Below are 57,671 nucleotides of genomic sequence, written 5' to 3'. Positions count from 1 at the left end.
GGTGGTTGAGACGCTTCTCGGCATACAGGTCGATCACGCTGCCGGCCACGCCGGTCTTGGGGTCGCGCGCACCGAACACCACGCGGGCAACGCGCGCATGCATGATCGCACCCGAGCACATCGCACACGGCTCCAGCGTCACGTACAGCGTGCACCCCGGCAAGCGGTAATTGCCCAGCCGCGCTCCGGCGTCACGCAGCGCCATCACCTCGGCGTGCGCAGTCGGGTCGTGACCACGGATCGGCTGATTGAAGCCGCGCCCGACGATCTCGCCATCGAGCACCACCACCGCACCCACTGGCACTTCGCCGCATTGTCCGGCCAGACGCGCCTGCTCCAGCGCGGCCTGCATGAAGATCTCGTCACTGCTCATCTGCTGTCTCCGGAGGATGGCGCAAGTGTACTGGTCCCGGACGAATTTGCCCTCCCCGGCACGCATGCTTGCAATTCCTGCCGCCGCCCTGACATAGAATCGCTCCCCGTTTCCAATTCTTTGAGCTGCGATGAACGCCCTACAACGCTTCGTAGAATCGTCCTCTTTCCAGAATTTCGTGATCGCCGTGATCGTGATCAATGCGATCACGCTGGGGCTTGAAACCTCGGCCACGGTGATGACCTCGGCCGGCGGGCTGCTGGTCCTGCTCGACCGCGCCGCGCTGGCGGTGTTTGTCGTCGAGATCGTGCTCAAGCTGGTGGTGTACCGCCACAACTTCTTCCGCAGCGGCTGGAACGTGTTCGACTTCCTGGTCGTCGCCGTCACCCTGCTGCCGACCGGTGAAGGCCTGTCGGTACTGCGCGCACTGCGCATCCTGCGGGCGCTACGGCTGGTGTCGGTGGTGCCGTCGATGCGCAAGGTCGTCAATGCCCTGCTGCGCGCCATCCCCGGCATGACCTCGGTGCTGATGCTGCTGTTGCTGGTGTTCTACGTCGCGGCGGTGATGGCGACCAAACTCTTCGCCAACAGCTTCCCGGAGTGGTTCGGCAGCATCGGGGCGTCGTTCTACACGCTGTTCCAGGTGATGACGCTCGAATCCTGGTCGATGGGCATCGTCCGGCCGGTGATGGAGGTCTATCCGCTGGCGTGGGTGTTCTTCGTGACCTTCATCCTGATCACGACCTTCGCGGTGTTGAACCTGTTCATCGCCATCGTCGTGGATGCGATGAACACCACCGACCATGCCGAGGGGGAACAGACCCGCGCGCTGGTCAAGGCCGACCACGACGAAATGATGGAGCAGATGCGCACGCTGCGCGAAGAGATTGCCGCGCTGCGCAAGGAGCGCAGCTAAGCCGTCAGCTGAGTTTTTCGCGCAGGTGGCGACGCACCGACAGTTCGCTGCCACACCAGCCCAGCAGTGCGGCAAACGCCAGCAATGCGAGGCTGTCCGGCAGCCCCGGACCGGTCAGCGCAAACACCGCGCCGTAGGTTGCCGCCAGCCCTTCCACGGGCGCAGCCAGTGCATGCACCGCGATCCATACGGTGATCAGCGCCACGACACCGCCGAGCAACCCCTGCAGGCTCCCGAACCAGTAGAACGGCCGACGGATGAAGGGGTCGGTGGCGCCGAGCAGACGGCTCACGTCAATCTCGTGGCGCTGCGTCAGGATCTGCAGGCGGATGGTGTTGAAGGTCACGATTACCAGCGCGATACCGAGCAACAGCGCCAGCAGCAGCACCGACGATTTGCCCAGTTCAAGCAGCGCATGCAGACGCTCGACCCAGGCCGAATCGAGCTGCACGTGCTCGACCTTGTCCCACCCGCCAAAACGCGCCAGCAGCGTCTGATACAGGTCCGGATCGGCTGCGGCCGGCGTGATCACAAAGGCATCCGGCAAGGGATTGGCGGCCAGCCCGCCCAGCACGTCGCCCAGGCCGCTGCGTTCCAGTTGCCGCATGGCCTCGTCGCGCGAGACGAACACGTAGCTCGCCACATCGCCGTCCGCGCCAAGACGCTTGTCCATGTCGGCAATGTCGGCGCGCGAGGCTTCGTTCGACAGGAACAGACTCAGTTCCGGCGAGCCCGATACCCCTCGCGCCAGCGACGCCACGTTGTCGAGCAGCAGATAGCCGGCCGCCGGCAGCGACAAGGCAATCCCCACCACCAGCGCGGAGAGCAGCGTACCGACCGGTTGGCGCGCAAGACGGCGCACGGCGATACCGATGGCGTGGGCGTGCAGATGGAACCAATTGTTCATGCCGCCAGATCCCTTACCAGCAAGCCCTTGCCCAGCACCAGCCGGCGCGGGCGCCATTCCATGAACAGGCGCTCGTCGTGGGTCGACACCAGAATGGTCACACCGGCCTCGTTGAAGGATTTGAACAGCGCCGCGATCTCACGCGCGTAGGCCGCATCCAGATGCGCGGTCGGCTCGTCGGCGATCAGGATGGACGGACGGTTGACGATGGCGCGCGCAATGGCCACGCGCTGCTGTTCGCCGCCGGACAGGCCGGCCGGCATCTCGCGCTCGCGCCCGGCCAGGCCGACGCGCTCGAGCGCCGCTGCAACCCGCCGCGCGGCGTCACGCGAGGACTGGCCGGTAATCACCAGCGGCAGCATGACGTTGTCGAAGACGCTGCGGTCGTACAGCAGGCGGCTCTCCTGCAGCACCAGGCCGAGGTTGCGACGCAGATAGGGAATGGCCGAAGCACGCAGACGCGAGACATCCTGCCCGTTGATGCTGACCACGCCAGAACTGGGCCGCTCGATGGCCGGGATCATTTTCAGCAGCGTGCTTTTGCCGGCACCGGAATGGCCCGACAGCACTACCAGTTCGCCGTGGCGGATGGTGAAGCTGACGCCGCCCAGACCGACGTAGTCGCCCGGATAGCGTTTGACGACCTCGTCGAAAACGATCATGCGCCGGCACCGCGCGAAATCAGCGCATCCACGAACTCCTCGACACGGAAGGGCTGCAGGTCGTCGATGCCCTCGCCCACGCCGATGAAGCGCAGCGGCTTGGGATGCTGACGCGCGATTGCCGCGACGATGCCGCCCTTGGCCGTACCGTCGAGTTTGGTCAGCACCAGCCCGGTGACGCCGATGGCGGCATCGAAGGCCTTGACCTGCGCCAGCGCGTTCTGGCCGATGTTGCCATCAAGCACCAGCAGCACTTCGTGCGGAGCATCGGGCAGCGCCTTGGCGATGACGCGGCGCACCTTGGCGATTTCTTCCATCAGGTGCAGCTGCGTCGGCAGGCGGCCGGCCGTGTCGGCCAGCACGACATCGATGCCGCGCGCACGGGCGGCATTCACGGCGTCAAAAATGACGGCGGCGGAATCGCCCTGATCCTGCGCGATCACGGTCACGCCGTTGCGCTCGCCCCAGGTTTCGAGCTGTTCGCGCGCCGCGGCGCGGAAGGTGTCGCCGGCTGCCAGCAACACGCTCTTACCCTGCGCCTGGAAATGCTTGGCGAGCTTGCCGATGGAGGTGGTCTTGCCGGCGCCGTTGACCCCGGCAATCATGATGATGAAGGGCGAATGGTCCGAAACATCGAGCGGCGCCTCAAGCGGCGCGAGCAGCTCACGCAGCAACTCGGCCAGCGCATCGCGCAATTCGTCGGCGTTGGCGAGCTCGTTGCGCTTCCAGCGTTGGCGCAGCGCATCAATCAGGAACTGGGTGGCCTCGACGCCGCAGTCCGCCATCAGCAGCGTGGCTTCGAGGTCCTCGAACAACTCCTCGTCGATACCGCGCAGGCCGAACAGGCCGGCGATGTTGCCGCGGGTACGCGACAGGCCGGCCTTGAGACGATCGGACCACGAGGGTCTGGGCGCTGTCGAAGCGGCCACGGCCACACTCGTTTCTTCCGGCGCCGGCGACTCCGGCACAACGGGCTCGGGCGCATCGGTGTCGGGGCGGGAGGACTTCTTCAGGAAACCAAACATCAGGCGTCGAGTCTCTAGGGACGATTGCTGCCGGGCAGGCATGCCGGCCATGATGGCGCTAAGATGCAGCGCCGCGCCGGTTTCGGGCCTGCCACAGCAAGCCCGAAAACTGCCCCGGATTCTAACAGATGCAGGAACCCCGAATGCTCCGTCACGCACTGCCCGCGGTCGTCCTCGCGCTGACCGCCATTGCCGCACCGGCACCGGCTCTGGCCAACCCGTTTGAAACCACGCTGCCCAACGGCATGCATGTCATTGTCAAGGAAGACCGGCGCGCGCCCTCGGTGGTGCATATGGTCTGGTACGGCATCGGCTCGATGGACGAGCCGGACGGCGTGTCGGGCATTGCCCACATGCTCGAACACATGATGTTCAAGGGCACGGAGAAACTCGCGCCGGGCGAATTCAACCGCCGCGTGGCCGCCGCAGGCGGGCGTGACAACGCCTTCACCGGGCGCGACTACACCGCCTATTTCCAGCAGATCCCGCCGAGCCGGCTCGACGAGATGATGTGGATGGAGGCCGACCGGATGGCCAACCTGGTCATCAACGACAAGGAGTTCCTGCCCGAGCGCCAGGTCGTCAGCGAAGAGCGCCGCATGCGCACCGACGACAATCCGCGCTCGCTGCTGTGGGAGCAGCTGATGGCCACGGCCTACACCGCCCACCCCTACCAACGCCCGATCATCGGCTGGATGGGCGACATCGAAAGTTACACAGTCGACGACGCACGCCGCTGGCACGAGGCCTGGTACGCACCCAACAACGCCCGCGTGGTGGTGGTCGGTGACGTCGATCACCGCGAAGTGTTTGCGCTGGCCGAAAAGCACTACGGCGCGATTGCTGCCAAGACACTCCCCGAGCGCCGCATCTCGCGCGAACCGCCGCAGCTCGGCGCGCGCCAGGTCATTGTCGAGGCGCCGGCCGAACTGCCGCACGTTGCGCTGGCCTGGCACACCCCGACGCTGAATGACGTTGAAGCCGACCGTGACGTCTATGCGCTGCAGGTGCTGGCAGCCGTGCTCGACGGCTACGACGGCGCGCGCCTGCCGCGCCGTCTGGTGCGCGAAGAACAGATCGCCGTTGCGGTAGACGCCAGCTACGGCGGCATTGCGCGCGGCCCCTCACTGTTCACGCTGGGCGCCACGCCCGCCCCCGGCAAGACCGTGACCGAACTGGAAACGGCGCTGCGCGAGGAAATTACCCGCATCGCGCGCGACGGTATCGACGAAGCAGAACTGCGCCGCGTGCTGACGCAGACGCTGGCGGCCGAGGTGTACAAACGCGATTCGCTGATGGGTCAGGCCATGGAAATCGGCTTTCTCGAAGGCGCCGGCATTTCCTGGCGCGACGAAGCCGCGCTGCTCAAAGGCATCCGCAAGGTCACCGCTGCGGAAGTACAGGATGTAGCCCGCCGTTATTTCGGCGACACCACGCTCACGCGCGCCATCCTTGAACCGCAGCCGCTGGCCGCAGCCAGCCCCGCCCAGCCCAATGCGCTTGGCGCCACTCGTCCCCAGATCGGGAGCAAGCAATGATGAATCTCCGCCTGCCCGCCGCCATGGGGCGGCTCTTGACTGCACTGGTGCTCACCGTCTCGGCGCACGCCGCGCTGGCCGGCCCGGCCATCCAGCACTGGATCGCCGAGACCGGCGCCCGCGTGTACTTCGTACCGGGCGACACGCTGCCCATGCTGGACGTCCGGGTGGACTTCGACGCCGGCTCGTCGCGCGACCCGCAAGGCCTGTCGGGTCTCGCAACGCTTGCACGCAGCCTGCTCGACGCCGGCAGCGGCGACCTGGACGAACAGGCCATTGCCGAAGCTCGCGCCGACACCGGTGCGCAGTTCGGCGGTGGCGCCGACGACGATCGTGCCGGCTTCACCGTGCGCACGCTCTCCAGCGCCCCCGAGCGTGACGCAGCCCTGGCACTGGCGGCCCGCCTGATCGCGCAACCGGCCTACCCTGAAGCGGTCCTGGCCCGCGAAAAAGCCCGCGCCACTGCCGGCTTGCGCGAAGCCCTGACCCGCCCCGCGACGCTGGCCGAGCGCGCCTTCGGGCGTCTGGTGTTCGGCGATCATCCGTATGGCGCACAGGTCACGTTCGAGTCCATCGATGCAATCACCCGCGATGCGCTGCTCGAATTCCATCGCGCCCACTACACCGCACGCAACGCCACGATCACCATCGTCGGCGACGCCAGCCGGGACGACGCCGAGCGCATCGCCGTCGCGCTGACACGCGATCTGCCGGCCGGCAGCGCGATGCCGCCGCCGCCCGCGCCGAAGATGCCGCCAGCGGTCACCGAGCGCATCGCGCATCCGTCATCCCAGGCCCACATCCTGGCCGGCATGCCGGGCATGTCGCGCGACGACCCGGACTACTTCACGCTGCTGGTCGGCAACCACATCCTCGGTGGCAGCGGGCTGGTGTCGCGCCTGAACCGCGAGGTGCGCGACGAGCGCGGCTTTGCCTACAGCGTGTACAGCTATTTCGCCCCGCAAGCCGTTGCCGGAGCCTTCCAGATCGGTCTGCAGACACGCGGCAGCCAGGCTGACGATGCCCTGAAGGTGGTCCGCGACGTGCTGGCAGACTTCATTGCCAAGGGGCCGACGGACGAAGAACTCGTCGCCGCGCAGGCCAACCTCGTCAACGGCTTCGGCCTGCGGCTCGATTCGAACGGCAAGATCCTCGACTGGGTGGCGGTGGTCGGCTTTTACGGCCTGCCGCTGGACTGGCTCGACACCTATCCGCAGGAGGTCTCCGAGGTCACGGCACAAGGCATTCGCGAAGCCTTCGCGCGGCGTGTACAGCCGGAACACCTGTCGGTCGTGGTGGCCGGCGGCGACGGCGATACGGTCAAGCCGTGAGCCGGGTCCGCATTGTCGGCGGTCGATGGCGCTCGCGCCTGATCGACGTCCCGAAACTGACCGGTCTGCGGCCAACGCCGGATCGCGTGCGCGAGACGCTATTCAACTGGCTGGGCCAGGATCTGGACGGCATGCGCTGCCTGGACCTCTTCGCCGGCACCGGCGTACTGGGTTTTGAAGCCGCTTCACGCGGCGCAGCCGAGGTCGTACTGGTCGAGCGCGACGCACGCGCAGCCGCCTCACTGCGCACTACTGCGCACGCCCTGCAAGCTACGCAAGTGGAGGTGCTGCGTTCCGATGCGGTAGAATTCGCCCGCTCGACGTCGCGCAAGTTCGATCTGGTATTTCTCGACCCGCCCTACCGTCAGGGCCTGCTGGAGAAGATCGAACCCGCCCTGGAGCGCCTGCTCGAAACAGACGCTTGGCTGTATGCGGAAAGCGAGCAACCGCTCACGCAACTTGGCCGCTGGAAGACGATCCGCGAGGGTCGCGCCGGTCAGGTCCATTTTCATCTGATGCGAGGATGCAGCGAATGAGGGAAACCATCGCGGTTTACCCCGGCACGTTCGACCCGTTCACGCGCGGCCACGAAGACCTCGTGCGGCGCGGCTCGCAGCTGTTCGACCGCCTCATCGTCGGCATCGCGCGCAGCCGCGGCAAGACGCCGCTGTTTGAGCTGGACGAGCGCATCGAGATCGCGCGCGAGGTCTGCGCACCGTTTGCGAACGTGGAAGTGACCGGTTTCGACGGCCTGCTGATGGACTTTCTGAAGGCCAACGATGCACGCGTGATCCTGCGTGGTCTGCGCGCGGTGTCGGACTTCGAGTACGAGTTCCAGATGGCGGGCATGAACCGCAAGCTCTTCCCCGAGGTCGAAACCGTATTCCTCACACCGGGCGACGAGTACATGTTCATCTCGGCCACGATGGTGCGCGAGATTGCCCGCCTCGGCGGCGACATCGGAAAATTCGTTCAGCCGCAGGTCACCCGGCGCCTGCTGCACAAGTTTCAGCCGGACAGGTAACAGGAAAGGATTACAGCATGGCGCTGATGATTACCGACGAATGCATCAACTGCGATGTGTGCGAACCGGAATGCCCGAACGGGGCGATCTACCAGGGTGACGAGATCTACGAGATCGACCCCAGCAAGTGCACCGAATGTGTCGGCCACTTCGACGAGCCGCAATGCCAGCAGGTCTGCCCGGTCGACTGCATTCCGCTCAACCCGGATGTGGTCGAAACCAAGGACCAGCTGATGGAGAAGTTCGTCCTGCTGACCAACACCGCCGCCTGATCCTGGTCAGGCGGCGCGGACGGCTTCGCCGTCCGCATTGACGTCATTCTCCCCCGCGCCGAGGGCTGCACGCACCTCGGCCAACATCTCTTCCAGTTCGGCGATCTGCACTTCCAGCCCTTCCTCGGCATGACGCAGTTCGTCGACGCGGTCTTCCAGCGTGTCGGTGGCCTGATGGATGCGCTTGATGCTCTCAAGGCGCCGCTTGAGCTGGATCTGATACTCCCGCACCTGCGTTTCCAGCGGCGCCATGACGGCGCGCAACCACTGGTCCATATCGCGGTTGGCGACTTCGAAGGTGCGCCGCGCCTGCACCGCCACGGTGTCGAAGAACTTCTGCGTGAGCTTGCGCTTCTCGGTCGTCACCAGCGTCAGCGTGGTGTTGATCTGGCGATCGAAGATTTCCTCCAGCCGGTCGATCTCGCGCAGATAGCGCTGCGTCGAAAACCCCGCCGGCTGCGCCAGCTTGAGACCGTGCTCGACGCTGAAGCGCTTGTACATTGAGGCCAGCATCGACGAAATCTCTGAAATCTCGGTTTCGGACTGCGCCAGATTGCCGCGCAGCCGCGCGAAGAACTGCTCCATCGCCCCGCGCAGACCGGCCGTAAAGGTCGAATCAAGCATGGCCTCGCGCGTGCGCCGCGTCTCGTGGCGCAACACGTCCAGCCCCATGTGCTGCAGCAGGTTGTTGGTCAGGGTGGTGAATACCGAACGCACCGCGTAGTACTTCTTGAGGCCTTCCTCGAACTCGGCCTTTTCGCTGCCGACCTTGCGCATCATGTATTCGATGACGCTCTGGTTCTTGCCACGCAGATCAGCCAGCTCGCGCAATTGCTCGCAGACACCCCGCTGCCGCGCAAGCAACAGCTGACGCGACTGGCGCACGACATCATCGACTTCGGCCAGACTGCTCTCGCGCACGATGCGCTGACGCGCCGGCAGCACTTCGGCCGACAGTGCCTGCTCGAAGGCGCCCAGCCGGCTGCGCTCGACCAGCGCCTCGTCTCCATTGACGCGACCGACCAACCCCTTCTGCGCCGACACCGGAAATACGCTGGAAGCCGGCACGCCCAGCGTGCGCGCAACCGAGGCGACCTGCCCCTGAATTTCGGTCTCGATGCGCGCATCGTCGCGCAAACCGTCCCACAGTCCGTCGATCTTGTTGAGCACCACCATGCAGCCGTGATTACCGCTGCGCCCGGCACTGACACACTCCCGCCACACGGCCAGATCGCTTTGCGTGACGCCGGTATCGGCCGCCAGCACGAACACCACGGCATGTGCGTTAGGCAACATCGACAAGGTCAGCTCCGGCTCGGCGCCGATGGCGTTGAGACCCGGCGTGTCGAGCACCACCAGCCCCTGCTCGAGCAGCGGATGCGGGAAATGGATGATGGCGTGGCGCCAGCGGGAGATCTCGACCATGCCGTCGGCGTCCGCCACCAGCATGTCCTCACCGCCTTCTTCACCGACACGAAAACCCAGTTCGCGGGCCTCGTCGACACTGACGCGTGTGGTTTCGCCGACGCGCGACAACCCGCGCTGCAGACTTTCCGCCGAACCGGCATCCAGCGGCTCGACCTGCCAGGCCTCCGGGCGCGAACGCAACACCGCAACCACTTCGCCATCGCGACGCGATTCGATCGGCAGCAGGCGAATCTGCGGCGTGCTGCCCTGCTCCCAGCACAGCTCGGTCGGACACATGGTGGTACGCCCTGCGCTCGACGGCAGGATGCGGTCGCCGTAGCCGGAGAAGAACACGGCGTTGATCAGTTCGGACTTGCCGCGCGAGAACTCGGCGACAAAGGCAATCGTCAGGCGATCTTCATGCATGCGATCGAGCACCTGACGCAGACGCATCTCGGTCTGCGCATCGCCGACATCATTGCGGGTCAGCCATGCACGCAGGCGGCCGATCGCAGCCTCTCCCTCCTCGCGCCAGCTGCCATAGGCGGAAAACCGATCAATCAGCTCGTTCATTGCATTCTCCGGCACCGAAGGGGGACGCGATCAGATTCGCCCAGCATACCGCTCGCCCGACGCCCTGCCAATGACGCATCCGACCCTCCGCGACCGGCGGCACGTGCCGGCCGACAGACGCGCCACGCGCTCAACGCAGCAGGCTCGCACGCGGCTTGCGCAACGGCTGACAGCGCGCACACCAGAAGGTCGAACGCTGTCCGACCACGGCCTTGCGAACCGTGGCGCCGCACACGCGGCACGCCTCGCCGTCGCGGCCGTAGGCAAAGTACTGCTGCTGGAAGTAGCCGGCCTTGCCATCGCCGCCGACAAAGTCACGCAAGGTGCTGCCACCGGCCTCGATGGCAGCGGCCAGGGTTTCCCGGATCGCTTCGGCGAGTCGCCGGCAACGCTGCCGGCTGAGGCTTCCGGCCGGAGTGAGCGGATGGATACGGGCGCGGAACAGGCTCTCCGACGCATAGATATTGCCGACACCGACGATGCGATGGGCGTCCATGATGGCAAGCTTGATCGGCGTGCTGACACCGCGCAGCGCTGCATACAGCCAGTCGCCATCAAAGCCCGGCTGCAAGGGCTCGATGCCGAGCCGCGCGAGCAGCGGATGCTGCGTCTGCACGTCCGCATGCCACACCATCAACCCGAACCGGCGTGGATCACGCAAACGCAGCGCGATATCACCGAACAGCAGGTCAACATGGTCATGCTTGCCGACCGGAGCGCGAGCATCGACCACACGCAGACTGCCCGACATGCCCAGATGCACGATGACCGTTCCATCGGCAAAGCGCAGCAACAGATATTTGGCGCGTCGCTCGACCGCCAGCAGGGGCTGACCTTCGATGATTACCCCCAGATCGGGCGGAACCGGAAGACGCAGACGGCCATTGCGGATGATGCAACCGCTCACCGTTCTGCCGGTCAATACCGGACGTATACCCCGACATGTGGTCTCGACTTCGGGTAATTCGGGCATGAAAATTTCCTGATAGATGCAAGCCAAGCATCGCGCGCTTGCCCGTGCAGCATGAAACTGCATACCATCGGACACTTCGCGAGCAGCGCAGACCGGCCTTACTGGACCCGATTATGAAGCACAAGCTCTACCCGTTCGTCGCCGGCATGGCACTCAGCCTCGCGCTAGCCGCTCCGGCTGCACACGCTGCGCCCGGCGACAGCCCGGCCACCACCGAATCAGGTGGCATGCTGCCGATCCAGGAACTCTCTTCCGACGTGCTGTTTCTGGTCCTGCTGGGCGAAATCGCCGGCAGTCGCGGCGATCTTCCGGTCTCGGCCGAAGCCTATCTGCATGCGGCCCGCCAGACGCTCGATCCGCGCATTGCGCGACGCGCCACCGAGATCGCGCTGGTGGCGCGTGACATGGACAGCGCAGCAGCGGCTGCGCGCATCTGGCTTGAGACCGACCCCACTTCCGAAGACGCGCGGCGCATGCTGGCCGGCATTCTGGCCACCCGCGGTGATCAGATGAACGAGGTACAGATCGAGCTGGCACGCATTCTCGCCAATTCGGAAGGGCCGCGCCTGGAGCAGAATCTGCTGGGCCTGAACCGCGCGCTGTCGCCGATGCAGGACAAGGCGCTGGTCCGCGAGATCGTCGAACGTCTGACCGAACCCTATGTACTGCAGGCCCCGGCCCATTTCGCCCGCGCCCAGGCATTTGCGGGGGAAGGCGAAGATCTGGCCGCACTGGGCGCCATCGAGAAGGCCCTGCAACTGCGCCCCGACTGGGAACCCGCGGTGGTACTCAAGTCGCAACTGCTGGTTCAGCTCAACGCCATACAGGCCGCGCTGGACCTACTGGGCGACTACCTGACCCGCCACCCCGACAGCCGCAATGCGGCCATCGCTCATGCACGCAGCCTGGTTTCCGCAGAGGACTACCCGGGAGCGCTGGCCGAGTTTCGCGGACTGCTCGCGCGCTACCCGGAGGACGTCGACCTGATCTACGCCGTCGCCATCATGGCCACCCAGACGGGTGATTTCACGCTGGCAGTGCAACAGTTCCGGCGCGCGCTCGAACGTGGCCACCCCGAACGCGACGGCATCCTGTTCAACCTCGCAAGCATCGCCGAACGCACCGACCGCCGCGACGATGCGCAAATGCTGTACCGCGAAATCGAGGCCGGCCCGCACTACCTTGACGCACAGATCCGCATCGCACACCTGCTGGCCGATGCCGGGCAGCTTGAGGCCGCACGCGCGCATCTCAACGGCACCGAAGTCGAACCGGACGACCGCCGTCGCCTGATCTTCACCGAGGTGCTGCTGCTGCGTAACGCCGGTCGCACCGAGGATGCGCTGCAGGTCATCGACAATGCGCTCGTCGAGGCGCCGGAAGACCCCGACCTGCTCTACGAGGCAGGCATGCTGGCCGAGCGACTGGGGCAGATCGAACGCATGGAGCAGTACATGCGCCTGGTCATGGAGATCGATCCTGAGCACGCGCACGCCTACAACGCGCTGGGCTATACGCTGGCCGAGCGCGGTGATCGCCTGGAGGAAGCCGAGGAATTGATCGTTCGCGCACTCGAACTCGCGCCGAACGACCCGTTCATTCTCGACAGCATGGGCTGGGTGCGCTTCCGCAAGAACGACGCGCAATCCGCCCTGATCTACCTGCAACGCGCCTTCTCGATCCGCGGCGACCCCGAGATTGCGGCCCATCTGGGTGAAGTGTTGTGGGCACTCAATCGCCGCGATGAAGCCTCCAGCATCTGGAACGAAGCGCTGAGCCAGCACCCGGATAACGCCGTGCTCACTGAAACCGTGCAGCGTCTGCGCGGCCGATGACCCGCCTTCTCGCCACCCTGACCGCCTGCGCCGTACTCGCGGGCTGCGCCCTGCAGCCCGCCAGGGACGAGCAGATCGCAGCCGTCGAACGCCCCCGCGTGCAGTCTTTCAACCTCGAAGGGCGCCTCGCCGCCAGCGATGGCGAGCGTGCCGCCAGCGGTCGCCTGCGCTGGGCACATCGCCCTCAGGGCGATGAATGGGTCGTGCTCAGTCCGCTCGGCCAGATCGTCGCCCAAGTGGTCGGCACGCCGGACGGCGCCATGCTGCGCACCGCCGACGGCGAGCGCCTGTTCGCACCAAGCACCGCCACGCTGCTGCCGCATGTCCTGGGCGTCAATGCTCCGGCAGAGCATCTCGCCGACTGGATCCAGGCCATCCCCGCCGAAGGCGCACGGATTCTTGAAACCGATGCCATGGGCCGGCCGACACGCATCACGGACAGTGGCTGGATCATCAACTACGCCGAGTACGCAACCGACGACCCCCAATCGCACCCGCGTCGGCTGAATGCGCAATGGGGCGAAGCGCGGCTGCGCATCGTGGTGGACACATGGACACCGCTCGACTGAGGTGCCTGCGTGGCTGCCCCGCGCCCGCCAAGCTCAACCTCTTCCTGCATGTCGTAGGCCGCAGAGCCGACGGCTACCATCTGCTGCAGTCCGTCTTTCGCCTGCTCGATTGGGGCGACACGCTGGATTTCGATCTGCGCGAAGACCGCGCAATCCGACGCGTCAATGACCTCCCTGACCTCCCCGAATCCACTGACCTGGTGATTCGCGCCGCACAATTGCTGCAGACGGAAACCGGCTGCAGCACCGGTGCAGATATCACCTTGCACAAAGTGCTGCCGGCCGGGGCCGGACTCGGTGGCGGTTCGTCCGACGCTGCCACCACACTGATCGCACTCAACCGTCTGTGGAACACCGGACTGAATCGCACCGAACTGGCCACCCTCGGGTTGCGCCTGGGCGCCGATGTGCCGTTTTTCATCGGCGGCACCGACGCCTTCGTCGAGGGCATCGGCGAGGCCCTCACCCCCGTCGAATTGCCAGCGGCGTGTTACGTCATCATCGCTCCGGGCGTGCACGTGCCGACCCTCGAAATTTTCCGCTCACCCGACTTGACGAGAAACACCGAACCCATCAGAATTGCGGACTTCGCTTTCCGCGCAACCCGGAACGACCTGCAGCCAGTAGCGTGCAGACTTCACCCGGAAATTGCCGCGGCGGTCGAATGGCTGGAGCGCTTTGCTCCCGCGCGCATGACCGGTTCGGGCGCCTGTGTTTTCGCGGCGGTCGACTCCGAAAATGCGGCTTCGGATATCATTGCCGCCTGCCCGCCAAAGTGGCGTGCATGGAAGGCCCGGAGTCAGGCGCGGCATCCGCTTCACAGCTGGCTCGACGGGTAGCGAACAAGGTTTTTGGGGAGTCGCCAAGTTGGTCAAGGCACCGGATTTTGATTCCGGCATTCGAAGGTTCGAATCCTTCCTCCCCAGCCAGACGACGAACCGGGCAGGCCACGCGCCTGCCCGTCTCGCTTCCGGCTCCACAGATTTTCAATTTCGGTACTGGAGAATCGGTCATGCCCCGTGGCAGCCTGATGGTCTTCACCGGCAACGCCAACCCCAAACTCGCTGCCGATGTCGTACGCCGCCTCGGCATCACACTCGGTTCTGCGACGGTCGGTCGTTTCTCCGATGGCGAGGTCAATGTCGAACTGCTTGAAAACGTCCGCGGCAAGGACGTCTTCGTCCTGCAGCCGACCTGCCAGCCGACCAATGACAACCTGATGGAAATGCTGGTGCTGGTGGATGCGCTCAAACGCGCTTCGGCCGGCCGCATCACCGCTGCCATCCCCTATTTCGGCTATGCCCGCCAGGATCGCCGCCCGCGTTCGGCGCGTGTGCCGATCACGGCCAAGGTCGTCGCCAACATGCTGCAGGCCGTCGGCGTGCAGCGCCTGCTGACGATGGATCTTCACGCTGACCAGATCCAGGGTTTCTTCGACGTGCCGGTGGACAACGTGTATGCCGCCCCGGTGCTGCTGAACGATCTGGACAAGCAGAAGTACGACGACCTGATGGTCGTGTCGCCCGACGTCGGCGGCGTGGTGCGTGCGCGCGCCTTTGCCAAGCGTCTCGAGTGCGATCTGGCCATCATCGACAAGCGTCGCCCCAAGGCCAATGTGGCCGAGGTCATGAACATCATCGGTGAGGTCAAGGACCGCACCTGCGTGATCATGGACGACATCGTCGACACCGCCGGCACGCTGTGCAAGGCCGCCACGGCACTCAAGGAAAACGGCGCGCGTCGGGTGCTGGCCTACTGTACGCATGCCGTACTGTCGGGCGCTGCCGCGGCACGCATCATGGATTCCGATCTGGACGAACTGGTCGTGACCGACACCATTCCGCTGCGCGAAGACGCGCGCGAGTGCTCGAAGATCCGCCAGGTTTCGGTTGCATCCCTGCTGGCCGACACCATGCTGCGTATCAGCAACGAGGAATCGGTCAGCTCTCTGTTCATGGAATGATTTTCGGCCTGCAGCGTTTGCTGCGGGCCTCTTTACGATCCGTCTGGTCGCGGGCGGATCATCTTCAACCACTGGAGTACTGCAATGAACATCGAATTCAAGGCCACCAAGCGCGTGGATCAGGGCACGGGTGCGAGCCGCCGCCTGCGTCGCGCTGGCCAGCTGCCGGGCATCATCTACGGCGCCCATCAGGACGCCGAGGCGATCACGCTCGACCATAACGAGCTGTATCACCTGCTGCGCAAGGAAGCGTTCCACTCTTCCGTCCTCAACGTCGTCGTTGAAGGCAAGAAAGAGACCGTCATCCTGCGTGACACCCAGTGGCACCCGTACAAGCAGCAAGTGCTGCACATCGACTTCCAGCGCGTCAGTGCCACCGAGAAGCTGCACATCAAGGTGCCGCTGCACTTCGTGAACAGCGAAATCAGCCCGGCCGTGAAGCTTGGTGGCCAGATGATCTCGCATGTCATGACCGAGATCGACGTCGCCTGCCTGCCGAAGGATCTGCCGGAGTTCCTCGAGATCGATCTGTCCAAGATTGAGAACGACCAGTCGCTGCACGTTTCCGACATCGCGCTGCCGAAGGGCGTCGAAGTGGTTCATCACGGTGAAGGCAACCCGGTTATCGCTACCGCCCTGAAGACCGGCGGCGGCTCCGCCGACGACGCGGCTGAAGACGGCGAAGGCGGCGAGGCCGAGGCCTGATCGGCACCGCACGCTGACCGATGAGCTCCGCACCCGTGCGCCTCGTCGTCGGCCTCGGCAACCCCGGGGCCGAATACACCGAAACCCGGCACAACGCCGGGTTTTGGTTTTGTGAGCGTCTCGCCGACGAGCTCGGCGTACGCTTCGCACCCGAATCCCGTTTCCACGGCCTCGCGGCCAATGCGCGCAGTGCCGGCGCCTGGCTGTTGATGCCGCAGACCTTCATGAACCGCTCGGGCCAGTCGGTCGGTGCGCTGGCGCGCTTCTATCGCATCCAGCCGGCCGAGATCCTCGTGGTGCATGACGAACTCGACATTCCGCCCGGCCAGCTGCGGCTCAAGTTCGGTGGCGGACTGGGTGGCCATAACGGCCTGAAAGACACTTCGGCCCACCTCGGCACCAACGATTACTGGCGCCTGCGTATCGGTATCGGTCATCCAGGCGATCGCAACGAAGTGGCCAATTTCGTGCTCAAACCACCGCGCCGCGAAGAGCAGGAAGAAATCGACGCCGCCATTGATCGCGCCCTGGGCGCCTGGCCGCTGATTGCCGCAGGCAGCTGGACCGCCGCGACGACCCGACTCAACACCCGCCCGAAGCCGGCGAAGAACAAGGAAGAACCCCAATGAGCCTCAAATGCGGAATCGTCGGCCTGCCCAACGTCGGCAAATCGACCCTCTTCAACGCGCTGACCAAGGCCGGCATCGAAGCAGCCAACTATCCCTTCTGCACCATTGAGCCCAACGTTGGCATCGTCGAAGTGCCGGACCCGCGTCTGGCCGCACTGTCGGAAATCGTCAAGCCGCAGAAGATCCAGCCGGCCATCGTCGAGTTCGTCGACATCGCCGGACTGGTGGCAGGTGCCTCCAAGGGTGAAGGTCTGGGCAACCAGTTCCTCGCCAACATCCGCGAAACCGACGCCATCGTGCACGTCGTGCGCTGCTTCGCCGACGACAACGTCGTGCACGTCTCCGGCTCGGTCAATCCGATCCGCGACATCGAAGTCATTGACACCGAGCTCGCCCTTGCCGACCTCGCCACCATCGACAAGGCCATCAACCGGTACAAGCGCCCCGCCGCCGCCGGCGACAAGGAAGCCAAGAGCCTGCTGCCGGTGCTCGAGAAGTGCCTCGCCCAACTCGACCAAGGCAAGCCGGTGCGTGCGCTCGATCTGGCCAAGGACGAGTGGATTGCGATCCGCCCGTTCTGCCTGATCACTGCCAAGCCGGTGCTGTATGCCGCCAACGTGGCCGAAGACGGTTTCAGCAACAATCCGCATCTGGACGCCGTGCGCGCCCACGCGGAGGCTGAGGGTGCTCAGGTGGTCGCATTGTGCGCTGCCATCGAAGCCGAGATCGCCGACCTGGAAGACGCCGACAAGAAGGACTTCCTCGAATCCATGGGCCTCGAAGAGCCGGGCCTGGATCGCCTGATCCGCGCCGGCTACACCCTGCTCGGCCTGCAGACCTACTTCACCGCCGGCGTGAAGGAAGTGCGCGCCTGGACCATCCACGTCGGCGACACCGCCCCGCAGGCGGCCGGCGTGATCCACACCGACTTCGAGCGCGGCTTCATCCGCGCCCAGACCATTGCCTTCGACGATTTCATCCAGTTCAAGGGTGAGTCGGGCGCCAAGGAAGCCGGCAAGATGCGCGCCGAAGGCAAGGATTACGTGGTCAAGGACGGCGACGTTCTGAACTTCCTGTTCAACGTCTGAGCCTTCGCCCCTTCTCGTGATTGCAAAAGGCCTCTGATCGACGATCAGAGGCCTTTTTGTCTGTATCTTCGGAATGCCTCACACAACACAGGAAATGGGCGCCGGAACGGATGTTCCGGCGCCCATTTGCGTTCAGCAGGCCGCTCCGTCTTCGCCGCTCAGAACGTCGCCAGCACGTTCAGGAACCAGCCACGACTGCGGTAGGACAAGTCGGTCAGGTCGTCCGAGTAGGTGGTGAAGTTGTAACCCACGCCCACCTTCACGTGCTCGCCGACATGGCGATACACCCCCAGCAGGAAGCCGGCACGCGCATCTTCCGCTTCGTCGGCACGCAGCTTGCGCCACTCGACCACCGCATCCCACTCGCGCACGAAGTGCCAGTCTGCCCGCAACACCAGCAGATCGGCGCGGCTCGAGAACCACTCGCTGTCGGGGTTGGTGAACTTGAGCTCACCGATCCGCACACCATACTTCGCGCCCAGCGACAGCCACGGACGGAAATCCCACACCGTATCGACCGACAGCACCTGGCTGCGCTGCGCGTAGTCTGCCGAGCCACCGCTGGGCGAGCGCTGCCCGGAGGACGGCACGTTGTGATAGTTGGTGTACTTGAACAGCGTGTTCCAGCGGTCGTTGTTGATCGGGCGATAGGCTGCACCGAGCACGATCTCGTGGAAATCGCCGTCCCAGAAGTTGGCTCCGCTGTTGCTGCTGCGCGAGAGGTTGAACTTGCCGATCAGGCGCCACGACGGATCAAGCTGGTAGCCCAGCGAGTTGCGCATCAGCCAGGTTCGGCCCACGCCGAAGTCGGACTCGTCACGGCGGAACTCCACACTGCCGGCGTAGCGCACCCGATCATGCTTGTAGCCGATCGACAGCCCCAGCGCGCGGCGTTTGAAGTCGCCCGCCAGCGGGTCGGTGATGCGACCGGTTTCGAAGGTCGCGCCCATGGTCCAGCGGTCGGTCGGCGCCAGATCCACACCGAAGGCGTGGGTCAGGCCCTGCGGACCGGCACCGTGGGTGTAGCGGTTCTCGCCGAACACCCTGGCCGTTTCGCTGACACGATAATCCGCGCCCGTAACCCACGAACCGTGACGGCCACGCCAGGCGTATTCCGGGTCTTCGGTTTCGATCACGTAGTTCAGGTAGGCATTGCTGCGATCACTGATGCGGTAGTCAGCACCGAGCAGTCCCCCCGGGCCACCATCGCCCCCGGAGGCTTCGGCACGCAGGCGCACGCGGTCATTGACCTGCACGCTGCCGCCGGCACCGACGCGGTTGTTGTCGTCGCGCTCGCCCGACTTCGCCACCGTGCCCTGCACGTAGGCGTAGGTCGCCCAGTCTGCAACGGTGCCGTCTTCCGTCAATGGCTGGTAATCGACGCGACCGATTACGTCGGTACGCCGCCCTTGCTGCGCAAGCGTCGGGCTGGCGATCAGGCCGGGCGCCTTGTTGTCGCGCTCGTCCTGACGCACGCCGATGGAGGCCGCCCATTCTTCGGTCACGCGATGCTGCCAGGCGAGCTCGACGTTGTGGCGATCCTGGATGTCGCCTTCGCGCTGGTCGGCCTTGACCGTCACGCGGTCGGCGTCGGTCACGTCGACTTCGGCGCGCACGCCAACCTGGGTCACGGCTTCACCCGCTACCGAGATCTGCCCCGGACCGCTGTACCCCGCTTCGCGATCCTGCCAGTAGGCGGTCACCGATCCGTTCGTGTCTTCCGTTACCTCGGCCAGATCGATGCGCGCCTCGATGCGACGCGCATCGGCCGATACATCGCTGCCGCCTGCCAGACTGTCCTGGAAGCCGAAGCCGCCATCGACCGATGAGGTCAGCGTGCCGGCTGCGCCGGTCGAGCGCGCGAATTCGGCCTTCAGGGTGGTGCCCGCTGCCACGCGCACGGTGATGTCGAGGCCCTTCAGGGTCTGGCGAGCTTCACCTTCACCCTGGCGGAAGCCGGTAACGCCCAGCATCACGTGATCATTGAGCCAATGGCTGGCGCGCAGACCGACGGCCAGGCTATCGACCTTCTCGACGCCGGGCACGTACTCGTAACTGACCACCAGATACAGCGGGTTGCCGGACGATGGCGAAGTCTGCACCAGACCGCTGGCGCTGCCGGTCGAGGGCAGCGGGCTTTCCAGCATCAAACGGCCCTGCAGATAGCTCACGTCGTAGTCCAGACCGGCCGTGAGCATGCGGCGTTCGAGCACCAGACCGGAGTCGCGGTCGCGTACTTCGATCCAGGCGCGCTCGGAACCCACCGTGATGTCCTGGTTGCGCAGGTAGTACAGCGAGCCGCCGGTGCCGCGGAACTCCTCGCGGGCGGGCAAGGTGCCCGGATCGGCCGCGAACACTTCAGCGTGCGTACGGCGCTCGCCGAAACTGGTCGCCTCTTCGGACACGTAGCGGCCGCGTGCGCCGTACAGGCCGCGTGAATACTGCGCCAATTCGCTGCCCGACCAGGACGTGTGGAAGTTGCCCCACATCACCTGCGAATCGCCACGTTCGAGCCGCACGTAGAACTTGCCCTGCGTCGGGGCGTCATCCACCGTCGTGCTGTCGTCGCCATACACGGGGTAATAGGCGTCGGGGTCGATGTTGCGCAGCAGGTAACGCGGGTCTTTCGACGAGAAGTTCGAGAACAGATGCTTGAACGGCTGTTCGCGGGTGTCGGCGGCGGCGGTCAGCAACCACTCGCCCTTGATCTTGCCCTTGAGGTAGAAAGCGCCACGGCCATCCACATAGGTTTCGTTGCGATAGTGGTCGTCGTCGCCGGTAATCAGCTCGGCGTTGTCGCGGTGATTGACGGCGTTGCGACCGATCGTCAGATCGCCGACGGCGACGTAGAACCAATCGTCATCCGGAATCGACACGTTGCGGCGGAACAGCGCCGAATCGCCGTTGGCCTCATCCACACGCACTTCGACCGAATGCGGGCCGGACGGCATGATCTGGCGCACCACGAAGCGGCCATCGCCATCCACCGGCACCGACAGCCCCAGCGCATGCACGCTCTGCCCCTGGGCCAGACGGGTACCGCTCACCGTAACCGTGCCGCCGCGCACCGGGATGTTGCGCAGGGACAGCGCGTTTTCACCCCAACCGGTCAGTGCCTCGCGTGCGTCCACGTCGCGATCGGCCAGAGGACGCGGCTTGGACGAAACCGTCAGCGTCTTGATGGCGGTTTCGTCGTAACGGCCGGCGCTGTCATACACGCGCAGCACGTACTGGTAATCCGCATCGCGCAGATCGCCGGTGGGGAATATCGCCCCGTCCTCGTCGCGCGCCGGCACCGACCACGCCAGCGGCTCTTCCCAGCCCAGCGGCAAAACTGCGGTCGGCTTGCCCTGGGGCGCCTCACCCGCATGGAACAGGCGCAGCTCGGCGCGCTCGATCCACGCCACATAGTTGGCGTAACCACGGAAATGCACCGTGCTGCCGCGCTCGGCCACATCCTCTTCGACCCACACGTTGAGCGACGGACGGGCAGCCAGATCGTCGTACTTGATCTGGATGTCGGCCTGCGCCAGCGCAACGTCGGTGCAGCGCTGACGATCCGCCTCACTCATGCCGCCACGTTCGCCATCGAGACTCATTGGCTCGCCGTCGACGGTCACGCGAAACGGGAGGTCAATCGAGCCTTCTGCAGCGCATGTACTTTGCTGACCAGAGGGCAAAGCAACGGGCTGATCGGCATACCACGCCGAGATCTCGACGCGCCGGTTGCGCGCCATGCCCTCAGGCGTGGCGTTGTCGGCCACCGGGCGATCCGGCCCGAAGCCGGCCAGACTGATGGCCTCGGCCGCCAGACCAAGCTGCCCACGCAGGTACTCGGCCACCGCCAGCGCACGCGCCTCGGACAGCCCCTGGTTGCTGCCGAAGCGCTCCCGCGCCCGCGGTGACAGACGCTGGCTGTCGGTATGACCCGTCACCGCCAGACGAATGTTCGCCTTGCCGCGCAGATCGTTCAGCAGCCCATCGAGCACCGTGCGCGCTTCGGGCGTCAACTCGGCATCGCCGGAGCTGAACGCCGCTGCGCCACGCCCTTCGTCGAGCTCCAATTGTTGTTGCGGGGGCTGCTCCGGCGCAGCTGCGGCACGCATCGCCGCCAGATCACTGCGCGTCACGCCGGACGGCAGCGGCCACAGCACTTCACTCTGCCGCTCGACCGGCGAGGTGACACCCCGCGGTTCGACCCGCCGGTTATCGACGCGCTTGCCTTCAGGCTCCTGCGCGCCTTCCTGCGCCGCGACCCCCAGTGCCGGCCAGGCCGACAGAGCCGCAAGCGTGGCTACGACAGTCAGTTTGTACGGCATGGCACGATGTACGCGATGCGCTTTCATTTCCGCTCTCCTTGCGCGCTGGCCGCGACATCGATGAGTTCCGTTTCAACAATCAGGGGTGGGCCTTCGTCCTCCTGCTCGCGGTAAGCCTCGGTCAGCGTGTGGCGCAGGCCGTCGAGCCGCTTCTGCACTTGCTTTGCGTCCTCTCCGGCAGCCACGCGATAGGCCAGACGGGCGACCGAGGGCTGTGCAGAGAGCGCCGGCATCAGGCTCTTGAGCTTGCCGGCCCAGTCCGGCGCGAGCGCCTCGCCTTCACCGAAGGCACGCTGATCGACCTCGATGCGGAAGACCTTGTGCACCGTGGCGCCGAAGTTGAGCTTGGTGAGCTTGCCGCGCGTGGCGCGCACGGCACGCGGGTTCTCGGTGGTGATGCGGTAACCGGACGGCAGCGTGCGTTCGTCGAGCTTCATGACGAAGTTGCTGCCGCGATCACGCTGCGGGATCACCGCGCACGAGACGTGGAAGCGACCATCGGCATCAGCCGTGACCAGCAGGCCACGCGCGGTGACGACACGCACATTCGGGATGCCCGGCTCGCCTTCGTCCTGGTAGCCGTTGGCGTTACGGTCGTCGAAGACCTTGCCGATGATGTCGGAGCAGTCGAACACCGGATCGGGGATGACCCGCACCAACGCCGAGCCGACGTTGGACACGCGCTCCTCGACCAGCTGGTTCATGGCCCAGGCGAGGTTGGTGTACTCACCCTCACCCACACCGGCACCCACCACCAGCACGACGCGGAAGGTCTTGGTTTCGCCCGCCGCGAAGTTCATGTCACGCCATCTCAGCAGGCGGTTCTGCGCACGCGGCTCGACCGGCACGAAGACACTGCTGCTGCCGTGGCGCACGCTGGCGCTGCCGCTGCGATAGCGGAAACCGGGCGGGATCTGGTCGACCACGTCGATGCCCGAGAGCGTCGCGCTCAGGGTGTTGGTTGCGGTGATGGTGTAAGGCACCAGACCACCCTTGACGATGTTCACCAGCGGCGTCGTCTTGACGATGCGGATGGCACCTTCGAGCACCGGATCGAGCGGGATGTGGTTATTCAGCACATCGGCCGAGGTACCCGGCGTCAGGTTGAACGTCAGGTAATACTGCGTGGTGGTCGCGGTACCCGAGATCGCCGCTTCGCAGGTCAGCGGTTCGTGCTGCGTGGTGCCCGACGACGGCGCCTCGTTGGACAGCGTAACCAGTGCGGGCGAAGGCACGGCACCGATCGACGGCGTGTTGGCGCACGCCGGAATGATCGTGGATACGCCCGGCACATACGCCGGCGGCACGGTGACGGTCAGCGTATAGACGCCGGCCGGCGCACTCGGCGTAAGCAGGAACTGGTAGAAGCCCGTGACACCGGTCGTGAAGTTCTGACCCGCCTCACCGCCGACCAGGTGGTCGGCCGGGTTGAAGGCACCCGGCCCTTCGATGGTCACCACCGCACCCGGCACCGGCTGACGGGTCACGGCGTCGTACACCACGCCGGCCGGGTCGAGCGGAAGACTTTGCTCGACCACGTTCGCACCCGGCGCCAGCGTGAGCTCGCTCAGCGTTCCGCCACCGTTGTCGGCACCGCCCGGGTTGGCCGACGGATCGACAGCGCCCGGCGTGTAGCTCACACCACGCTCATTGGGCACCGGTCGCCCGAACACCATGCCGGTGCTCGGCTCGCGGAAACGGATGTCGTAGCCGCTGCCCGGCGCCAGGTTGTTGAAGCTGTACTCGCCCTGCTCGTCGGTCGTGGTGGAGCCGACCTGCACGCCGTTGAGCCACAGTTCGACAGTCCAGTCCGGCACGCGCGGCTCGCCCGAATCGAAGACCCGGTCGTGATTGACGTCGCGCCAGACCTTGCCCGACACGGACGAACGGTTCAGCACCTCGGTCGGGTCTTCGGCCGTGTTGTTGCTGGTGAAATCAGGCGGCTCGTTGCCGCCGGAAATGGTGACGGTGTTGAGCAGCATCTGATCCAGCACGGACTCGGCCACCTCGACACGCAGCGTGATCGGCTCACCCGGGGTGCCGGCCGCAATCACGGCCGCCGTGGTGCAGGTCACGATCTGACCCGACACGCCGCACTCCCAGCCATTGCCGCTCGGCACACCCAGCGCGGTGATGCCACCGGGCAGCGTGTCGACGATGGTGATCACGCCGCTGGTATCCGACAGGCCGATGTTGCCCGGCTGGATGGTGTAGAAGCCCGTGCTCGAGCCGGCACCGAAAGTGGCCGGTGAATGCGACTTGGCAATGGTCAGGTCAGGCGCATCGTTGTCCGGCACTTTCGGGAAGTTGTTCTCGCCCGAAACGCGATTGGTGCCGGAAAGATTCACGCCCGTGAGTTCGCTCGAACTCGGGGTATGGGCCGGCGAACCGCCGGTGGTACCGGCAACCGGGTTCTTGTTGGTCGCACCGTCGGGCTGGCCCGGCTGGGTGATGGTGTAGTTGTTGCCCTCGGGCACGCCGGTGAAGGCGTAGCTGCCGTCGGGGTTGGTAGTGGTGTTCAGCGAAACCGGATTGCCGTTGATGTCGTTGCCGGTCAGCGTCACGGGCAAGCCGCCGATGCCGTGGTCCACGCCATTGAGCAGATCGTTGCCGTCGTAGTCGAGGAAGACGCGGCCGGTCACGCTGCGAGTGGCCGACATCTCGGCAAAGTCATTGCCGAGCGAAGCCTCGCCCGAGCCCAGCACGATGCCTTCGATCTGGCTCTTCACGTCAGGCGTGTTCGGGTTGCTCGGAACGCCCGACGTCGTGCTGCCGGTGCCGGCGGTGGTCTGGCCGTTGGCCGTGCCTTCGGGCTGGTTCGGCTGGAGCACGCGGTAGGTGCCCGGCTCCAGATTGGCGAACTCATAGCTGCCATCGGCGCCGGTAACGGTCTGCGCCTCATCCAGCCAGTCCGGGCCGACAAGACGCTGCAGCCGGATGACTTCACCCGGCAGCGGCGACTCGGTGCCTTGCTGCGTGCCGTCGTTGTTGGTATCGACGAAGGCCTTGCCGGCAATACGGCCGTACTCCAGCTCGCCGAAGTTGTTACTGGTGGCCAGCATCGGCGTGACGCCGGCGCCGGTCAGCTCAATGCCGGTGATCGTGCTGGGCACGCTGGCGACACTGCTTGCCGTGCCACCTGCGCTGCCGGCAGTCGTCTGGCCGTTGATCGTGTTCGGTGGCTGATTGGGTTGCCGCACCTGATACAGGCCGTCGGGCAGTTCGAGGAAAGCGTAGTTGCCCAGGCTGTCCGTCACCGTGCTCTCACGCAGCACGTACTGACCCCCGTCGTGCTCCCACAGCTCCACAACCTGGCCGGAAACGCCCGGCTCTGCCGATTCGGCAGCACCGTTGTCGTTCTCGTCCATGTACACCTTGCCGGTGACGGCATGGTTGGTACTCACGGCCAGCACGGCCGTGCCCGGCTCCGGGTTCGGGCCGACGCTGGTTTCCAGCTCACCGGCCGGGATCAGGTTGTTGTACTGGCCCGGCGCACTAGCCGTGACATCGACGGCGATGACGCAGCCGCCAACCGGGATCGTGGCGCCGCTGGCATAACGGATGCGCGTGTTGGCACCGGCACCGGAATCGAGCAGCGAAATCGAGCCCATCGTGCAGGTGGTGGCCCCGGCATTGATGCCGGTCGCCGTCATCGCGCCCGGCGTCTGCGGCAGATCGTCGTTCAGATGCGCGGTGAGCGTGATCGGCGAATCGTTTTCGTTGCCTAGCAGGATGCGCAGCGTGGACGTCCCGGCAACCGGGATCTGCACCGGGTCAAAGTACTTGCCCAGCGTCGGCGGCTCAGGGACCACGAACTGGTCCTGCGCCGGGTTGGTATTGGTCGCACCCTCGGCACTCTGCACCGCGGATTCCGGGATGGTGTTGAGATAGGTGCCCGAAGCATTGCTCAGCACATCCACAGCGATGGTGCAGCTGCCGTTGGCCGCCAGCGTCGCACCGGTGAGGCGCACGAAGTTACCCGAAGGTGTGGCCGTCACGACACCATTCGTGCCGCTCGTGCAGTTCGCCACTGCGTTCGGCGTGGTGGTGTTGAAGCTGCCTTGCGGATAGGTATCCGTGAGCCGGACGTCGGTGATTGCCGAGTCGTTGGGGTTGCTGATGGTGATGGTGAGGCGGTTGGCCTGGTTCACCAGGCGCTGCGGGTTGGCGTAGCTCTTGGTCACCGTCAGCGGATCACGCACCTCCAGCGTGCCGGTCACCGGCTCACCCGGCGGGATCAGCACCACTTCATCCACCGTCACCGAATCCGGCGGCAGCGTGTTGACGTAGGTGCCGGAACTGTCGGCCGTCATTTCGACGGTGACTACGCAGGACGAGTCGGCCTGCACTGTGCCGTTGCTCAGTTCGATCCGGGTCGGCGTCACTGCCAGCACGCCGCCGCAAGTGGTGCTGGCGTTGTGCGGATTCGCCGGCACCAGGCCCGGCACCAGCGTCAGGTCATCGACGATGCTCAGATTCGACAACCGGATGGCGCCGCGGTTGGTAACGCGAATGGTCATCAGCGACGGCTCGCCCGACGCCACGCTGACCGGCGAGAAAGACTTGTCCACGCCGGCGCGCGCCACCGTCCCGAGGTTGGCCGGGAAGGTGTTGCTGTTGGTCACGTTCTGGTCGTTGGTGAGCCAGCCCGGCTGCACGGTATTGGTATGCGTGCCGGTGCGATTGAGGCTGACGTTGACCCTGATCTCGCAACTGCTGCCAGCGGCAATGGTGGCGTCCGACAACTCGATCCGGCTGCTGCCGGGGACCGCGCTCACCACCCCGCCGGCGCAGGTGGTGCTCGCCTGCAGCGGCGCAGCCACCTCGATGGCCGCCGGCATGTCATCCACCAGGCCGGCGCCTGTAAGTTCGACTGCGCCCGGTTCGTTGTTGTTGATGGTGATCGTCAGCAACGAGGTCTCGCCGAGCGTCGTCAGCGTGTCGGGTGCAAAGCCCTTCTGCACGAACGGCAATCCGGCGCCGCCCAGCTTGCTCAGCTGAGCCTCGGTGGAAGTGTTCGTTTCCAGCCCGCCGTCGGCCGTGACGGCACCCGGCGGCAAGGTATTGACGCTGGGGTTGGTGCCCAGCGAGCCATCCGTGACGACGTTGAAGGAGAAAGTGCACGAAGTCGCCGCAGGCACCTGCGCGCCTTCCAGGCGTGCTTCGGTCGTGCCGGCCGTCGCGGTGATGGCCACCGGGCCCGCGCAGGTGGTGCTGGCGGCGGGAGACTCGGCCACCAGCAGACCGGTGCCGGCGAGCGGGTCGACCACGCTCATGCCGGTAAGCGCGGCGCCACCGTTGTTGCTCACCGTGATGGTGACGCGCGAGACACCGCCGTCCGGGGCCACGGTGCCGGGCGAGAAGCTCTTGGTCACCGCAAAGGTGGGGGTCACCACCAGCGTGGATTCGGCGGCCTCAGCCGGCACGACGGAGCGGCCGTCGCGCGCATCCGTTGCCTCGACGTTCTCGGGTGGAATCACGTTGGGGTAGCTGCCGGCCAGCGCACCGACCACGTTCACCGAAACCCGGCACGAGCCGCGCGCGGGAACGGTGAGGCCGCTGACTCGAAATTCCGTGCGCCCGTCGAGATAGGCATAGACCGGCGTTCCGCTGCAGGTCGTGGCCGCGCCGGGCAGCGGCGCGACGACCAGCTGACCGGTGCCGCCGCTGGTGTCCTGCGGCAGCTCGTCGATGACGCCGACGGACTCCAGATCCCAGAAGCCATTGTTGAACAAGGTGATGGTCAGCACCGAGGCCTGACCCTGTGTGGCCGGGCTCGGCGAGAAGCCCTTGGCAACGCGCAGATGCTGGGCGCTGACGGCCGAGGCCACGAGCACCGACTGGTTCTGCCCGCCGACCTGCACCGTGCAGTCGCCTGAGGTGCAGTCAATGCCGGCATTGGGCTGGGTGCTGAGGTCGTTGCTGATGTTCGCGCCCGATGGCCAGTTGGCCGGGACCAGTGCGTGAAATTCGACGTAGCACGCGCCGTTCTGCGCGCCGCTACCGGCCGGAACCGTAAGCCCGGAGAACACGGCGGTGGTCGCGCCATCCACAGGGAATACCGGCGACCCGCCGCAAGTCGTCAGCGGATCGGTTCCGCCGAGGGTGGCACTGGTGGCCACCCGCAGTTGCGCACCACCCGTCTGCGGCAACACGTCGGTCACGCTCACACCGCTCACGACGGCCGCCGAATAGTTGCGCAACGCAACGCGGAAGCGCACCAGATCGCCCGGCACGGGGCCGACCGAACTCAAGGCCTCGCCCTGCGGACCGACGAAGGTCTTGTGCACGGTGAATTCATTGAACACCGTGACGTCGTCGCTGGCCGAGCCGGTCTGGCCCGAGATCAGGCCGATGTCCGGCAGCGTCTGCGACCAGTCGGCGTGCGCGATGGTGTTGGTGTAGGGAACGATGTTGCCGGCATCGGTGTTCGGACCGGCGGCCTGCACATCCACCTGCACCGTGCAGCGCGTGCCGGTCGAGGTGGTGTTGGCCAGCGCAGTGCCGCCGGCGAGGCTGACAGTGCTCGTGCCGGGGTCAGCCGTCACCACACCTGCGCCGCATTCCTGCACGCTCAGGCCGTTGGGCGTGGACACCACCATGCCCGCGGGCAGGTTGTCGGTGAAGCTGACGCTGGCATCGTTGTCCGAGCGGTTCGGCAGCGTGATGGTCATGCGCACCGGCTCATCGGGCCGCACGCTGTCGTACTCGAAGTTCTTGCCGAGCGTCACCGGCGACTGCACGGTGATGCCGGCCGTGGCGGCGCTGTGGCCCATGTTGCGGTCGTTGGCGACGGCGTTGGCCGGTACCGTATTGGTGTTGCTTGAGGTGTTGCCGTTGGCGGCGTTGCCGCGCACTTCCCAGGTCACCGTGCACGACTCGCCGGGATTCAGCGTATGCCCGGCGTCCAGCGTGATCGTGACGTTGCCCGTGGTTCCGTCGGCCGTACCCGCGCCGCAGGTGCCGCCCGTCACCGTGCCGGTTCCGCTGACGTTGGTCGGCAGGTTCTCCGCCAGCCCGGTGATCGTGGTCGCACGCGGCCGGGAGCCGGGATTGCTGACGGTGATGCTGATGGCGCTCGTGTCGCCCATCCGGATGGTGGTCGGGTTGAAGCTCTTGCTCACCGACAGCGTGCCGAGCGGGCCGACGGTCAGGCCGATCTCGGCGTTGCCGGCGTTGCTCACCGGCGTGCCGCCCTCGTCTCCAGTGAACCAGCCGGCATTGACTGCCGAGGTGTAGGAAGTGGTCGACGGCGGATTCACCGCGATGCGTACGTCCACCTCGACCGAGCAGGTGCCGTTGATGCCAGCACTGGCTGCCGGAATGGTGGCGCCCGTGAACTCGACATTGCGCCCGCCTGCCACCACGACCGGAGCACCGCAGGTGCTCTGAGGATTGGGCAGCGCCGCGATCTCGAACTCCGGCGGCAGCACGAAACTGCCGCCCGGAACGGCCAGCGCGCCATCCGTAACCTCGATCACCGCCGAGTTGGTGACGGTGATACGCAGCGTGCGTACATCACCGGAATAGGCGGTGGACGAATCCGTGTAGGCCGTCGTCAGCGACACTTCCGCCAGCGCAGCCGACGTGGACAAGCCCAGGGCCGAGGCCAGCAGCAACGCCGGCACCTTGCCACGCAGCGCAGTCGTGAACTCTTGCCACAGACTGGTGGTTCGGGGCGGGGCAAGGTTCCTGATGGAACTCAGGGACGATGGGCATTGGTGTCTCATGGCGGCTCGCGTGGCGTGAAAAAACAAAAACGCCGTGACCTGGGTCACGGCGTCCGATGGCGTTCCACGCTGTTCTCAATCCGCGTACGGCGAAAGCAATGGACCCCCCGGAAGCAGCGCGGAGTTTATGAACTCGTGCTATTCCGCTGGGTCACGTTCACCGTCGATGACTGACCGAAGCTCTCGTTCCTGACAGCAGACTCACAAAGCGGCGTGAAAACAGCCACGCCGAGCCCGTTTACCGCTTAAAAACCATTGAACTGATGTCGCACGAAGACGACAGGAGCCCCCCTGAGAAGGGTGAAACGGATGCCGGAAACATGTGTTCCGGACCGCAACGCCCCCTACAGGGAGAGGATGAAACCGTGCCCGCGCACGGCCCGCAGCGGCAGTTCGCTGCCCGCCTCGCGTTTCACCTTGCGACGCAAACGGCTGACCAGCACGTCCAGGCGATGATTGTCGTAGTAGTCGAGCCGATGCCCGAGGGCCTGGATCAGGCTGTCACGCGAGGCCACTTCGCCCGCGTGTTCGAAGAGATACTGCAACAGGCTGCGCTCAAGCGAGGTCAGCGGCACGAGCACGCTACGCGGCGCAAGCAAGGACCAGCCATCCGGCGCCAGCGCCCAGCCCGCAGTTGCCTCCGGGGAGACTTCCTCACCGACCGCCGATACCGCCACGCTCGCCATACGACGGCGCACGCTGACCAGGGTGGCCACCAGTTCGCGCAGATCCACCGGTTTGACGAGGTAGGCATCGCCCCCCTGCATCAAACCGCGCACGCGATCTTCAGTGGAACCGCGGCCGGTGAAGAAGACGATGCCCATGTCACGGATCTCGCGCAGCGAAGCCGCCACCGCAAAGCCATCCTCGCGCGGCAGCCCCACGTCGAGCACGACGATGTCACACGGCCCGGCCAGCAGACCGCGGTACAAGCCCGTCGAATCGTGAAAACCGCGCACCTCGAAACCGAAGTCGCCCAGCCCGGCAACCAGTTCTTCACGCAGGTCTTCATCGTCCTCGACGACACATACGCTGATGCCATCTCCCGGCTTCGATCTGGACGTCAGGCCGTCCGCCTCACTCGCACATGAATACTCATCTGAACTCATAGCCCGACCATATCAAGACTTTCCATCCATCGGAATATGCATTACGAAACTCGCCCCCTGCCCGGGCAAACTCCTCACCCCGACCTTTCCACCGTGCGCCGTAACGATCTGGCGCACCAGCGCCAGACCCAGACCGTTGCCGGGTTGCTGGACCCCCTCAGCACGGTAATAGGGCTCGAAAATGCGCGCATGATCTTGCTCCGGAACGCCGCAACCCTCGTCACGCACGCTGAGCGACCAGTCGCGTCCATCACCGGCAAGCGCGACGCTGACCGGTGCATTCGACGGCGAATACTTGACGGCGTTATCGATCAGATTGCTCAGCGCGGTCAGCATGTACTTGCGGTCTCCGCGCATCATTGCAGGCACCGACGGCAACGCCGTGGCGATGTTCGGCCGTCCGGCCATTTCGGCGCTCAACCTGACCGCCTCTTCAACCACCCCGCGCAGATCAAAGCGCTCGCCTGCTGCAACAGGGTCACTGCCCGCCAGCCGATCGGCATTGAGATACTCGTCGATCAAGCCCTGCAGACGCCGGCTGGCCCGATGCAGCCGCTGGTGGCGCGCATGGATCTCGGGCGGCACGCCGTCCAGACGCGCCAGGTTCTGCAAGGTGAGGTCGATCGCCGCCAGGGGCGACTTCAGCTCGTGCGACACGAGCCCGAGCAACTGTCGCTGCTGCTCGCTCTCCTGCTCGACCGCCACCGCCTGACGCACGCGGCGATGCAGCAGGCAATACATCGTCAGCAACGACGTCATGAACACGACCAGCAGGGGCAGCGCCAGCCAGCTTTCCTGTTGCCCGTTCAGCAACGCCAGATGCAGGCCGATGATCAAGACGCACGCCGACACGGCACTGCCGAGCACACACAGCCATCGCCTGCGCGACGATTCACGGCACACCAGGACCAATCCGAACGGCAGCAGCCCGCAGGCCAGCAATACGCCGTTCCATACGGGGGAAGGCGGCGCCAGAAAATGTCCGTTCTGCAACGCACCGTGCGCCAGCGCCCAGAACTGTGTCCCGCTCATCACGCCGCTCGGCGTATTGACGCGGTCCGCAAACAGCGCAGTCTGACCAAGGAATATCGTCTTGCCACGCAGGCGCTCCGGGTCGAGGGCAGAGCCGGGCTTGCCGAGCGCAGCCTTCACCAGCGTCGAGAACGACAACAGCTGCACAGCCTCGACGTTGGGCGGGAACAACAGCCTGACCGACCCGTTCTCCGCCACCGGCCAATGCCTGCCATTCACGATCAACCCACCGGCCGCGGCCCGCTCCAGCACGGGCTGCTCGGCATCCTGCTGCAAGGTGGCCAGCACGGCAGACGGCAGATAACCGTCGTTGATCCGGTGCAGCAAGGGCACCCGGCGCAAAACACCATCCGGGTCATATTCGACGGAGAGCACCCCGACACGCGGCAGCCCTTCCCATCCCCGCAGCATCGGTGCCGGCAGGGCGACCGCGCCCCACGGCATCGACGGCACCGGCGACAACCCGGGCTGACGCCAGAGCACGCCCTCGGGCAAACCGGATGCGCCCTCCAGCCCGCCACGACCGCGCAAGGCGGCGGCCCCCAGCACAGCCTCGGGATGGCGCCCCAGCGCGGCCGCGAAGGCTTCATCCCCTTCGCGTGCATCGGCATAGAGGATATTGAAGAAGATGGCGCGCACCTGCATCTCGCCGAGATAGTCGAGCAGCAAGGCATAGATGCTTCTTGGATACGGCCAGGCGCCCAGATAGGGCTTCAGCTCAGCCAGCGATGCGTCGTCGATGGCAATCAGCAGCACGTCATCAAAGGACCGGGCGGGCACCGCCAGCTCATGCACCGAGTCCTGCAGCCATCCTTCCACTCGGGAGAAGAACGCGCTGCTTGCCGCCAGCAACACCACCAGCAACGGCACTGTCAGCATCAACCAGGGGCTGTCGAGAAAACGCCTCACCCAGGGTCGCAACGCCCGTGCCCGCTGCATGCTCAGAGCACCAGCAGAATCGGCAGAATCATCAACCACCAGGGCTCGGAATCGGACGGCCGTTCGATCTGCTGCGGCACGCCAAAGGGCCCGGCTACACCGTCCTGATCAATGGCTTGCACCCGCACATGCACCATCCGCTCAGCACCGGTCTCAAGACGGAAGCGGGGTTCGCGCACCTCCGCCTCCGCAATCAGGTCTGCGAAGTCGGCATCGCGGGCCACCTGCACCCGCCACGTCAGCCCGGGCTCACTGGCATGCCACTGCAGCACCGTGGCGTCCTCCTGCACTTCGCTTGCCCCAAGCGCCGGACCTTCAGGCAACAACATCTGGCTGAAGACATGCGTCGGACCCACCGGCCCCTGATGCCCCTTGCCGTCGATGCTCGCGAGGCGCCAGAAGTAATCACCCGGGGGAAGATCAATGCGTGCCTGGTTCTTGCGCAAGTCCGGCAGATCGACCAGCACCGGATCAAACTCCGCGTTCCCGGCAAGCTGCAATCGATAGACGGCGACGCCATGTGGCTGCGCCCAGCGCATCGTCACGTTGTCACCACGCATCCGCTGCCCGGCCTGCGGAGCCAACGCCAGCGGTGCCTCGGGCCGGGCAGCCAGTTCGAAGTCATGCAGGCTTTCGAGGCCTTCCAGGCCGTTCTCCATCACGGCGCGCACACGCAGCCGATACTGCCCGTCGGGCAGATCCGTCCAGCTCGTCGAAGGCGCATCGAGCACGGCATCAAGCAACAGCGCATCTTCATTGTCGATCGGGAATATCTGCGCCCGCCAGCGCGCCGCTTGCGACGAGCGCGGCCACGAAAGCCGTACGGGCAGATATTGGATCTTGCCTGGCAACCCGCTCAAGTCCGGTGCCGGAGCCAGTTTGATCGGCGCTGCAGGCGCCTGCCCGGGGCGCGCCAGCGTGCCGAACCCGGCGTCCAGCACGACCGGCTGGGCGACTCGCTCGGCGGTTGCGGCAACCCTGCCCTGCAACACCCCACTGCGAGCCGTGCCGTCAGCCGCCACTTCCGCCCTGAAGCGCGTGCCGCGCACGCCGAGATTGAGCGCTTTGCTCTCGATGCGGTACTGGCCGGCCGGCGCACGCTGCGTCTCGACCCGGCTCTCCAGATCGCCTTCATCGAGCCGGATGACCGTCTCTGCCATGCCCGTGCCGCGATAGCGGCTCAGCTTCGTGAACACCAACCGGCTGTGCTCCGAAACCAGCAGACGAGATCCGTCGACAAAGCGCAGACTGACGTTGCTGTCGCTCTCCGTAAGCAGCTCGTCGCCAGACCTCAGCATGTCGCCCAACACGACTTCGCTGGAAAGCGCGCCGCGGACGCGCTTGACGCGGCCGCGCACGTGAATCACCGTTGCCGATGCGGCTTCCAGACGCAACAGATGCAGCGGGATGCGGATGAATTCGCCCGGCATGAGCCGTCGGGGATCCGCCACCTGGTTCGCGGCCTGCAGTTTTGGCCAATCGTGCTGCCGCTGCAGATACTGGTCGGCGATTCCGATCAGCGTATCGCCCGGCTTCACGACGTATTGCCAGTCGCCTGCGGCGCAGACGGCGCACCAGGCCAAAGCAACGTAAAACAACAGGCAACGGATCAAATGCATCACAACAGGCTTCCCGCAGAATGGAGCGCAGTCCGGCCGCATCAACGGACGGCGGATAAACCGAAGATCGTACCAATTCCACCCCTCCCGAAAACTCACCAAAACGCACGAAACCGAGACGTTGTTGCGATAAACCCCCGTACTATTTCGACCGCTGTGACACTAACCTTCGCCCTCCGCCGTGCTGCCGCCCAAACCCGCCTTGCCCATGCATCATGACGGCATGACCGCTCCTGCAAGCCACACCGGGCGCTTCGCTCCGTCACCCAGCGGTCCGCTGCATTTCGGCTCGCTGGTCGCAGCGGCAGCGAGCTGGTTTGAGGCCCGTGCGTCCGGCGGGCGCTGGTTGCTGCGCATCGACGATGTCGACACCCCTCGTTGCGTGCCGGGAGCGGCCGAAGACATCCTGACTACATTGCAGCGCTTCGGGTTTGAGTGGGATGCCGCGCCGGTGTGGCAAAGTCATCGCAATGAAGCTTACCGCGCAGCCTTTGAGCAACTGCGCGCCGGCGGCCACCTTTTCCCGTGCGCCTGCAGCCGCAAGGAACTCGCAGACTCCGCACTCGCGCCGGACGGCTCACGGGTCTATCCCGGCACCTGTCGCGCCGGACTCCCCCCAGGCCGTGAGGCGCGCGCCTGGCGGCTGCGGGCACTGGGCACACTGGAGTTCGACGACGCCATCCAGGGCGCGCAACATGAAGACCTGGAGCGCGATGTCGGGGATTTCGTGGTGCTGAGGGCCGATGGCCTGTTCGCCTACCAGCTCGCGGTCGTCGTCGATGACTTCGAAGCGGGCGTGACGGACATCGTGCGAGGCGCCGATCTGCTGGCGTCCACTTCACGCCAGATCGCGCTCCAGCAAGCGCTCGGCCTCACGACACCGCGCTACGCACACGTTCCGGTGGTGCTGGATCACGCTGGCGACAAACTCTCGAAGCAGACACTGGCTCGCCCCATCAACAAGACGCCCCCCAGCGCCGCCCTGCACGCCGCGCTGGCCTTCCTGGGCCAGGATCCACCTCTCGAACTGGTGCGCGCGCCACTCGCTGAAGTACATGCCTGGGGGATGAAGCACTGGCTACTGGATGCCGTTCCGCGCACCTCAAGCGCGCCATTGCCCGCGGCTTTCGGGTCAGAATGACGCTCTTTCAAACCACAGGCCTGACCATGCTCCAGACTGATCAGCAATTGCACGACCTGCTCAAGCGCACGCGCAACATCGCCGTGGTCGGCATGTCCGACAAGCCCGACCGCCCCAGCCACTACGTCGCCCAGTTCATGCGCGAGCGCGGCTACACGATCATTCCGGTCAATCCGCAGTGCACCGAGATCGATGGCCTGAAGTGCTATGCGAGCCTGCGCGACATTCCGGGCCCGGTAGACATGGTCAACGTCTTCCGCCGCCCCGACGACATTCCGCCGATCGCGCAGGACGCGGTCGCGATCGGCGCGAAGAGTCTGTGGATCCAGCTCGGGCTGGTCAGCGCCGAGGCCGAAGCCATCGCCGAGGCGGCCGGGCTGGCCGTGGTGATGGACCTGTGCATCCAGGTTGAGTACGCGCGGCTGTTCGAATCACCACACAGCTGAGCCGGCGCTCAGTGCCGGCCGCGAAAACCGGCCAGACCGACGACCAGACGCACGAACTGATAGGCCAGCCAGGACAGCGTGCGCCGCAGGCGCGGCAGGCGCTTCCAGTCTTCCGGGCGCAGCTCGGTGGCGCCGACCTGCATCGCACGCCCGAGGCTCTCGCGCAGCTCGGCAGCGAAGCCGGCGTCTTCCACCACCACGTTGGCCTCCCGCGCCAGCAGCAGGCTGAACGGGTCGATGTTGCTCGACCCGACCGTGGCCCAGCGCCCGTCGACCACGGCCACCTTGGCATGAAGAACGCTGCGGTGGTACTCGAACAGACGAATGCCATGCCCCAGGAAGTACGGGTACAGGGCACGCGTGGCATAGGCCAGCGTCGGGTGATCCGCCAGGCCCTGCAGCAGCAGCGTCACGCGCACACCACGGGCGGCGGCATCAACCAGCGCCTGACGGAACAGCCGACCGGGAAAGAAATAGGCGCAGGCAATGGTGATGTCTTCGGCCGCACCGTGAATGGCGTCCAGATAGGCGTCCTCAATGTCCCGCCGATGTCCGAGGGTGTCGCGCACCACAAAGGCCGCGCGCATGTCACCGACCGTTTTCGGTCTGCGTGCAGGACGCCGCGGAGCCGCCCCGCGTTCACGCAGGTGAGCCCAGGACACCAGCCACCACAGGTGGCGCACGGCATGCACGATGGACGCGACCAGCGGCCCCTCTACACGCACGGCATAGTCAAAACGCGGATGCGGCGGGCCGCCATCGCGGATGTCATCAATGATGTTGATACCGCCGACCCACGCCACGCGCCCGTCGATGGCAACGATCTTGCGATGCAGGCGGCGCAGCCGGTGACGACGAAAGCGCCAGCCGCCTACCTCGCGCCGATACACCAGCACCTGCACGCCGTCGGCCTCCAGGCCGCTCATGATGCTGTCGACGAAGGGGCGTGCGCCAAACCCATCCACCAGCACACGAACCGTCACGCCACGCTGGGCCGCACGACGCAGGGCGTCGGCAACGCGCCGGCCGGTAGCGTCGTTCTCGAACACATAGGTTTCCAGGTGAACTTCGCGCGTGGCCTCGGCAATGGCGGCCAACACATCCGGAAAGTAGGCCTCGCCGTTTTCCAGCAGCACCACGCGGTTGCCGCTGACCAGACTGCTCACGCCGCCAGCTCCAGCGAAGCGGTGAGCGGGGCGTGGTCGGAGATCTTGCCCCAGATGGCTCCGGCATGAACCTCGGCGGACTCGATCTCGAAGCCGCGCACATAGATGCGATCGAGCCGCAGCACCGGAATTCGGCTCGGGTAGCTGCGCGCCGGCCGACCGCGAAAGACTTCGACCAGCCCCAGGCGTTGCGCCAGTTGCGGCTCGGCACGATTGAGCCAGTCGTTGAAATCACCTGCGATGATCAATGGCGCGTCCGCCGGCACGATACGCTCGATGCGCTCGGCCAGCGCCGCCATCTGGCGCCGCCGGCTACCGCCAATCAGGCCCAGATGCACGCAGAAGCAATGCGCAGTCTGCGGCCCGCCGGGCAGATCGACCTCGCAATGCAACAGGCCGCGCTGCTCGAAGCGATGGTCGGAGACGTCCTGGTTGTACGACGAGACGATGTCGAAGCGGCTCAGGATGGCGTTGCCGTGATGGCCGTGGTCATACAGCGCGTTCTGTCCGTAGGCGGTCTGGTGCCAGTGGTCGTCGGCGAGGAATTCGTGTTGCGGGTTGGCAGGCCAGTTCAGGTGCGCAGCTTCATGGCGCAGGTTCATGCCCTGCACTTCCTGCAGGAACACCACGTCGGCATCGAGCGCACGCAGGCGCTCACGCAGATCGTGAATGACCATGCGCCGGTTGAAGTGGGAAAACCCCTTGTGGATGTTGTACGTGCAGACCTTGAGCTTCATTTACGCACCCGGGCGGCCAGGGAGGCGCCCGCGAACGGGCCGTTCAGGACACCTCCAGCATGCGATCGAGGGCAAGGCGGGCAAGCTCCGCTTCGTGCTCGGGCACGCTGATACGGTTGACGACGTTTCCGTCCGCAAGGTTCTCCAGCGCCCAGGCCAGATGCTGCGGGTCGATGCGCTGCATGGTCGAGCACATGCACACCGTGGGCGCCATGAACTGCACCATCTTGCCCTCAGGCCGCATCTCCTCAGCCAGGCGGCTGACCAGGTTCAGCTCGGTGCCGACCAACCACTTGGTATTGGCTGGCGCGGCCTGGATGGTGTTGATGATGTATTCGGTGGAACCGACGTGATCCGAGTTGAGGCACACCTCGAGGCTGCTCTCCGGATGCGAGATCACGAAGCCGTCCGGGTGCTGCATGCGCCAGCGGCGGATGTGGCTCTCCTGGAACATCTGGTGCACCGAGCAATGACCCTTCCACAACAGGATCTTCGCCTTGCGAATCTGTTCGTGGGTGAGGCCGCCGTATTCCAGATCAGGGTCCCACACCACCATCTCGTCGGCAGCGATGCCCTTCTTGTGACCGGTCCAGCGCCCCAGGTGCTGGTCCGGAAAGAACAACACCTTCTCGCGCTGCGCGAAGGCCCAGTCGAGAATCTTCGGCGCGTTGGTCGACGTACACACGATGCCGCCGTGCTCGCCGCAGAAGGCCTTCAGGTCAGCCGCGGAGTTGATGTAGGTGACGGGCGTGATGAGCTCATCCGGCGTACCGAGTACCTCCGCCAGCTCACGCCAGCAGCGCTCGACCTTGGCCAGACTGGCCATGTCGGCCATCGAACACCCGGCCGCGAGGTCAGGCAGGATGGCCATCTGCTGCGGCTTCGACAGAATGTCCGCGACTTCGGCCATGAAATGAACGCCGCAGAACACGATGTACTCGGCATCGGTTTGCGAGGCGAGTTTGGCCAGGCGCAGCGAATCGCCGGTGAGGTCGGCGTGGCGATACACATCGGCGCGCTGGTAGTGGTGACACAGCAGCACGGCGCGACTGCCCAGACGGGCGCGCGCGGCGAGGATGCGCTCCTGCGCCTCGTCGTCCTGCAGCTGGTTGAAACGATCAAAGCGGATGATGGCTTGCGTCATGATTTTCCCGGATGCCTGATCAGCCCTGAGTCCAGGGCAAGCCTGCGTGGCGCCAGCCACCGACACGATTGCGCTGGCCGTTGGCGTCGCGATCGCCCTCAAAGCCTTCGAGGATATTGTAGGCTTCGGCATAACCGGACTCGGCGGCCAGCCGTGCTGCCTTGTCCGATCGCCCGCCCGAGCGGCACAGGAACATGACCAGCGCTTCGGAATCCACTTCGCGCTGCAGTTGCTGCGCAAAGACCGGATTGGGAGCGCTGCCCGGATAACTCAGCCACTCGATTTCAACCGCGTCGGGCACGCGCCCTACCCAATCCCACTCCGCCCGCGTACGCACGTCGACGAGTTTCGCGCCCGGCGCATGTTGCAGCACTTCCCAGGCTTCCGTCGGCGTGAGAGCTCCGGCATACGGCAGGCCCAGACGTTCGGCGCGTTCGCGCGCCAGACCGAGGATTTCGTTCAATTTGCCCATGACCGTGATCAGACTAGAATCGAAACCCGCAATTATACGCCGAAGAGCCCACCATGGCCCGTAGCGCCTCCCCCCTGCACCGCACACAGACGCACGAAGGCCAGCGTTCCCGGGGCATTCAGCGCGCAACCCTGGTGGCCATAGGCACCAACATGGCGCTTGCCGTCGGGCAAATCGTGGTCGGTGTATTTGCCAACGCCTTCAGCCTCGTCGCCGACGCTGCGCACACGCTCTCCGACCTGTTCACCGATCTGCTGGTGCTGTTCGCCGGCCGACAGGGGGCCGAGCCGGCCGACGCAGACCATCCCTATGGTCACGGTCGCTTCGAGACCGCTGCAGCGCTGCTGCTTGGCCTGGTGCTGTGCGGCGTTGGGCTGGGCTTCCTGCTCGCATCGGGCAATCGCCTGCAGCACATGGAAGAGGCGCCGGCCCTGCACATGGCCGCGCTGTACATGGCTGTTGCCACACTCTTCGCCAAGGAAGGGCTGTTCCGTTTCACACTGGCCGCAAGCCGCCGCCTGAAGGCCCCGGTGCTTGAAGCCAATGCCTGGCACGCTCGCTCCGACGCAGCATCCTCGCTGGTCGTGGCCGTCGGCATTGGCGGCAGTCTGGCCGGCTACCCATTTCTTGAGCCGCTGGCCGCTGCCCTGGTCGGCTTTCTGATCCTGCGCATCGGTGTGCGGCTGGGCTGGCGCGCCATGCGCGAGCTGATCGACACGGGCCTCCCGGCTGACCAGGTCGCACGCATCCGCAGCACGGTCCGCGCAACGCCGGGCGTCGTCGGCAGTCACGACATGCGCACCCGGCGCATGGCTGACCGCGTGCTGTGCGACACCCACATCATGGTCGATCCCTACATCTCGGTATCCGAAGGCCACCGCATATCGGACAGCGTGCATGCAGCCATCCGCAAAGCCCACCCCGAGGTGCGTGACATCCTCGTACACATCGACCCCGAAGATGACCACCTGCTGCAGAACGCCAGCGCCGGCAAGCTGCCGGACCGCGAGCAGGTCACGCACGTCATCGGCCAGCTCCTGGCCAACGATCAGGCTCAAGCCATCCGGGTGCTGCTGCATTATGTCGGCGGGCGGGTCGAAGCCGAGGTGCTGCTCGATGCCGACAGCGCGATTGACCTGGATACCGATGCACTGAAATGCCGCATCGACGAATGGCTGAAAACGCACCCGGAGTACCGTTCAATCACCTTTTTCGTGCAGCGCGCACCATGATGATGCAAACTATTCCGTGCGATGCATCATCATGGTGCATACGGAGTCCGGCACGGCTCCGGGCTTCATGGATTCGACGCCGCTGGCCGCAAGCGCCATCTTGCGTATCTGCCACAGCAGATTGAGCTTTTGCGAATCCCCGAAACCAACGACATCGGGGACAGCATGACACCGCACTACGCAGGAAATCTGGCACGCAAACTGCTTTGAAGGACGCGGGGAAGTTACAACGCGCCCACCGATTCGCATCTTTTCACCAGGAGTGGATATGAATTCTCAAGAAGTCATGAAGCTGATTCAGGAAAACGAAGTCCGCTTCGTTGACCTCCGTTTCACCGACACCCGCGGCAAGGAACAGCACGTCGGCCTGCCGGTGTCCGCGTTCGAAGAAGAACACTTCGAGCACGGTCACCCGTTCGACGGCTCCTCGATCGCCGGCTGGAAAGGCATCCAGGCTTCGGACATGATCCTGATGCCGGACGCCAGCTCGGCCTACATCGACCCGTTCTATGACGAAACCACGCTGGTGCTGACCTGCGACGTCATCGAGCCGTCCGACGGCAAGGGCTACGACCGCGACCCGCGCTCGATCGCCAAGCGTGCCGAGGCCTATCTGAAGAGCACCGGCATCGGTGACACCGCCTACTTCGGCCCGGAACCCGAATTCTTCATTTTCGACTCGGTCGAGTGGTCGGTCGACATGTCGGGCGTGAGCAGCAAGATCATCTCGGAAGAAGCTGCCTGGTCCACCGCCGACAAGTTCGAAGGCGGCAACACTGGTCACCGTCCGAAGGTCAAGGGCGGTTACTTCCCGGTCCCGCCGGTTGATTCGCTCAACGATATCCGCGCTGCCATGTGCCTGGCGCTCGAGTCGGTCGGCATCCCGGTCGAAGTGCATCACCACGAAGTCGCCAACGCCGGCCAGTGCGAAATCGGCACCAAGTTCAGCACGCTGACCCAGCGCGCCGACTGGACGCAGGCGCTCAAGTACATCGTGCACAACGTGGCCCACCAGTACGGCAAGACCGCCACCTTCATGCCGAAGCCGATCGTTGGCGACAACGGTTCGGGCATGCACGTGCACCAGTCGATCTGGAAAGACGGTCAGAACCTGTTCGCCGGCAACGGCTATGCAGGCCTGAGCGAGACCGCGCTGTACTACATCGGCGGCATCATCAAGCACGCCAAGGCGCTCAACGCCATCACCAACCCGTCGACCAACTCGTACAAGCGCCTCGTGCCGCACTACGAAGCGCCGATCAAGCTGGCCTACTCGGCACGCAACCGTTCTGCTTCGATCCGTATTCCGTACGTCGCTAACCCCAAGGGTCGTCGTATTGAATCGCGCTTCCCGGATCCGGCTGCCAACCCGTACCTGTGCTTCGCCGCGCTGATGATGGCCGGCCTGGACGGCATCCAGAACAAGATCCACCCGGGCGATCCGGCCGACAAGAACCTGTACGACCTGCCGCCGGAAGAAGACGCACAGATCCCGACCGTGTGCTTCAGCCTGGATCAGGCGCTGGCCGAACTGGACAAGGACCGCGAGTTCCTGACCCGTGGCGGCGTGTTCTCCAACGACTTCATCGATGCCTACATCGAGCTCAAGTCCGAGGACGTCAACCGTCTGCGCGTCACGACCCACCCGGTCGAGTTCGACATGTACTACAGCCTGTGATCGTTTCTGCGATTCGGCAGTAAGCAAAAGGGACGGGCATTGCCCGTCCCTTTTTTATGGGTTCTAATCGTCATGCATGTACCGATGCACTCGACCGCAAGCGGCACGCCGGGCCCTCGACGGATGAACCGTTCGGCCAGCGCGCACGTCACAGCAACTGCGGCGAACACACGGAACCCTGATGACCAGAACAGCACTGTTACTGCTCGGCCTGCTGATTTCCACTGCAGCCCAGGCCACCGTCTACAAGTGCGTAGACGATCGCGGTCGGACGACCTACACCAACGACCGTACGCTGGTGCGCGGCTGTCAGCCCATGACCGGCGATCAGCCGGTGTCATCGGTACCGGCACGTGCAGCCCCTTCGGAATCCTCCGCACCCCCACGCCCGGCCACCACGCAGAGCAGCTTTCCGCGCGTCTCGTCGGAAGACCAGAAGGCCCGCGACAGCGCCCGCCGCGAAATCCTCCAGAACGAACTGAAGAACGAGCAGGAAGCGCTTGCGGCAGCACGCACCGAGTTCAAGGTTCAGGAAGAAACCTTTCCGCCCGAGGAGCGCAACGTGGGCGGCGGCATCAACGGTGCCAAGCGCAATGCACGATTGCAGCAGTACACCAATCAAATCGAACTCCACGAACGCAACATCGAATCCCTGCAGCGGGAGCTCTCCCGCTTGCGGTGAGTTTCGGCGCGTGGCCTGGATTTTGCTTTGATTGAGCAAAACATCAGGCGAGGAAACATGCCGAACACCGCTTCACACCACAAGCTCGACGGCCCGTTCGCGGGCCTGGATCTGCTCTCCTCCGCGGTAGTGCTGACCGACCACCAGCGGATCATCCGTTACCTCAATGCCGGCGCGGAGAACCTCTTCGCAATCAGCCATCGCAAGCTGGTCGGCATGCCGCTGCACAAGCTGCTTGGCAAGTCACCCACGCTCGACGCAGCCCTCGACAACGCGCTGGACCTGAACTGGAGCTACACCGGGCAGGACATCAAGGTCCCGCGACCGGACGGCGAAGCGCTGCGACTGGACTGCACCGTCACACCGGCCGAAGCCGACGGCGTGGCGCTGCTGCTGGAGTTCCGCCCCATCGACGCGCAACTGCGCGTGGCGCGCGAGGAACAGTTGCTGCAGCAGCAGCAGGCCAACCGCGAGCTCATCCGCAACCTTGCCCACGAGATCAAGAACCCGCTCGGTGGCATCCGTGGCTCGGCGCAACTGCTTGAACGCGAGCTGACCGACCCGGTGCTGCGCGAATACACCGAGGTCATCATTGCCGAGGCCGACCGCCTGCAGGACCTGATGAACCGCCTGCTCTCGGCCCACAGCATCATGCGTCCGGCGCAGATCAACATGCACGACGTGCTCGAACGCGTGCGCCGGCTGATTCTCGCCGAGTTTCCGCAGGTCACGGTCAAGCGCGACTACGACCTGAGCCTGCCCGAACTGACTGCAGACCGCGAGCAACTCATCCAGGCCATCCTCAACATCACACGCAACGCCGCGCAAGCCATGGACGGCGACGGCGAGATCCTGCTGCGCACGCGCGTGGCACGCCAGGTCACGCTGGCCAAGCGCCGCTTCAAACTGGCACTGGAATTGCAAGTGATCGACAACGGCCCCGGCATCCCGGATGAGATCCTCGACAAGATCTTCTATCCGCTGGTCTCGGGGCGCGAAGGCGGCAGCGGTCTGGGCCTATCGATCGCGCAAAGCTTTGTGGAGCAACACCAGGGAATGATCGACGTACAGAGCCAACCCGGCCGCACGTGCTTCACCCTCCTGCTGCCGATTTCCAACCGCGCATAGGGCTTGCCCAACGCGCACCAGAATAGTGCATTGATCATGAATACCGTCTGGATCGTCGATGATGACCGCTCCATCCGCTGGGTGCTCGAAAAGGCCTTGTCGAGAGAGGATATCGCTCATGAGAGCTTCACCTCGGCGAACGACGCCATCGCCGCGCTCGAGGAGACTCCGCACCCGCCCAGCGTGCTGATTTCGGACATCCGCATGCCCGGACGCTCGGGCCTTGAGCTGCTGCAGCGGATGAAGGCCGAACACCCCAGCGTGCCGGTCATCATCATGACCGCCTACTCCGACCTGGACAGCGCCGTATCGGCCTTCCAGGGCGGCGCCTTCGAGTATTTGCCCAAGCCCTTCGACGTCGACCAGGCGCTTGCGCTGGTACAGCGGGCACTGGAGCAGAGCACGCACCAGAGCGGTGCAGAGGCCGAAGCACCGGTCGCCCCCGAGATCCTGGGGCAGGCTCCGTCCATGCAGGAGGTGTTCCGGGCGATCGGGCGTCTGGCGCAGTCACACGCCACCGTGTTGATCAACGGCGAATCGGGCGCCGGCAAGGAGCTCGTCGCCCGCGCCCTGCACCGCCACAGCCCGCGGCGTGACGCGCCTTTCATTGCCATCAACACCGCAGCCATTCCGCGCGATCTGCTCGAATCCGAACTCTTCGGCCATGAGCGTGGGGCCTTCACCGGCGCAGCGGCCCAGCGCCGCGGGCGTTTCGAACAAGCCGAAGGCGGCACGCTGTTTCTCGACGAGATCGGCGACATGCCCGCGGAACTGCAAACGCGCCTGCTGCGCGTGCTGTCTGACGGGCATTTCTACCGCGTCGGCGGCCAGCAACCGATCCGCGCCAACGTCCGCGTCATCGCCGCCACTCACCAGGATCTCGAAGAGCGCGTACGTCAGGGCCTGTTCCGCGAAGACCTGTTCCACCGCCTCAACGTCATCCGCCTGCGCCTGCCGCCGCTGCGCGAGCGCAAGGAAGACATCCCCATCCTGGTACGTCACTTCCTGCAGAAAAGCGCCCAGGATCTGGGCGTCGACGCCAAACGCATCTCCGAGGCGGCGCTGCGTCATCTGCAGGGCTTCTCCTTCCCCGGCAACGTGCGGCAACTCGAGAACGTCTGTCATTGGCTCACCGTGATGGCGCCTGGGCAGGTCGTCGATCTGGCCGACCTGCCGCCCGAATTGCGCGACCAGCCCAGTACCGCCCCCTCTGCTGACTGGACCGAAAGCCTCGCGCGTGATGTCGACCGCATGCTGGCCAATGCGCCCGGAGAGGTGTTCGAGAAGCTGTCTCACAGCTTCGAACGCACGCTCATTCGCCGTGCGCTGGTCGCCACCGGTGGGCGCAAGATTGAAGCCGCACAGCTGCTTGGCATCGGACGCAACACCATCACGCGCAAGATCCAGGATCTCGACATCGAAGACGTCCGGCACTCCGCCTCGCTCGAAGCCGAGCACGGCGACTAGCCAAGGCAAGGCGCCGTGACGCACTTGGCCGGGCAGCCGGGCTTGGCCGATAATGGCGCTTTCCATCCGAGTCCGCCGGCGTGCCCCCTTTGCTCTCCATGCACCGCGTTGCCGACCTCCTCGGCGACGCGGCGGCACATTTCTCACTCGAATGCGTAGACGAATGCGCCTCGACCAATGACCTTCTGAGCGCACGCGCGCCGACGGATCACGCCATTCAGCTTGTGCTGGCGCACCGCCAGAACGCTGGCCGCGGCCGTCGCGGGCGGACCTGGCTTTCACCCGCCGGACAGGGGCTCACATTTTCCTGCGCATGGCAGCTGCCTGCCAACGCCCCTCCGCCGAGCGGGCTTTCGTTGCTCGTCGGCCTCGCCCTGGCCGAAGCCGTGGAAGCGCTCGGCGCACGCGAAGTCGCCCTCAAATGGCCCAATGACGTACTCTGCGACGGGCAAAAACTGGCCGGCATTCTGGTCGAGTTGGTCTCCGGGCAGCAACGCGCAAAGCGCGCGATCATCGGCATTGGCCTCAACCTGCGCGCAACACCCGACGCACTTCCGCCAGGCGCAACCGCGCTGCAGCAGCATGTTGGCCGACTGGCCACCGACGAAGAGGTACTCAGCATGGTGCTGAAATGCTTGCACGCGCGGCTGCTCGACTTCAGTGCAGGGGGCTTCGCAGCCGTGCGCACGGCCTGGCAGTCGCGCGACTTTTTTGCCGGACAAGCGGTACGCATCTGCAGCGAAACCGGCGAGCTGCGTGGTGTCTGCGACGGCGTGGCTGACGATGGTGCGCTGCTGCTGCGTGAAGCCTCTCGCACCCACCGCATCCTGTCAGGCGAGGTTTCACTGAGGGCCTCGGCATGAGACTGCTTCTGGACGCAGGCAACACACGGCTCAAATGGGCGGTCGTCGACGGCGAGCAGTGGCTGGAGGAAGGCGCGCTTGCGCACGCAGAGGCCGACGCACTGCACGACACGCTGAACCGCTTCCCCGGACTGACGCAAGCCCTTGGCGTCAACGTCGCAGGCGAAGCCTGCGGGGCCGCGTTGCAGGAGCGTGCTCACGCTCACGGCATCACATTGCGCTGGCTGCTGGCCTCGCCCAGTCTGTGCGGTGTGACCAATCTGTATGAGCAGCCCGCTCAGCTCGGCCCGGATCGCTGGGCTGCCCTGGTTGGCGCCCGCGCCTTGCATGCGGGGCCGGCCATCGTGGTGTGCGCCGGCACAGCGACCACGATTGATCTGCTCGACACACAGGGTCGCTTCCACGGCGGCCTGATCCTGCCCGGCGAGCAACTCATGCGTCGTTCCCTGGCGCGCGACACGGCCCAGCTTCCGCTCGCCGACGGCGACCCGCAGGATCCCCCGCGCAACACGGTCGATGCCATCGTAACGGGGTGTCTGTACGCCCAGACCGGCGCCATCGAACGCATGTTCGCCCGCATCGCAGCCGAAAAAGATGCGCTGTGTCTGCTGGCAGGCGGCAATGCACTGCGCCTGGAGCCCCTGCTGTCGATTCCCGTGCGCCGCATCGAAAACCTCGTACTGCGCGGGCTCGCCGTGGCAGCCACCGCCTGTGACGCCACTCGTGGCTGAGCCAGCGCGCAAACCAGGCGTCATGCGTTAAAGTGCGCGCATGTCGCTACGGTCGTTGCTACTCATCTTGCTGCTGCTCAATCTGGTCGCCTTCGCGGGCGGACACATGGGCTGGCTGGGCCACTCCGAACTGCGCGGCGAGCCCGAGCGCCTGACCAACCAAATCCGGCCCGACGCAATGCAACCCGGAGTTCGCCCGCCGGCCAGCGCCACGCAACGCTCGAACACCCGCACAACCATCCCGCTCGCGGCGGACAGCAGCAAGGCCCAAGTTTCTCCGCCCTCCGCCCCACCCTCCCCGCCGGTCGAATCCTGCATCGCGTACGGCATCATCGGACGCACGGCACTCGCCCAGGCCACGGCCGTGGCAGAAAACCATCGAAATACCGTCACGCTCAAACAGCAAACCCTTGATGAGCCTGCCAACTGGCGCGTACGCATCCCGCCCGCAGCCAGCGCCGAAGCCGGCGAACAACGCCTGGCCACCCTGCAACAGCGCGGCGTGTCCGACATGTATCTGATCCGCGGCGAAGGTCCCAACCGCTGGTCTGTGTCGCTCGGCCTGTTCTCGTCAGAGGCCGCAGCAGAACAGCGGCTCCAGAACCTGCGGGCGCAAGGCGTCAACAGCGCCGAGATCATCCCCGGCACGATCGGCCGCTACCGGATCGAGTTGCGCGGCCCCGAGGCCTCGCTCGATTCCGTTTCGGCTGAGCTGAAGACAAGCCTGGGACCTGACGCGCGCGAGACCTGCTCGCCGTGACCATGGCGGATCGCCCCTACATCGTGGGTCTCACCGGCGGTATTGGCAGCGGCAAGAGCGCTGCGGCCGAGCGCTTCGCCGCGCTTGGCATTGAAGTGATCGATACCGATGCAATCGCCCACGCGCTGACCGGCCCAGGCGGTGGCGCCATCGCGGCCATCCGCAAGGCATTCGGCGATGCGCTCATCGACGACAGGGGCGCCCTGGATCGCGCAGCCATGCGTGCCCTGGTGTTTGCCGACCCGGACGCGCGCAAACGCCTTGAGGCCATCCTCCACCCGCTGATCCGCACTGAAAGCGCACTGCGCTGCCACGCCGCGACGACCCCTTACGTTGTGCTGGCCGTTCCGCTGCTGATCGAATCGGGACATTGGCAACAACGTTGCGACCGGGTCTGCGTCATTGATTGCCCGGAGGACGAGCAAGTGCGCCGCGTCACCGCGCGCAGCGGTCTTGCCGCGGAGCAGGTGCACGCCATCATGGCGACCCAGGCCATCCGGAACACACGCCTGGCTGCAGCCGACGATGTCGTCGACAACAGCACGGATCTCCCCGCCCTGCATCGCCAGATCGACGCACTGCACAAACGTTATCTCGCTGCAGCAAAGGCCTGAAGCTGCGGGCCTGACGGTCGATTTCGCTGTGCTATCATCCTTGGCTGAAACACAGGCAGCAAGCCACAAAAGGACCGGGCGCGAAGCAGTGATCAGCTACGAATACCCACTGAGCGAACGCATTCGCACTCTGCTGCGTCTGGAAGACCTGTACGCCCGGCTCGCCTACTTCTGCCGCAGTGACGGCCCGCATGAACATCACGTGGCGCTGCTGACTTTGTTCGACGTCCTGGAAGTCGCCGGACGCACCGAACTCAAGGTCGATCTCATGCAGGAACTGGAGCGCCAGCGCCAGATCCTCATGGCCTTCCGCAACAATCCCGAGATTTCCGAGCAGGCGCTGGACGGCGCGCTGTACGAGATTGAACAGGCCTCATCCTCGCTGCAGGCCATGGCCGGCAAAGTTGGCCAGTACCTGCGCGAGAACGAGTGGCTGATGGCCATCCGCAGCCGTGCAGCGATTCCTGGCGGGGTGTGCCAGTTCGACCTGCCCTCTTACCACTACTGGCTCAGCCGTGACGCCGTATCAAGGCGGCATGATCTGACAACATGGTCCACCCCCATGCTGCCGATCCGCGACGGGCTCACCATTGTGCTGCGGCTGCTGCGCGCCAGCGGGCATACCGAATCACTGGTGGCGCGCCACGGCTGCCATCAGCTCGCCATGACCGGCCGCACAGCACAGCTGGTGCGCGTGAGCATTGAAGGGGGCGGTCAGGTTGTCCCCGAGATCAGTGCCAACAAGTTCGCACTGAACATCCGCTTCCTGTGTCCGGAAACCCTTGCACGCCCGCGTCCGACCGAACGCGACGTGCAGTTCGGACTGACGTTCTGCAGCATCTGACATGCCCGATACAAAGCAACTGACCGTCAAGTGCCCGCAATGCGGCACGCTGGTGAAATGGGAGGCGGCCAGCAAGTACCGACCCTTCTGTTCGCAACGCTGCCGCCAACTCGATCTCGGCGCCTGGGCCTCCGAAGAGTACAGGGTTGCGGCAGACGCCCCACCCGACGACGATCAAGAACCTCCCCGCGACAACTAGGCGCGCCAGGCCGAACGGATGCTGGCAACGCCGTGCGCGCCATGCGCGCGCGCCTCGTCCACATCCTCGGCTGACAAGCCCCCCAGACCAAGCACCGGCATCGGCAGATCCGCCGCCAACGCGGCAAAGCGCGCCCAACCGATTCCGCTCGCGCCAGGATGGGTCATCGTCGGCCTGACAGGTCCGAGCAGTGCGTAATCCAGTCCCAGCAACGCCGCGCGCTCAAGCTCCGGACGGTCATGGCAAGACGCTCCGACCCATTCGAAATCCGGCCGGGACGCGGCGCCCGCAAGATCGCTGCTTTTCAGGTGCACGCCATCGGCCCCAGCCGCTTTTGCAACATCGAGCGCACCATTGACGACCACGATGGCGCGGTGCTCGCGCGCACGCGCGAGCGTCTCGCGGGTGAAGTGCAGCAGCGCATCCGGCGGCATGCCTGCCTCGCGGATCTGGATCAGCCGCAGACCGCCGGCCAGCGCCGCGTCCACCCGCCGCAACTGTTCATCAGCTCCGATTTCCAGTGCGTGCGTAATCCCCATGAACGACGGCAAACGCAGCGCCTTCAACACCGGCCCGTTGGCCGGGAGCATGGGGCCAAGCTCGCACGCCTCGGCAAGCTGCCACGACAGCGCGTCGTGCACGTGATCGTTGATTTCGCCATCCCACTGCGTGACGCGAAAGAAACGCAAGGTCACGCAGGCGTGCTCATAGTCGTGCCGGCGCACGATCCAAGGCTCCAGCGCCTTCACACGGATACCCAATTCCTCGTCGAGCTCGCGGATCAGTGCGGCCGCGGCATCCTCGCCCGGCTCGACCTTGCCGCCGGGAAACTCCCAGTATCCGGGGTAGAAAGTGCCTGGCGCGCGACGCCCAAGCAAGAACGAGCCATCGCTGCGGACGATGACGCCCGCAGCCACTTCCACACGCTTGCTCACGGTCACACCAGGCCGGCGCGGCCGGCGTAATCACGTGCGAACTGTGTCGCCACGCGGCCCGAACGCGAGCCGCGCTGCAAGGCCCATTGCAGCGCCTCCGCACGTGCCGCCTCGATGGCCTTGCGATCCAGCCCATAGGCCTTGAGCCAGTAGGCCACGATCTGCAGGTACTCCTCCTGTGAGAACGGGTAGAAGGAGATCCACATGCCGAAGCGCTCGGACAACGAGACCTTCTCCTCGATGGCCTCTCCCGGATGGATCTCGCCGCCGACGTGGCGCGTCTGCTGGTTCTCGTCGTGGTACTCGGGCATCAGGTGCCGGCGATTGGAGGTGGCGTAGATCAGCACATTGTCGGGCAGCGCCGAGATCGAGCCGTCCAGCACGCTCTTGAGCGCCTTGTAGCCAGGCTCGGCGTCCTCGAAGGACATGTCGTCACAGAAAACGATGAAACGCTCGCTACGGTCCTGCACCATTTCGATGAGATCAGGCAGATCGATCAAATCGTCCTTGTCGATTTCGATCAGACGCAGCCCCTTCTTCGCGTAGGCGTTAAGCAAGGCCTTTACCAGCGAGGACTTGCCCGTGCCGCGGGCACCAGTCAGCAATACGTTGTTGGCGTAGCGCCCCTCGACGAACTGACGGGTATTGAGCTCGATGCGCTCCTTCTGGTCGTCGATGTCACACAGATCCTTGAGCCGGATCGGATGCGGGTGCGTCACCGGCTGCAGCCAGGTGCGTCCTTCGCGACGTCGCCAGCGGAAGGCGATGGCGGATTTCCAGTCAGGCTCCTGCGCCGCGGCGGGCAACATGCGCTCAACCCGTTCGAGCAACTGCTCGGCTCGGGCCAGGAAACTTGCAAGTTCATTCATCAGCGTTCTCGTCCTGTTGCTTGTTCTTGCGTCGTGACGGCAGCGTGAACCATACGATGAGCAGCAGCAGGATCAACGCAACTGCGGCTTCCAGCAGAATCACCCACATGTTCGCTCCCCTGGGCATCGGACGGCCCGTATACTGTCGTTGCGCAAATTGCCGAGTTTACCCGAAGCCCACATGAATCCATTCTTCCTGCGCGCACTGCTGCCCTTCGCCGTGCTGCTGACTGCAGCTCCGGCCGTCGCCAATCAATGCCCGACCCCACCGGCCTGCCCGGTTTGCCCTGTGTGCCCGTCCGCCGAGCAGCCCCCTCCGCCCGCGGCAGTCCCGCTGCAGGAAGGAACCTGGGCCGATCTGACCGACTGGTCGTCAGACAGCCATGCAGAAGCCTGGCCCGCACTGCAGCGCAGCTGCTCGGTACTCGCCAGACGCGCGGGCTGGGGAGATGTTTGCGCCGCCGCCGCCGCACTCGGCGACTCGCCGTCCAACCGCCGGGTACGCAATTTTTTCGAGAAGCACTTTACGCCCTGGACCGCAGTCAATCCCGACAGCACGCGCGAGGGCATGGTCACGGGCTACTACGAGCCGGTCATCAAGGGCAGCCGCAGCCCCTCCGCAAACCACCGTTGGCCGGTGCACGCTCCGCCCGCCGACATGATTTCGGTTGAGCTGGCGGGGCAACAGCCCGATCTGCGCCACATGCGTCTGCGCGGCCGCCTGGTCGGCAACCGCCTGGTGCCCTACTGGACGCGCGGCGAGATCGCGGCGATGGGCGATGCCTTTCCGGCCAAGACCCTGTTCTGGGCCGCAGACGCACTGGATCTGTTCTTCCTGCAGGTGCAGGGTTCGGGGCAGATGGAGCTCGATGACGGTACGCGGGTGCGCATCGGCTATGCCGACCAGAACGGCCATCCCTATGCTTCGATCGGGCGCTGGCTGATCGAACGTGGCGAACTGGAACTGGATCGGGCGTCCATGCAGGGCATCCGGCAGTGGGCGCGCAACAACCCGCAGCGGCTTGAGGAGTTGCTCCACGCCAACCCGAGTTACGTTTTTTTCCGCGAGCTGCCGCCGGCCAACGAAGGCCCCATCGGTGCGCTGGGTGTGCCGCTGACCGCTGGGCGCAGCATTGCTGCCGACCCCCGCTACGTGCCGCTGGGCGCTCCGGTGTTCCTCGACACCACCCATCCACTGTCGGAGCGGCCGCTGCGCCGGATCATGATGGCGCAGGACACCGGCAGCGCCATCCGTGGCGTGGTGCGCGCCGACTTCTACTGGGGGACGGGACCGGAGGCCGGAGAGCAGGCCGGACGCATGCGCCAGCAGGGGCGCATGTGGGTGTTGCTGCCGAAGGGAATGCAGCCCGGGGGATGATGATGGTGGCCGGGTAGTCCGGCCACCCGACTTACTTCTTCACTTCCGCGAACACTTTCTCGAGTTGCGGACCCTGCAGGAAGCCCCCGACACGACGACCATCGGCAAAGAACAGCGTCGGCGTTCCCTGAATGCGCAGCTTTCGGCCGAGCGCGACGTTGGCCTGCACCGCTGCGGTGTCACACTTGGCCGTCGGCGGCGTCTTGTTGTCGAGGATCCATTCATTCCAGACCTTGGACCGATCACTTGCGCACCAGATGTTGTTCGACTTGGCGACCGAATCCGGCCCGAGCAGCGGATACAGGAAGGTGTAGACGGTGATGTTGTCCATCAGAGCCAGTTCGGCCCCGAGGCGCTTGCAGTAACCGCAGTTCGGATCCTCGAAGGTCGCAAGCACACGTGAGCCATCGCCGCGCACCTGCTTGATCGCGTTCTCAAGCGGCAGGATCGAAAAGTCGATCGCGGAAAGCTGGTTGCGGCGCTCGTCGGTCACATCGACGCGACGTGCGGTGTCGATGATGCGCCCGTCAATGATGAATCCGACCTTCTCGTCGGTGTAGAGCAGGTCACCGCTTTTAAGCAACACCTCGTACATGCCGGCATAAGGCGTCTTGCGAACCGACTCCACCGCCGAATCGCCGATGAAGTCATTCATCGCCTTCTTCACTGCCTGCTCATTGGCCTGCGCCATGCTTGCGCCCAGCAGTGCGGTCGCGCACAACACCGTGCGCAGCTTGTTGATCGACATGCAGTTCTCCGTTTCAGAATTTGCCGTTTGTCGCGTAGCGGACAAGAGCGTTGGTTAGGACCGGCAGCCGCGCGGTAAGGTTCATGCCCTGATTGCGCAGCTTGCGCACGACCGGACTATCGGTGGCGAAAAGGTGATTCAACGCGTGTGTCAGCCCCTGCAGCAAGGCCGGCTCCTCGGCACGCGCGCGCGCATAGGCGCGCAGTACGGCAAGCTCACCTGGATCGCGCCAGGCAGGCAATTCTCCCAGATGCTGGGCCAGCTCCGCGGCGTCGCTGAAACCAAGATTGATGCCGTGGCCGGACAAAGGGTGAATGGCGTGGGCCGCATCGCCGATCAGAGCCAGCCGGGGGCGAACCGTCTCGCTGACGCGCAGCAATCGCAGAGGAAAGGCCGCCGGCGCCCCTTCCGGCTGCATCGCACCAAGCTCGTGCTCCCCAGCCTCAGCGACCCGCTGCGCGAAGTCCTCCGGGCTGAGCGCGAGGAGGCTTTGGGCATGCGCCTCGGGCGTAGACCACACGATCGAGACGCGGTTGTCCGGCAACGGCAACCATGCCAGCACACCATCGTCCCGAAACCATTGCCGTGCGATGTTGCGATGCGGTTTCTCGCAGCGGAAGTTAGCAACCACTCCGAGCTCGCCATACGGCGAAACCGTGGCCTGGATGCCGGCCTGTTCCCGCACCCAGGAATTGGCGCCATCAGCAGCAACCACCAACCTGGCGCGCAAGTTCCGACCGTCATCAAGAAGCAGCACGGCACCCGCATCACCAATCTCCAGCGCCGCCGGACTGGCCGGACACAGCAGTTCGACATTGTGTTGACGTCGCAACGTCTCCCACAACTCGAGATGCATCTGCGAGGATTCGACGATCCAGGCCAATTCGCCGAGCCCGGCATCATAGGCGGTGAAGTCGAGGCGCCCGCCGGCATCACCGTGAATGGCCATGCCATCCAGCGCCACCGTGCGGGACTCATCAAGATGGCTCCAAATGCCGATACGCTCGAGAAACGCCTTGCTGCCGGGACTGACCGCGTAGACACGCTGATCCCAGCCTTGCGGGCGAACCGGCGGGCGGGTCTCGACCAGCGCAATGCGATGGCGGCTGCCGCGCAAGGCCACCGCCAGACTCGCGCCGGCAAGCCCTCCTCCAACGATCAGGACATCACATTCCATGCTCGGACACCACCGGAAAACCGGCCCATTCTGCCCGAGCACCGCATGGAAGTCACTGAAGCGGATGAATCAGACCGAAGTCGTCTGTTTGGCTGGAACCCGTGCGGCGTCAGCCTCTCGCGCCGAAGCAGCCGCGGCGGCCAATGCCTCATCTGCCAGGGCCATGTCGCCCCAGCGCACGACTTCGATGCGCCCGTCCATGTACTCGACGACCGCACTGCAGGTGTCCACCCAATCCCCGCAATTGAGGTAGCGCACGCCGCCCACATCGCGATCCGCCGCCCAGTGGATGTGGCCGCAGATCACGCCATCCATTCCACGTTGCCGCGCTGCATGAACGATTGCATCCTCGAAGTCGAAAATGAAGCTGGCGGCTTTCTTGACCTTCTGTTTGGCGTAGCCGGCCAGCGACCAGTAACCCGGCCTTCGAAACAGACGACGCAGTTTGGAAATGAGCAGATTGACGCGCACCAACGCGTTGTAGGCCACGTCTCCGAGCACGGCGACCCAGCGATGATGACGCGTCACCTGATCATATTCATCACCATGAATCAGCCAGTACTTGCGGCCGTCCGCCGCAACGTGGACCCAGTCGCGCTCGACGCGTATGTCGCCAAATGACACACCGGCATACTCGCGCAAGGCCTCGTCATGATTGCCGGGAATGAAGATCACTTCGGCACCGTGACGTGCCCGGCGCAGGACCTTCTGCACCACCGTGTTGTGCGACGCCGCCCACTGGATGCTGCGATTCATCGCCCAGAAATCGACGATGTCTCCGAGCAGGTAGAGGTGGTCGGCTTCATACTCGCGCAGAAAGGCCAGCAGGCGGTCCGCCTGGCATGCACGAGTTCCAAGATGCACGTCTGAAATGAATACCGCACGGACCTGGGTCATTGCGCCTCCTTCCAGACTTCGAGCAAGGCGGCCGCAAAGCGATCATTGATCGCGCCCCAATCCAGCGTGAGCGCCGTTTCACGAGCCTGCTCACCGATGGCTGCGCAGCGCTGTGGCTCGCCAATCAAACCTCTGGCCGCAAGAATGAAGGCCTCTTCGTCATCAAAGGCTGCCAGCACCCCGTTCTCGCCATTGCGAACCACGTCCGCGGCTGCCGCATAGTCATAGGCCACCACGCACAGACCGCTGGCCATTGCCTCCAGGGTCACATTACCGAAGGTCTCAGTGACGCTCGGAAACAGAAACAGATCCGCCGAAGCATAGTGACTCGCCAGATCCTCGCCGGTGCGCATGCCAGCAAACACACAGTCAGGGTTGTCCCGCGCAAGCGCAGCGCGCATCGGGCCATCTCCGACGAGGACGAAGCGCGCCTTCGGGTTCTGTGCCTGCATCACCCGGAACGCCTGCAAGGCCAATGGCAGATTCTTCTCGGCGGCAAGGCGCCCCACGTACAAAACAACCGGAGTGTCTGCCGCTGCCTTCCACGCCTCGCGTAACGCCGGGTCGCGCCGCGCGGGGTCGTACAACTGGGTATTCACCCCGCGGGCAACGACGTCGACCGCACGATATCCCTGCTCTGCGAGATCGGCCGCCATGGCCAAAGTCGGCACAAAGGTCCGAGCAGTCCGGTTGTGGAAGCTGCGCAAGTAGGCCGAAACCGGCCTGCGCAGCCAGCCGACGCCGTAATGACGGCTGTAATGATCGAAGTTGGTATGGAAATCCGACGTTACAGGGATACGCAGCTTGCGTGCAGCCGAGACCGCGCTCCAGCCCAGCGGCCCCTCGGTGGCGACATGCACGAGATCGGGACGTTGGCGCTGCCAAAGCTTCAACAACCGGGCTCGTGCTGGCAGTCCGAAATGCAGACCGTCATAACGCGGCAACTTCCAGCCCTTCGCCAGCACTTCATCAAAATCGGGTTCGGTCTGCGGCTCATCATTCGCCGCTTGACGGGGGCGGATCAACTGCACGCGATGCCCACGTTCGATCAGCCCCTCGACCATGCAGCGCAGTGTCATTGCGACACCATTGACCTCTGGAGGATAGGTCTCCGTAACCAGCGCTATGCGCAGACCGGGATCATTCCAGAATTCCTGTGCATCAAGAGTGTCGACATTCATGGCATCGCAGCTTAGGCCGCGATGAATACAGAAGCATGACGACTTGATGCCTTTTGCGTTACAGAGGCTACAGCAACAGGACAAGTCCCCATACCGTTGCCAGCAGAAGCAATGCGAGCAGCACTGCAGCGCTCCCGATGTCTTTGGCGCGCTTTGCCAGCAGGTGCTCATCAAGTGAAATGCGATCCACGGTCGCCTCGATGGCCGAATTGATCAGCTCTACCAACAAGACCAGCATCACGCTTCCGACCAGAAGAGCCTTCTCTACCCCGTTCTCGCCAAACCAGAAGCCGGTCGGGATCAGAACCAGCGCCAGCAGCAGTTCCTGGCGGAATGCATCCTCATGACGATAGGCCGCCGACAGACCATCCAGAGAGTAATGAAAGGCATTCCAGATGCGCCGGAAGCCTGACTTCCCTTTATGCGGACTTTCCATCATGCCAACTCGCCGGTTGATCGCAATGCCGTCGATCATGCCAGCTTTCGATGACAGCGGCACTGCATTCATGGGGTTGTACTGCTGAGCATGTATGTGTCGTGGACGCAAAAAAGCCCGCTCTGTTTGAGCGGGCTTTTTTGCATATGGGGTTAGTCTGACGATGACCTACTTTCACACAGGTATCTGCACTATCATCGGCGCGGGC

At 65.0% G+C, this 57,671-nt stretch carries 49 protein-coding genes and 1 tRNA gene (1 of these 50 running past the window's edge); 28 read left to right on the top strand and 22 right to left on the bottom strand.

From position 1 onward, the window contains the following. On the bottom strand, positions 1–373 hold the 5' portion of the coding sequence (tadA, locus tag AC6H0R_RS10525; protein ID WP_497581324.1) for a tRNA adenosine(34) deaminase TadA. Its footprint begins 95 nt before the window's first position; only the first 373 of its 468 coding nucleotides appear in the window; its start codon is at positions 371–373; its stop codon lies off the left edge, out of view. Positions 374–503: 130 nt separating this feature from the next. On the opposite strand from tadA, the gene AC6H0R_RS10520 reads away from it, so the two are divergent. Next, positions 504–1,289 (top strand): ion transporter, encoded by a 786-nt coding sequence (locus AC6H0R_RS10520; RefSeq protein ID WP_497581323.1) that lies wholly within the window; start codon positions 504–506, stop codon positions 1,287–1,289. 4 nt (positions 1,290–1,293) lie between these two features. Here the strand turns inward: AC6H0R_RS10520 and ftsX are convergent, their stop codons facing one another. From ftsX to ftsY, 3 genes are read right to left on the bottom strand one after another with little or no spacing between them, the layout of a single operon-like run. Beyond that, positions 1,294–2,196 carry a permease-like cell division protein FtsX gene (gene ftsX / locus AC6H0R_RS10515; RefSeq protein WP_497581322.1) on the bottom strand — a complete coding sequence of 301 codons (903 nt, stop codon included), beginning with the start codon at positions 2,194–2,196 and terminating at the stop codon, positions 1,294–1,296. Next, entirely contained in the window at positions 2,193–2,858 is a 666-nt protein-coding gene (locus tag AC6H0R_RS10510; RefSeq protein ID WP_497581321.1) for a cell division ATP-binding protein FtsE, read from the bottom strand. Before AC6H0R_RS10510 ends, ftsX begins: the two co-directional genes overlap by 4 nt. Further along, positions 2,855–3,883, bottom strand: coding sequence for a signal recognition particle-docking protein FtsY (gene ftsY / locus AC6H0R_RS10505; protein ID WP_497581320.1), 1,029 nt, complete (start codon positions 3,881–3,883; stop codon positions 2,855–2,857). The genes AC6H0R_RS10510 and ftsY overlap by 4 nt, the downstream gene beginning before the upstream one ends. A gap of 143 nt (positions 3,884–4,026) precedes the next feature. On the opposite strand from ftsY, the gene AC6H0R_RS10500 reads away from it, so the two are divergent. The 5 genes from AC6H0R_RS10500 to AC6H0R_RS10480 are packed head-to-tail and all read left to right on the top strand — an operon-like array spanning position 4,027 to position 8,048. After that, the gene (locus tag AC6H0R_RS10500; protein ID WP_497581319.1) at positions 4,027–5,421 is read left to right on the top strand and encodes a M16 family metallopeptidase; all 1,395 of its coding nucleotides are present in this window, start codon (positions 4,027–4,029) and stop codon (positions 5,419–5,421) included. Further along, complete coding sequence (locus AC6H0R_RS10495; RefSeq protein ID WP_497581318.1) at positions 5,418–6,752, top strand: M16 family metallopeptidase; 1,335 nt, start codon at positions 5,418–5,420, stop codon at positions 6,750–6,752. The genes AC6H0R_RS10500 and AC6H0R_RS10495 overlap by 4 nt, the downstream gene beginning before the upstream one ends. Beyond that, on the top strand, positions 6,749–7,288 hold the full coding sequence (rsmD, locus tag AC6H0R_RS10490) for a 16S rRNA (guanine(966)-N(2))-methyltransferase RsmD (protein ID WP_497581317.1): 540 nt from the start codon (positions 6,749–6,751) through the stop codon (positions 7,286–7,288). The genes AC6H0R_RS10495 and rsmD overlap by 4 nt, the downstream gene beginning before the upstream one ends. Next, positions 7,285–7,776 carry a pantetheine-phosphate adenylyltransferase gene (gene coaD / locus AC6H0R_RS10485; RefSeq protein WP_497581316.1) on the top strand — a complete coding sequence of 164 codons (492 nt, stop codon included), beginning with the start codon at positions 7,285–7,287 and terminating at the stop codon, positions 7,774–7,776. The genes rsmD and coaD overlap by 4 nt, the downstream gene beginning before the upstream one ends. A gap of 17 nt (positions 7,777–7,793) precedes the next feature. Next, entirely contained in the window at positions 7,794–8,048 is a 255-nt protein-coding gene (locus AC6H0R_RS10480; protein ID WP_497581315.1) for a YfhL family 4Fe-4S dicluster ferredoxin, read from the top strand. Positions 8,049–8,054: 6 nt separating this feature from the next. Here AC6H0R_RS10480 and AC6H0R_RS10475 read toward each other — a convergent pair whose 3' ends face one another. After that, entirely contained in the window at positions 8,055–10,028 is a 1,974-nt protein-coding gene (locus AC6H0R_RS10475) for a dynamin family protein (protein WP_497581314.1), read from the bottom strand. 130 nt (positions 10,029–10,158) lie between these two features. Then, complete coding sequence (gene mutM / locus AC6H0R_RS10470) at positions 10,159–11,001, bottom strand: bifunctional DNA-formamidopyrimidine glycosylase/DNA-(apurinic or apyrimidinic site) lyase (RefSeq protein ID WP_497581313.1); 843 nt, start codon at positions 10,999–11,001, stop codon at positions 10,159–10,161. Between the two features lie 113 nt (positions 11,002–11,114). Between mutM and AC6H0R_RS10465 the strand changes: the two genes are divergently transcribed. The 8 genes from AC6H0R_RS10465 to ychF all read left to right on the top strand — a co-directional run bounded on the left by AC6H0R_RS10465 (position 11,115) and on the right by ychF (position 17,790). After that, on the top strand, positions 11,115–12,836 hold the full coding sequence (locus tag AC6H0R_RS10465) for a tetratricopeptide repeat protein (protein ID WP_497581312.1): 1,722 nt from the start codon (positions 11,115–11,117) through the stop codon (positions 12,834–12,836). Further along, the gene (gene lolB / locus AC6H0R_RS10460) at positions 12,833–13,405 is read left to right on the top strand and encodes a lipoprotein insertase outer membrane protein LolB (protein WP_497581311.1); all 573 of its coding nucleotides are present in this window, start codon (positions 12,833–12,835) and stop codon (positions 13,403–13,405) included. Before AC6H0R_RS10465 ends, lolB begins: the two co-directional genes overlap by 4 nt. After that, the gene (gene ispE / locus AC6H0R_RS10455) at positions 13,387–14,244 is read left to right on the top strand and encodes a 4-(cytidine 5'-diphospho)-2-C-methyl-D-erythritol kinase (RefSeq protein ID WP_497581310.1); all 858 of its coding nucleotides are present in this window, start codon (positions 13,387–13,389) and stop codon (positions 14,242–14,244) included. The genes lolB and ispE overlap by 19 nt, the downstream gene beginning before the upstream one ends. Positions 14,245–14,257: 13 nt before the next feature. After that, positions 14,258–14,334 (top strand) — tRNA-Gln (locus tag AC6H0R_RS10450). An 83-nt stretch (positions 14,335–14,417) separates the two neighbouring features. Further along, on the top strand, positions 14,418–15,368 hold the full coding sequence (locus tag AC6H0R_RS10445; RefSeq protein WP_497581309.1) for a ribose-phosphate pyrophosphokinase: 951 nt from the start codon (positions 14,418–14,420) through the stop codon (positions 15,366–15,368). Positions 15,369–15,452: 84 nt separating this feature from the next. Continuing rightward, positions 15,453–16,073 (top strand): 50S ribosomal protein L25/general stress protein Ctc, encoded by a 621-nt coding sequence (locus AC6H0R_RS10440; RefSeq protein ID WP_497581308.1) that lies wholly within the window; start codon positions 15,453–15,455, stop codon positions 16,071–16,073. A gap of 20 nt (positions 16,074–16,093) precedes the next feature. After that, entirely contained in the window at positions 16,094–16,702 is a 609-nt protein-coding gene (pth, locus tag AC6H0R_RS10435) for an aminoacyl-tRNA hydrolase (protein ID WP_497581307.1), read from the top strand. Next, complete coding sequence (gene ychF, locus AC6H0R_RS10430; protein ID WP_497581306.1) at positions 16,699–17,790, top strand: redox-regulated ATPase YchF; 1,092 nt, start codon at positions 16,699–16,701, stop codon at positions 17,788–17,790. The genes pth and ychF overlap by 4 nt, the downstream gene beginning before the upstream one ends. 158 nt (positions 17,791–17,948) lie before the next feature. On the opposite strand, the gene AC6H0R_RS10425 is transcribed toward ychF, so the two are convergent. The 5 genes from AC6H0R_RS10425 to AC6H0R_RS10405 form a co-directional block, all read right to left on the bottom strand. After that, on the bottom strand, positions 17,949–22,136 hold the full coding sequence (locus AC6H0R_RS10425; RefSeq protein WP_497581305.1) for an OmpA family protein: 4,188 nt from the start codon (positions 22,134–22,136) through the stop codon (positions 17,949–17,951). After that, a complete protein-coding gene (locus AC6H0R_RS10420) occupies positions 22,133–29,839 on the bottom strand; it encodes a DUF7933 domain-containing protein (RefSeq protein WP_497581304.1) in 7,707 nt (2,568 codons plus the stop codon). Before AC6H0R_RS10420 ends, AC6H0R_RS10425 begins: the two co-directional genes overlap by 4 nt. A gap of 344 nt (positions 29,840–30,183) precedes the next feature. Further along, on the bottom strand, positions 30,184–30,948 hold the full coding sequence (locus AC6H0R_RS10415; protein ID WP_497581303.1) for a response regulator transcription factor: 765 nt from the start codon (positions 30,946–30,948) through the stop codon (positions 30,184–30,186). Positions 30,949–30,960: 12 nt separating this feature from the next. Further along, positions 30,961–32,919 carry a CHASE2 domain-containing protein gene (locus AC6H0R_RS10410; protein WP_497581302.1) on the bottom strand — a complete coding sequence of 653 codons (1,959 nt, stop codon included), beginning with the start codon at positions 32,917–32,919 and terminating at the stop codon, positions 30,961–30,963. A gap of 2 nt (positions 32,920–32,921) precedes the next feature. After that, entirely contained in the window at positions 32,922–34,637 is a 1,716-nt protein-coding gene (locus AC6H0R_RS10405; protein WP_497581301.1) for a FecR family protein, read from the bottom strand. A 124-nt stretch (positions 34,638–34,761) separates the two neighbouring features. Between AC6H0R_RS10405 and gluQRS the strand changes: the two genes are divergently transcribed. After that, entirely contained in the window at positions 34,762–35,679 is a 918-nt protein-coding gene (gene gluQRS, locus AC6H0R_RS10400; RefSeq protein WP_497581300.1) for a tRNA glutamyl-Q(34) synthetase GluQRS, read from the top strand. A gap of 26 nt (positions 35,680–35,705) precedes the next feature. Further along, complete coding sequence (locus tag AC6H0R_RS10395; protein WP_497581299.1) at positions 35,706–36,125, top strand: CoA-binding protein; 420 nt, start codon at positions 35,706–35,708, stop codon at positions 36,123–36,125. Between the two features lie 8 nt (positions 36,126–36,133). Here the strand turns inward: AC6H0R_RS10395 and clsB are convergent, their stop codons facing one another. From clsB to AC6H0R_RS10375, 4 genes are read right to left on the bottom strand one after another with little or no spacing between them, the layout of a single operon-like run. Continuing rightward, a complete protein-coding gene (gene clsB / locus AC6H0R_RS10390; protein ID WP_497581298.1) occupies positions 36,134–37,291 on the bottom strand; it encodes a cardiolipin synthase ClsB in 1,158 nt (385 codons plus the stop codon). Beyond that, positions 37,288–38,028 (bottom strand): endonuclease/exonuclease/phosphatase family protein, encoded by a 741-nt coding sequence (locus AC6H0R_RS10385; RefSeq protein ID WP_497581297.1) that lies wholly within the window; start codon positions 38,026–38,028, stop codon positions 37,288–37,290. Before AC6H0R_RS10385 ends, clsB begins: the two co-directional genes overlap by 4 nt. A 43-nt stretch (positions 38,029–38,071) precedes the next feature. Then, positions 38,072–39,172, bottom strand: a complete 1,101-nt coding sequence (gene nadA, locus AC6H0R_RS10380) for a quinolinate synthase NadA (RefSeq protein WP_497581296.1) — start codon at positions 39,170–39,172, stop codon at positions 38,072–38,074. Between the two features lie 19 nt (positions 39,173–39,191). Beyond that, on the bottom strand, positions 39,192–39,644 hold the full coding sequence (locus AC6H0R_RS10375) for a rhodanese-like domain-containing protein (RefSeq protein WP_497581295.1): 453 nt from the start codon (positions 39,642–39,644) through the stop codon (positions 39,192–39,194). Positions 39,645–39,697: 53 nt separating this feature from the next. On the opposite strand from AC6H0R_RS10375, the gene AC6H0R_RS10370 reads away from it, so the two are divergent. The 11 genes from AC6H0R_RS10370 (at position 39,698) to AC6H0R_RS10320 (ending at position 49,842) form a co-directional block, all read left to right on the top strand. Next, positions 39,698–40,876 (top strand): cation diffusion facilitator family transporter, encoded by a 1,179-nt coding sequence (locus AC6H0R_RS10370; protein ID WP_497581294.1) that lies wholly within the window; start codon positions 39,698–39,700, stop codon positions 40,874–40,876. A 268-nt stretch (positions 40,877–41,144) separates the two neighbouring features. Beyond that, positions 41,145–42,554: a type I glutamate--ammonia ligase gene (gene glnA / locus AC6H0R_RS10365; protein WP_497581293.1), complete on the top strand. Its 1,410-nt coding sequence runs from the start codon at positions 41,145–41,147 to the stop codon at positions 42,552–42,554. A 181-nt stretch (positions 42,555–42,735) separates the two neighbouring features. Next, positions 42,736–43,236 carry a DUF4124 domain-containing protein gene (locus AC6H0R_RS10360; RefSeq protein WP_497581292.1) on the top strand — a complete coding sequence of 167 codons (501 nt, stop codon included), beginning with the start codon at positions 42,736–42,738 and terminating at the stop codon, positions 43,234–43,236. Positions 43,237–43,293: 57 nt separating this feature from the next. Further along, positions 43,294–44,364 carry a nitrogen regulation protein NR(II) gene (glnL, locus tag AC6H0R_RS10355; RefSeq protein ID WP_497581291.1) on the top strand — a complete coding sequence of 357 codons (1,071 nt, stop codon included), beginning with the start codon at positions 43,294–43,296 and terminating at the stop codon, positions 44,362–44,364. A 36-nt stretch (positions 44,365–44,400) separates the two neighbouring features. Next, positions 44,401–45,831 (top strand): nitrogen regulation protein NR(I), encoded by a 1,431-nt coding sequence (ntrC, locus tag AC6H0R_RS10350; RefSeq protein WP_497581290.1) that lies wholly within the window; start codon positions 44,401–44,403, stop codon positions 45,829–45,831. An 80-nt stretch (positions 45,832–45,911) separates the two neighbouring features. After that, positions 45,912–46,694: a biotin--[acetyl-CoA-carboxylase] ligase gene (locus AC6H0R_RS10345; protein ID WP_497581289.1), complete on the top strand. Its 783-nt coding sequence runs from the start codon at positions 45,912–45,914 to the stop codon at positions 46,692–46,694. Then, the gene (locus AC6H0R_RS10340; RefSeq protein ID WP_497581288.1) at positions 46,691–47,425 is read left to right on the top strand and encodes a type III pantothenate kinase; all 735 of its coding nucleotides are present in this window, start codon (positions 46,691–46,693) and stop codon (positions 47,423–47,425) included. Before AC6H0R_RS10345 ends, AC6H0R_RS10340 begins: the two co-directional genes overlap by 4 nt. 67 nt (positions 47,426–47,492) lie before the next feature. Continuing rightward, positions 47,493–48,185, top strand: coding sequence for an SPOR domain-containing protein (locus AC6H0R_RS10335; RefSeq protein ID WP_497581287.1), 693 nt, complete (start codon positions 47,493–47,495; stop codon positions 48,183–48,185). A gap of 2 nt (positions 48,186–48,187) precedes the next feature. Continuing rightward, positions 48,188–48,799: a dephospho-CoA kinase gene (gene coaE, locus AC6H0R_RS10330; RefSeq protein ID WP_497581555.1), complete on the top strand. Its 612-nt coding sequence runs from the start codon at positions 48,188–48,190 to the stop codon at positions 48,797–48,799. A gap of 88 nt (positions 48,800–48,887) precedes the next feature. Then, the gene (zapD, locus tag AC6H0R_RS10325; RefSeq protein WP_497581286.1) at positions 48,888–49,643 is read left to right on the top strand and encodes a cell division protein ZapD; all 756 of its coding nucleotides are present in this window, start codon (positions 48,888–48,890) and stop codon (positions 49,641–49,643) included. A gap of 1 nt (position 49,644) precedes the next feature. Further along, positions 49,645–49,842: a DNA gyrase inhibitor YacG gene (locus AC6H0R_RS10320; RefSeq protein ID WP_497581285.1), complete on the top strand. Its 198-nt coding sequence runs from the start codon at positions 49,645–49,647 to the stop codon at positions 49,840–49,842. On the opposite strand, the gene AC6H0R_RS10315 is transcribed toward AC6H0R_RS10320, so the two are convergent. Both AC6H0R_RS10315 and AC6H0R_RS10310 read right to left on the bottom strand, forming a co-directional pair. Continuing rightward, positions 49,839–50,777: a Nudix family hydrolase gene (locus tag AC6H0R_RS10315; RefSeq protein WP_497581284.1), complete on the bottom strand. Its 939-nt coding sequence runs from the start codon at positions 50,775–50,777 to the stop codon at positions 49,839–49,841. The two genes, AC6H0R_RS10320 and AC6H0R_RS10315, sit on opposite strands and share 4 nt — an antisense overlap. Positions 50,778–50,779: 2 nt before the next feature. After that, entirely contained in the window at positions 50,780–51,646 is an 867-nt protein-coding gene (locus AC6H0R_RS10310) for an ATP-binding protein (protein WP_497581283.1), read from the bottom strand. Positions 51,647–51,827: 181 nt separating this feature from the next. Between AC6H0R_RS10310 and mltA the strand changes: the two genes are divergently transcribed. Continuing rightward, the gene (gene mltA, locus AC6H0R_RS10305; RefSeq protein WP_497581282.1) at positions 51,828–53,024 is read left to right on the top strand and encodes a murein transglycosylase A; all 1,197 of its coding nucleotides are present in this window, start codon (positions 51,828–51,830) and stop codon (positions 53,022–53,024) included. 31 nt (positions 53,025–53,055) lie between these two features. Here the strand turns inward: mltA and AC6H0R_RS10300 are convergent, their stop codons facing one another. The 5 genes from AC6H0R_RS10300 to AC6H0R_RS10280 form a co-directional block, all read right to left on the bottom strand. Then, positions 53,056–53,772: a DsbC family protein gene (locus AC6H0R_RS10300; RefSeq protein WP_497581281.1), complete on the bottom strand. Its 717-nt coding sequence runs from the start codon at positions 53,770–53,772 to the stop codon at positions 53,056–53,058. A 13-nt stretch (positions 53,773–53,785) separates the two neighbouring features. Further along, positions 53,786–54,949, bottom strand: a complete 1,164-nt coding sequence (locus AC6H0R_RS10295; protein WP_497581554.1) for a UbiH/UbiF family hydroxylase — start codon at positions 54,947–54,949, stop codon at positions 53,786–53,788. Between the two features lie 69 nt (positions 54,950–55,018). Beyond that, positions 55,019–55,846, bottom strand: coding sequence for a UDP-2,3-diacylglucosamine diphosphatase (locus AC6H0R_RS10290; protein ID WP_497581280.1), 828 nt, complete (start codon positions 55,844–55,846; stop codon positions 55,019–55,021). Next, entirely contained in the window at positions 55,843–57,027 is a 1,185-nt protein-coding gene (locus tag AC6H0R_RS10285; RefSeq protein ID WP_497581553.1) for a glycosyltransferase family 4 protein, read from the bottom strand. The genes AC6H0R_RS10290 and AC6H0R_RS10285 overlap by 4 nt, the downstream gene beginning before the upstream one ends. 67 nt (positions 57,028–57,094) lie before the next feature. Next, positions 57,095–57,463, bottom strand: a complete 369-nt coding sequence (locus AC6H0R_RS10280) for a diacylglycerol kinase (RefSeq protein ID WP_497581552.1) — start codon at positions 57,461–57,463, stop codon at positions 57,095–57,097. Between the last annotated feature and the right edge of the window lie 208 nt (positions 57,464–57,671).

The sequence above is a fragment of the Pseudazoarcus sp. NS36 genome (assembly GCF_059703705.1).
The sequence above is the reverse complement of the archived record's forward strand: the minus strand, read 5'-3'. Positions and strand labels throughout refer to the sequence as shown.

Bases quoted from the DNA above. Each gene is read 5' to 3' on its own strand.
- nadA (WP_497581296.1), bottom strand. From the start codon at position 39,172: ATGACGCAAGCCATCATCCGCTTTGATCGTTTCAACCAGCTGCAGGAC.
- AC6H0R_RS10300 (WP_497581281.1), bottom strand. From the start codon at position 53,772: ATGTCGATCAACAAGCTGCGCACGGTGTTGTGCGCGACCGCACTGCTG.
- AC6H0R_RS10340 (WP_497581288.1), top strand. From the start codon at position 46,691: ATGAGACTGCTTCTGGACGCAGGCAACACACGGCTCAAATGGGCGGTC.
- AC6H0R_RS10425 (WP_497581305.1), bottom strand. From the start codon at position 22,136: ATGAAAGCGCATCGCGTACATCGTGCCATGCCGTACAAACTGACTGTC.
- AC6H0R_RS10370 (WP_497581294.1), top strand. From the start codon at position 39,698: ATGGCCCGTAGCGCCTCCCCCCTGCACCGCACACAGACGCACGAAGGC.
- ftsX (WP_497581322.1), bottom strand. From the start codon at position 2,196: ATGAACAATTGGTTCCATCTGCACGCCCACGCCATCGGTATCGCCGTG.
- ychF (WP_497581306.1), top strand. From the start codon at position 16,699: ATGAGCCTCAAATGCGGAATCGTCGGCCTGCCCAACGTCGGCAAATCG.
- AC6H0R_RS10440 (WP_497581308.1), top strand. From the start codon at position 15,453: ATGAACATCGAATTCAAGGCCACCAAGCGCGTGGATCAGGGCACGGGT.
- glnA (WP_497581293.1), top strand. From the start codon at position 41,145: ATGAATTCTCAAGAAGTCATGAAGCTGATTCAGGAAAACGAAGTCCGC.
- AC6H0R_RS10320 (WP_497581285.1), top strand. From the start codon at position 49,645: ATGCCCGATACAAAGCAACTGACCGTCAAGTGCCCGCAATGCGGCACG.
- AC6H0R_RS10495 (WP_497581318.1), top strand. From the start codon at position 5,418: ATGATGAATCTCCGCCTGCCCGCCGCCATGGGGCGGCTCTTGACTGCA.
- AC6H0R_RS10385 (WP_497581297.1), bottom strand. From the start codon at position 38,028: ATGAAGCTCAAGGTCTGCACGTACAACATCCACAAGGGGTTTTCCCAC.
- coaD (WP_497581316.1), top strand. From the start codon at position 7,285: ATGAGGGAAACCATCGCGGTTTACCCCGGCACGTTCGACCCGTTCACG.
- AC6H0R_RS10290 (WP_497581280.1), bottom strand. From the start codon at position 55,846: ATGACCCAGGTCCGTGCGGTATTCATTTCAGACGTGCATCTTGGAACT.
- gluQRS (WP_497581300.1), top strand. From the start codon at position 34,762: ATGACCGCTCCTGCAAGCCACACCGGGCGCTTCGCTCCGTCACCCAGC.
- AC6H0R_RS10280 (WP_497581552.1), bottom strand. From the start codon at position 57,463: ATGGAAAGTCCGCATAAAGGGAAGTCAGGCTTCCGGCGCATCTGGAAT.
- AC6H0R_RS10415 (WP_497581303.1), bottom strand. From the start codon at position 30,948: ATGAGTTCAGATGAGTATTCATGTGCGAGTGAGGCGGACGGCCTGACG.
- AC6H0R_RS10465 (WP_497581312.1), top strand. From the start codon at position 11,115: ATGAAGCACAAGCTCTACCCGTTCGTCGCCGGCATGGCACTCAGCCTC.
- coaE (WP_497581555.1), top strand. From the start codon at position 48,188: ATGGCGGATCGCCCCTACATCGTGGGTCTCACCGGCGGTATTGGCAGC.
- AC6H0R_RS10475 (WP_497581314.1), bottom strand. From the start codon at position 10,028: ATGAACGAGCTGATTGATCGGTTTTCCGCCTATGGCAGCTGGCGCGAG.
- AC6H0R_RS10480 (WP_497581315.1), top strand. From the start codon at position 7,794: ATGGCGCTGATGATTACCGACGAATGCATCAACTGCGATGTGTGCGAA.
- ispE (WP_497581310.1), top strand. From the start codon at position 13,387: ATGGACACCGCTCGACTGAGGTGCCTGCGTGGCTGCCCCGCGCCCGCC.
- AC6H0R_RS10520 (WP_497581323.1), top strand. From the start codon at position 504: ATGAACGCCCTACAACGCTTCGTAGAATCGTCCTCTTTCCAGAATTTC.
- mltA (WP_497581282.1), top strand. From the start codon at position 51,828: ATGAATCCATTCTTCCTGCGCGCACTGCTGCCCTTCGCCGTGCTGCTG.
- pth (WP_497581307.1), top strand. From the start codon at position 16,094: ATGAGCTCCGCACCCGTGCGCCTCGTCGTCGGCCTCGGCAACCCCGGG.
- AC6H0R_RS10375 (WP_497581295.1), bottom strand. From the start codon at position 39,644: ATGGGCAAATTGAACGAAATCCTCGGTCTGGCGCGCGAACGCGCCGAA.
- AC6H0R_RS10395 (WP_497581299.1), top strand. From the start codon at position 35,706: ATGCTCCAGACTGATCAGCAATTGCACGACCTGCTCAAGCGCACGCGC.
- ftsY (WP_497581320.1), bottom strand. From the start codon at position 3,883: ATGTTTGGTTTCCTGAAGAAGTCCTCCCGCCCCGACACCGATGCGCCC.
- AC6H0R_RS10420 (WP_497581304.1), bottom strand. From the start codon at position 29,839: ATGAGACACCAATGCCCATCGTCCCTGAGTTCCATCAGGAACCTTGCC.
- AC6H0R_RS10510 (WP_497581321.1), bottom strand. From the start codon at position 2,858: ATGATCGTTTTCGACGAGGTCGTCAAACGCTATCCGGGCGACTACGTC.
- AC6H0R_RS10500 (WP_497581319.1), top strand. From the start codon at position 4,027: ATGCTCCGTCACGCACTGCCCGCGGTCGTCCTCGCGCTGACCGCCATT.
- AC6H0R_RS10295 (WP_497581554.1), bottom strand. From the start codon at position 54,949: ATGGAATGTGATGTCCTGATCGTTGGAGGAGGGCTTGCCGGCGCGAGT.
- lolB (WP_497581311.1), top strand. From the start codon at position 12,833: ATGACCCGCCTTCTCGCCACCCTGACCGCCTGCGCCGTACTCGCGGGC.
- AC6H0R_RS10445 (WP_497581309.1), top strand. From the start codon at position 14,418: ATGCCCCGTGGCAGCCTGATGGTCTTCACCGGCAACGCCAACCCCAAA.
- ntrC (WP_497581290.1), top strand. From the start codon at position 44,401: ATGAATACCGTCTGGATCGTCGATGATGACCGCTCCATCCGCTGGGTG.
- AC6H0R_RS10285 (WP_497581553.1), bottom strand. From the start codon at position 57,027: ATGAATGTCGACACTCTTGATGCACAGGAATTCTGGAATGATCCCGGT.
- AC6H0R_RS10410 (WP_497581302.1), bottom strand. From the start codon at position 32,919: ATGCAGCGGGCACGGGCGTTGCGACCCTGGGTGAGGCGTTTTCTCGAC.
- AC6H0R_RS10310 (WP_497581283.1), bottom strand. From the start codon at position 51,646: ATGAATGAACTTGCAAGTTTCCTGGCCCGAGCCGAGCAGTTGCTCGAA.
- glnL (WP_497581291.1), top strand. From the start codon at position 43,294: ATGCCGAACACCGCTTCACACCACAAGCTCGACGGCCCGTTCGCGGGC.
- mutM (WP_497581313.1), bottom strand. From the start codon at position 11,001: ATGCCCGAATTACCCGAAGTCGAGACCACATGTCGGGGTATACGTCCG.
- AC6H0R_RS10360 (WP_497581292.1), top strand. From the start codon at position 42,736: ATGACCAGAACAGCACTGTTACTGCTCGGCCTGCTGATTTCCACTGCA.